Origin of the sequence: Neorhizobium descurainiae (assembly GCF_051400715.1) — a bacterium.
Classification (GTDB): Bacteria; Pseudomonadota; Alphaproteobacteria; order Rhizobiales; family Rhizobiaceae; genus Neorhizobium.
Window position 1 is genome coordinate 453,131 of record NZ_JBLFFK010000001.1, and the last position, 54,990, is coordinate 508,120.

At 63.4% G+C, this 54,990-nt stretch carries 55 protein-coding genes and 1 pseudogene (1 of these 56 running past the window's edge); 31 read left to right on the forward strand and 25 right to left on the reverse strand.

All coding sequences use genetic code 11. From position 1 onward, the window contains the following. The 13 genes from ACMGE0_RS02085 to ACMGE0_RS02145 all read left to right on the forward strand — a co-directional run. A protein-coding gene (locus tag ACMGE0_RS02085; protein ID WP_436814196.1) for a M20 aminoacylase family protein crosses the window boundary here: on the forward strand, positions 1 to 199 show its final stretch. The gene continues 980 nt to the left of window position 1, outside the view; only the last 199 of its 1,179 coding nucleotides appear in the window; the start codon falls outside the window, past its left edge; it ends in the stop codon at positions 197 to 199. Between the two features lie 19 nt (positions 200 to 218). After that, complete coding sequence (locus ACMGE0_RS02090; RefSeq protein ID WP_436814197.1) at positions 219 to 2,066, forward strand: ABC transporter ATP-binding protein; 1,848 nt, start codon at positions 219 to 221, stop codon at positions 2,064 to 2,066. 105 nt (positions 2,067 to 2,171) lie between these two features. Beyond that, positions 2,172 to 2,366, forward strand: coding sequence for a hypothetical protein (locus ACMGE0_RS02095; RefSeq protein ID WP_436814198.1), 195 nt, complete (start codon positions 2,172 to 2,174; stop codon positions 2,364 to 2,366). Positions 2,367 to 2,582: 216 nt separating this feature from the next. Continuing rightward, positions 2,583 to 3,311, forward strand: a complete 729-nt coding sequence (locus ACMGE0_RS02100) for a glyoxalase superfamily protein (protein ID WP_436814199.1) — start codon at positions 2,583 to 2,585, stop codon at positions 3,309 to 3,311. 75 nt (positions 3,312 to 3,386) lie between these two features. Further along, the gene (locus ACMGE0_RS02105) at positions 3,387 to 4,340 is read left to right on the forward strand and encodes a sugar-binding transcriptional regulator (RefSeq protein ID WP_436814200.1); all 954 of its coding nucleotides are present in this window, start codon (positions 3,387 to 3,389) and stop codon (positions 4,338 to 4,340) included. Between the two features lie 147 nt (positions 4,341 to 4,487). Further along, positions 4,488 to 5,813: an ABC transporter substrate-binding protein gene (locus ACMGE0_RS02110; RefSeq protein WP_436814201.1), complete on the forward strand. Its 1,326-nt coding sequence runs from the start codon at positions 4,488 to 4,490 to the stop codon at positions 5,811 to 5,813. Positions 5,814 to 5,957: 144 nt separating this feature from the next. After that, positions 5,958 to 6,830, forward strand: a complete 873-nt coding sequence (locus ACMGE0_RS02115) for a carbohydrate ABC transporter permease (protein ID WP_436814202.1) — start codon at positions 5,958 to 5,960, stop codon at positions 6,828 to 6,830. An 11-nt stretch (positions 6,831 to 6,841) separates the two neighbouring features. After that, positions 6,842 to 7,666: a carbohydrate ABC transporter permease gene (locus tag ACMGE0_RS02120; protein WP_436814203.1), complete on the forward strand. Its 825-nt coding sequence runs from the start codon at positions 6,842 to 6,844 to the stop codon at positions 7,664 to 7,666. Between the two features lie 29 nt (positions 7,667 to 7,695). Then, positions 7,696 to 8,700: an ABC transporter ATP-binding protein gene (locus tag ACMGE0_RS02125; RefSeq protein ID WP_436814204.1), complete on the forward strand. Its 1,005-nt coding sequence runs from the start codon at positions 7,696 to 7,698 to the stop codon at positions 8,698 to 8,700. Between the two features lie 223 nt (positions 8,701 to 8,923). Further along, entirely contained in the window at positions 8,924 to 10,405 is a 1,482-nt protein-coding gene (locus tag ACMGE0_RS02130; RefSeq protein ID WP_436814205.1) for a mannitol dehydrogenase family protein, read from the forward strand. Positions 10,406 to 10,420: 15 nt separating this feature from the next. Beyond that, positions 10,421 to 11,128 carry an HAD family hydrolase gene (locus ACMGE0_RS02135; protein ID WP_436814505.1) on the forward strand — a complete coding sequence of 236 codons (708 nt, stop codon included), beginning with the start codon at positions 10,421 to 10,423 and terminating at the stop codon, positions 11,126 to 11,128. 50 nt (positions 11,129 to 11,178) lie between these two features. Next, positions 11,179 to 12,771 (forward strand): FGGY-family carbohydrate kinase, encoded by a 1,593-nt coding sequence (locus ACMGE0_RS02140; RefSeq protein WP_436814206.1) that lies wholly within the window; start codon positions 11,179 to 11,181, stop codon positions 12,769 to 12,771. Further along, positions 12,771 to 13,157 (forward strand): ester cyclase, encoded by a 387-nt coding sequence (locus ACMGE0_RS02145; protein ID WP_436814207.1) that lies wholly within the window; start codon positions 12,771 to 12,773, stop codon positions 13,155 to 13,157. Before ACMGE0_RS02140 ends, ACMGE0_RS02145 begins: the two co-directional genes overlap by 1 nt. Positions 13,158 to 13,162: 5 nt before the next feature. Here ACMGE0_RS02145 and ACMGE0_RS02150 read toward each other — a convergent pair whose 3' ends face one another. From ACMGE0_RS02150 to ACMGE0_RS02160, 3 genes are all read right to left on the reverse strand, one after another. Continuing rightward, complete coding sequence (locus tag ACMGE0_RS02150) at positions 13,163 to 13,639, reverse strand: DUF3280 domain-containing protein (RefSeq protein WP_436814208.1); 477 nt, start codon at positions 13,637 to 13,639, stop codon at positions 13,163 to 13,165. Positions 13,640 to 13,743: 104 nt separating this feature from the next. Then, positions 13,744 to 14,601, reverse strand: coding sequence for a sigma-70 family RNA polymerase sigma factor (locus tag ACMGE0_RS02155; protein ID WP_436814209.1), 858 nt, complete (start codon positions 14,599 to 14,601; stop codon positions 13,744 to 13,746). Further along, entirely contained in the window at positions 14,601 to 15,077 is a 477-nt protein-coding gene (locus ACMGE0_RS02160) for a carboxymuconolactone decarboxylase family protein (RefSeq protein ID WP_436814210.1), read from the reverse strand. Before ACMGE0_RS02160 ends, ACMGE0_RS02155 begins: the two co-directional genes overlap by 1 nt. A gap of 154 nt (positions 15,078 to 15,231) precedes the next feature. Between ACMGE0_RS02160 and ACMGE0_RS02165 the strand changes: the two genes are divergently transcribed. Continuing rightward, the gene (locus ACMGE0_RS02165) at positions 15,232 to 15,945 is read left to right on the forward strand and encodes a sulfate transporter family protein (RefSeq protein ID WP_436814211.1); all 714 of its coding nucleotides are present in this window, start codon (positions 15,232 to 15,234) and stop codon (positions 15,943 to 15,945) included. On the opposite strand, the gene ACMGE0_RS02170 is transcribed toward ACMGE0_RS02165, so the two are convergent. Then, positions 15,942 to 16,367, reverse strand: a complete 426-nt coding sequence (locus ACMGE0_RS02170; protein WP_436814212.1) for a VOC family protein — start codon at positions 16,365 to 16,367, stop codon at positions 15,942 to 15,944. The genes ACMGE0_RS02165 and ACMGE0_RS02170 overlap by 4 nt on opposite strands. Before the next feature lie 88 nt (positions 16,368 to 16,455). Here ACMGE0_RS02170 and ACMGE0_RS02175 point away from each other — a divergent pair, with 88 nt between their 5' ends. Beyond that, a complete protein-coding gene (locus ACMGE0_RS02175; RefSeq protein ID WP_436814213.1) occupies positions 16,456 to 17,022 on the forward strand; it encodes a TetR/AcrR family transcriptional regulator in 567 nt (188 codons plus the stop codon). Here the strand turns inward: ACMGE0_RS02175 and nth are convergent. Next, complete coding sequence (nth, locus tag ACMGE0_RS02180) at positions 16,981 to 17,766, reverse strand: endonuclease III (RefSeq protein ID WP_436814214.1); 786 nt, start codon at positions 17,764 to 17,766, stop codon at positions 16,981 to 16,983. The genes ACMGE0_RS02175 and nth overlap by 42 nt on opposite strands. Positions 17,767 to 17,787: 21 nt before the next feature. On the opposite strand from nth, the gene ACMGE0_RS02185 reads away from it, so the two are divergent. Both ACMGE0_RS02185 and ACMGE0_RS02190 read left to right on the forward strand, forming a co-directional pair. After that, on the forward strand, positions 17,788 to 18,285 hold the full coding sequence (locus ACMGE0_RS02185) for a DUF2244 domain-containing protein (protein ID WP_436814215.1): 498 nt from the start codon (positions 17,788 to 17,790) through the stop codon (positions 18,283 to 18,285). A gap of 114 nt (positions 18,286 to 18,399) precedes the next feature. Next, entirely contained in the window at positions 18,400 to 19,281 is an 882-nt protein-coding gene (locus ACMGE0_RS02190) for a methylated-DNA--[protein]-cysteine S-methyltransferase (RefSeq protein ID WP_436814216.1), read from the forward strand. Between the two features lie 6 nt (positions 19,282 to 19,287). On the opposite strand, the gene ACMGE0_RS02195 is transcribed toward ACMGE0_RS02190, so the two are convergent. After that, positions 19,288 to 19,506: a hypothetical protein gene (locus ACMGE0_RS02195; RefSeq protein ID WP_436814217.1), complete on the reverse strand. Its 219-nt coding sequence runs from the start codon at positions 19,504 to 19,506 to the stop codon at positions 19,288 to 19,290. Between the two features lie 58 nt (positions 19,507 to 19,564). Continuing rightward, the gene (locus tag ACMGE0_RS02200) at positions 19,565 to 20,566 is read right to left on the reverse strand and encodes a sugar-binding transcriptional regulator (protein WP_436814218.1); all 1,002 of its coding nucleotides are present in this window, start codon (positions 20,564 to 20,566) and stop codon (positions 19,565 to 19,567) included. Between the two features lie 177 nt (positions 20,567 to 20,743). Between ACMGE0_RS02200 and tal the strand changes: the two genes are divergently transcribed. Further along, complete coding sequence (gene tal / locus ACMGE0_RS02205; RefSeq protein ID WP_436814219.1) at positions 20,744 to 21,709, forward strand: transaldolase; 966 nt, start codon at positions 20,744 to 20,746, stop codon at positions 21,707 to 21,709. A gap of 62 nt (positions 21,710 to 21,771) precedes the next feature. On the opposite strand, the gene ACMGE0_RS02210 is transcribed toward tal, so the two are convergent. From ACMGE0_RS02210 to ACMGE0_RS02240, 7 genes are all read right to left on the reverse strand, one after another. Further along, positions 21,772 to 22,011 carry a hypothetical protein gene (locus ACMGE0_RS02210; RefSeq protein WP_436814220.1) on the reverse strand — a complete coding sequence of 80 codons (240 nt, stop codon included), beginning with the start codon at positions 22,009 to 22,011 and terminating at the stop codon, positions 21,772 to 21,774. 197 nt (positions 22,012 to 22,208) lie between these two features. Next, entirely contained in the window at positions 22,209 to 23,504 is a 1,296-nt protein-coding gene (locus ACMGE0_RS02215; protein WP_436814221.1) for an MFS transporter, read from the reverse strand. Between the two features lie 78 nt (positions 23,505 to 23,582). Next, on the reverse strand, positions 23,583 to 23,984 hold the full coding sequence (locus ACMGE0_RS02220; protein WP_436814222.1) for a MarR family winged helix-turn-helix transcriptional regulator: 402 nt from the start codon (positions 23,982 to 23,984) through the stop codon (positions 23,583 to 23,585). Between the two features lie 52 nt (positions 23,985 to 24,036). Then, positions 24,037 to 24,870, reverse strand: a complete 834-nt coding sequence (locus tag ACMGE0_RS02225; RefSeq protein WP_436814223.1) for a metal ABC transporter permease — start codon at positions 24,868 to 24,870, stop codon at positions 24,037 to 24,039. Next, complete coding sequence (locus tag ACMGE0_RS02230) at positions 24,867 to 25,727, reverse strand: metal ABC transporter permease (protein ID WP_436814224.1); 861 nt, start codon at positions 25,725 to 25,727, stop codon at positions 24,867 to 24,869. The genes ACMGE0_RS02225 and ACMGE0_RS02230 overlap by 4 nt, the downstream gene beginning before the upstream one ends. Next, positions 25,708 to 26,613 carry a manganese/iron ABC transporter ATP-binding protein gene (locus tag ACMGE0_RS02235; RefSeq protein WP_436814225.1) on the reverse strand — a complete coding sequence of 302 codons (906 nt, stop codon included), beginning with the start codon at positions 26,611 to 26,613 and terminating at the stop codon, positions 25,708 to 25,710. Before ACMGE0_RS02235 ends, ACMGE0_RS02230 begins: the two co-directional genes overlap by 20 nt. Beyond that, positions 26,613 to 27,509, reverse strand: a complete 897-nt coding sequence (locus ACMGE0_RS02240; protein WP_436814226.1) for a metal ABC transporter substrate-binding protein — start codon at positions 27,507 to 27,509, stop codon at positions 26,613 to 26,615. The genes ACMGE0_RS02235 and ACMGE0_RS02240 overlap by 1 nt, the downstream gene beginning before the upstream one ends. A gap of 275 nt (positions 27,510 to 27,784) precedes the next feature. Between ACMGE0_RS02240 and ACMGE0_RS02245 the strand changes: the two genes are divergently transcribed. Then, the gene (locus ACMGE0_RS02245) at positions 27,785 to 29,113 is read left to right on the forward strand and encodes a hypothetical protein (RefSeq protein WP_436814227.1); all 1,329 of its coding nucleotides are present in this window, start codon (positions 27,785 to 27,787) and stop codon (positions 29,111 to 29,113) included. A gap of 212 nt (positions 29,114 to 29,325) precedes the next feature. On the opposite strand, the gene lysS is transcribed toward ACMGE0_RS02245, so the two are convergent. The 3 genes from lysS to ACMGE0_RS02260 form a co-directional block, all read right to left on the reverse strand. Next, the gene (gene lysS, locus ACMGE0_RS02250) at positions 29,326 to 30,822 is read right to left on the reverse strand and encodes a lysine--tRNA ligase (RefSeq protein WP_436814228.1); all 1,497 of its coding nucleotides are present in this window, start codon (positions 30,820 to 30,822) and stop codon (positions 29,326 to 29,328) included. A 174-nt stretch (positions 30,823 to 30,996) separates the two neighbouring features. Then, positions 30,997 to 32,454, reverse strand: a complete 1,458-nt coding sequence (gene gltX, locus ACMGE0_RS02255; protein ID WP_436814229.1) for a glutamate--tRNA ligase — start codon at positions 32,452 to 32,454, stop codon at positions 30,997 to 30,999. 115 nt (positions 32,455 to 32,569) lie between these two features. After that, positions 32,570 to 34,342, reverse strand: coding sequence for an SLC13 family permease (locus tag ACMGE0_RS02260; RefSeq protein ID WP_436814230.1), 1,773 nt, complete (start codon positions 34,340 to 34,342; stop codon positions 32,570 to 32,572). 196 nt (positions 34,343 to 34,538) lie between these two features. Between ACMGE0_RS02260 and ACMGE0_RS02265 the strand changes: the two genes are divergently transcribed. Next, complete coding sequence (locus tag ACMGE0_RS02265; RefSeq protein WP_436814231.1) at positions 34,539 to 35,084, forward strand: glutathione peroxidase; 546 nt, start codon at positions 34,539 to 34,541, stop codon at positions 35,082 to 35,084. Positions 35,085 to 35,213: 129 nt separating this feature from the next. On the opposite strand, the gene ACMGE0_RS02270 is transcribed toward ACMGE0_RS02265, so the two are convergent. The 3 genes from ACMGE0_RS02270 to ACMGE0_RS02280 all read right to left on the reverse strand — a co-directional run bounded on the left by ACMGE0_RS02270 (position 35,214) and on the right by ACMGE0_RS02280 (position 37,249). Continuing rightward, a complete protein-coding gene (locus ACMGE0_RS02270) occupies positions 35,214 to 35,657 on the reverse strand; it encodes an NUDIX domain-containing protein (RefSeq protein ID WP_436814232.1) in 444 nt (147 codons plus the stop codon). 32 nt (positions 35,658 to 35,689) lie between these two features. Further along, on the reverse strand, positions 35,690 to 36,448 hold the full coding sequence (locus tag ACMGE0_RS02275) for a TerC family protein (protein ID WP_436814233.1): 759 nt from the start codon (positions 36,446 to 36,448) through the stop codon (positions 35,690 to 35,692). A gap of 99 nt (positions 36,449 to 36,547) precedes the next feature. Further along, positions 36,548 to 37,249, reverse strand: a complete 702-nt coding sequence (locus ACMGE0_RS02280) for a TetR/AcrR family transcriptional regulator (RefSeq protein WP_436814234.1) — start codon at positions 37,247 to 37,249, stop codon at positions 36,548 to 36,550. A gap of 134 nt (positions 37,250 to 37,383) precedes the next feature. On the opposite strand from ACMGE0_RS02280, the gene ACMGE0_RS02285 reads away from it, so the two are divergent. The 5 genes from ACMGE0_RS02285 to xylA all read left to right on the forward strand — a co-directional run bounded on the left by ACMGE0_RS02285 (position 37,384) and on the right by xylA (position 44,420). Continuing rightward, complete coding sequence (locus ACMGE0_RS02285) at positions 37,384 to 38,601, forward strand: HlyD family secretion protein (RefSeq protein WP_436814506.1); 1,218 nt, start codon at positions 37,384 to 37,386, stop codon at positions 38,599 to 38,601. Positions 38,602 to 38,620: 19 nt separating this feature from the next. Then, entirely contained in the window at positions 38,621 to 40,213 is a 1,593-nt protein-coding gene (locus ACMGE0_RS02290; RefSeq protein WP_436814235.1) for a DHA2 family efflux MFS transporter permease subunit, read from the forward strand. 202 nt (positions 40,214 to 40,415) lie between these two features. Continuing rightward, positions 40,416 to 41,456, forward strand: coding sequence for a LacI family DNA-binding transcriptional regulator (locus ACMGE0_RS02295; RefSeq protein WP_436814236.1), 1,041 nt, complete (start codon positions 40,416 to 40,418; stop codon positions 41,454 to 41,456). 27 nt (positions 41,457 to 41,483) lie between these two features. Continuing rightward, positions 41,484 to 42,938, forward strand: a complete 1,455-nt coding sequence (gene xylB / locus ACMGE0_RS02300; RefSeq protein WP_436814237.1) for a xylulokinase — start codon at positions 41,484 to 41,486, stop codon at positions 42,936 to 42,938. 171 nt (positions 42,939 to 43,109) lie between these two features. Then, complete coding sequence (gene xylA, locus ACMGE0_RS02305; protein ID WP_436814238.1) at positions 43,110 to 44,420, forward strand: xylose isomerase; 1,311 nt, start codon at positions 43,110 to 43,112, stop codon at positions 44,418 to 44,420. 204 nt (positions 44,421 to 44,624) lie between these two features. On the opposite strand, the gene ACMGE0_RS02310 is transcribed toward xylA, so the two are convergent. Continuing rightward, on the reverse strand, positions 44,625 to 45,503 hold the full coding sequence (locus ACMGE0_RS02310) for an aldo/keto reductase family oxidoreductase (protein ID WP_436814239.1): 879 nt from the start codon (positions 45,501 to 45,503) through the stop codon (positions 44,625 to 44,627). 112 nt (positions 45,504 to 45,615) lie between these two features. On the opposite strand from ACMGE0_RS02310, the gene ACMGE0_RS02315 reads away from it, so the two are divergent. Beyond that, on the forward strand, positions 45,616 to 46,509 hold the full coding sequence (locus ACMGE0_RS02315; RefSeq protein WP_436814240.1) for a LysR family transcriptional regulator: 894 nt from the start codon (positions 45,616 to 45,618) through the stop codon (positions 46,507 to 46,509). Here ACMGE0_RS02315 and ACMGE0_RS02320 read toward each other — a convergent pair. After that, positions 46,499 to 47,908 carry a pyridoxal phosphate-dependent decarboxylase family protein gene (locus ACMGE0_RS02320; protein ID WP_436814241.1) on the reverse strand — a complete coding sequence of 470 codons (1,410 nt, stop codon included), beginning with the start codon at positions 47,906 to 47,908 and terminating at the stop codon, positions 46,499 to 46,501. The genes ACMGE0_RS02315 and ACMGE0_RS02320 overlap by 11 nt on opposite strands. A gap of 265 nt (positions 47,909 to 48,173) precedes the next feature. Between ACMGE0_RS02320 and ACMGE0_RS02325 the strand changes: the two genes are divergently transcribed. From ACMGE0_RS02325 to ACMGE0_RS02335, 3 genes are all read left to right on the forward strand, one after another. Further along, complete coding sequence (locus tag ACMGE0_RS02325) at positions 48,174 to 49,697, forward strand: sugar ABC transporter ATP-binding protein (protein WP_436814242.1); 1,524 nt, start codon at positions 48,174 to 48,176, stop codon at positions 49,695 to 49,697. Next, positions 49,697 to 50,695: an ABC transporter permease gene (locus ACMGE0_RS02330; RefSeq protein WP_436814243.1), complete on the forward strand. Its 999-nt coding sequence runs from the start codon at positions 49,697 to 49,699 to the stop codon at positions 50,693 to 50,695. The genes ACMGE0_RS02325 and ACMGE0_RS02330 overlap by 1 nt, the downstream gene beginning before the upstream one ends. A gap of 89 nt (positions 50,696 to 50,784) precedes the next feature. Continuing rightward, positions 50,785 to 51,750, forward strand: a complete 966-nt coding sequence (locus ACMGE0_RS02335; protein WP_436814244.1) for a substrate-binding domain-containing protein — start codon at positions 50,785 to 50,787, stop codon at positions 51,748 to 51,750. A gap of 14 nt (positions 51,751 to 51,764) precedes the next feature. On the opposite strand, the pseudogene ACMGE0_RS02340 reads toward ACMGE0_RS02335, so the two are convergent. Then, positions 51,765 to 51,845: pseudogene (locus tag ACMGE0_RS02340) on the reverse strand (endonuclease domain-containing protein); the annotation flags it as partial. A 35-nt stretch (positions 51,846 to 51,880) separates the two neighbouring features. On the opposite strand from ACMGE0_RS02340, the gene ACMGE0_RS02345 reads away from it, so the two are divergent. Beyond that, positions 51,881 to 52,933 carry a sugar phosphate isomerase/epimerase family protein gene (locus ACMGE0_RS02345; RefSeq protein WP_436814245.1) on the forward strand — a complete coding sequence of 351 codons (1,053 nt, stop codon included), beginning with the start codon at positions 51,881 to 51,883 and terminating at the stop codon, positions 52,931 to 52,933. Between the two features lie 180 nt (positions 52,934 to 53,113). After that, the gene (locus tag ACMGE0_RS02350) at positions 53,114 to 54,289 is read left to right on the forward strand and encodes a Gfo/Idh/MocA family protein (protein ID WP_436814246.1); all 1,176 of its coding nucleotides are present in this window, start codon (positions 53,114 to 53,116) and stop codon (positions 54,287 to 54,289) included. Here the strand turns inward: ACMGE0_RS02350 and ACMGE0_RS02355 are convergent. Both ACMGE0_RS02355 and ACMGE0_RS02360 read right to left on the reverse strand, forming a co-directional pair. Further along, a complete protein-coding gene (locus ACMGE0_RS02355) occupies positions 54,286 to 54,663 on the reverse strand; it encodes a helix-turn-helix domain-containing protein (RefSeq protein ID WP_436814247.1) in 378 nt (125 codons plus the stop codon). The two genes, ACMGE0_RS02350 and ACMGE0_RS02355, sit on opposite strands and share 4 nt — an antisense overlap. An 8-nt stretch (positions 54,664 to 54,671) precedes the next feature. Continuing rightward, on the reverse strand, positions 54,672 to 54,980 hold the full coding sequence (locus ACMGE0_RS02360; RefSeq protein WP_436814507.1) for a type II toxin-antitoxin system HigB family toxin: 309 nt from the start codon (positions 54,978 to 54,980) through the stop codon (positions 54,672 to 54,674). Positions 54,981 to 54,990: the final 10 nt, after the last annotated feature.

Genomic DNA, 54,990 nt, shown 5'->3' on the forward strand with positions numbered 1-54,990 from the left:
GGCGCCGCATATGGGCGCGGAGGACTTCTCCTACATGCTGGAGAAGCGGCCGGGCGCCTTCATCTTCATCGGCAACGGCGATAGCGCGAGCCTCCACAACGCCGCTTACGATTTCAACGACGAGGCGATCCCATACGGCGTCAGCTACTGGGTGACGCTCGCTGAAACCGCGCTTTCCGCGCAAGAACTGGCCGCCTGACGCCGAGGGAGAGATTTCCATGCTGCTTTCGGGAAATTCGATGGAGCAGGGCGGCGGTTCGGTGACGCCCGTGCTTTCCGTCCGCAATCTCTCCACCTCGTTCCGCGTGAACGACGAATGGCGGACTGTGGTGCGCAACATCTCCTTCGACGTGGCGCCGCGCGAGACGGTGGCGATCGTGGGCGAGTCCGGTTCGGGCAAGAGCGTCACGTCGCTCTCCATCATGCGGCTCCTGCCGAAGAATTCGAGCCGCGTCGAAGGCCAGGTTTTCCTGGGCGGCAGGGAACTCCTGTCGCTGCCGGAGGAGCAGATGCGCCGGGTGCGCGGCAACGACATCTCGATGATCTTCCAGGAGCCGATGACCTCGCTCAATCCGATTTTTCCGATTGGAAAGCAGATCGCCGAGGCGCTCACCGTTCATAAGGACATTTCCAAGGCGGACGCCAAGGCGGAGGTGATCCGGCTCCTGGAGAAAGTGCGCATCCCGAACGCCAAGAACCGTTTCGACGAATATCCCCACCAGTTTTCCGGCGGCATGCGCCAGCGCGTGATGATCGCCATGGCGCTTGCATCCAAGCCGAAGCTCCTGATCGCAGACGAGCCGACGACGGCGCTCGACGTGACGATCCAGGGCCAGATCCTCGATCTGATCAAGGCGCTGCAGGACGAGGAGGGCATGTCCGTTCTCTTTATCACCCACGACATGGGCGTGGTGGCGGAGGTGGCCGACCGGACGATCGTCATGTATCGCGGTGATGCGGTGGAGACGGGCGAGACCGGCGACATTTTCCACCGCGGCCGGCATCCCTATACGCGAGCGCTTCTCTCCGCCGTGCCGCGGCTCGGCTCGATGGGCGAGCGGAAGCTCCCCTTGCGGTTCCCGATCATCGACGTGAAGACGGGCGAACAGCAGCCGCTTGCCGACGTCACCGACACGGTCGCCAAGGGCAAGACGCCGATCCTCGACGTAAAGGACCTGACGACGCGTTTCGACATCCATTCCGGACTGTTCGGCCGCAAGACCGGCGCCGTGCATGCGGTGGAAAAGGTCTCGTTCGATCTCTTCGAGGGGGAGACGCTGTCGCTGGTGGGCGAATCCGGCTGCGGCAAGTCGACCACCGGCCGTTCGGTGACGCGGCTGATCACGCCGACCAGCGGCGAGGTGACGCTCGACGGCTACGAGGTGATGAAGCTCGACGCATCGACGCTCAGGCAGATGCGCCGGTCGATCCAGATGGTGTTCCAGGATCCGTTCGCCTCCTTGAACCCGCGCATGAGCGTCGGGGCGGCGGTGATGGAGCCGTTCGTCGAACACAGTCTCGGCACCAAGCAGCAGGCGCGGGACAAAGCGGCGGGCCTGATGGAGAAGGTGGGCTTGTCCGCCGACATGATGAAGCGGTTTCCGCACGAATTTTCCGGCGGCCAGCGACAGCGCATCGCCATCGCAAGGGCGCTGATGCTCGATCCGAAGGTGATCGTCGCCGACGAGGCGGTCTCGGCGCTCGACGTGTCGATCAAGGCGCAGGTCTGCAACCTTCTGCTCGACCTGCAGCAGAGCCTCAACCTCGCTTACCTCTTCATCTCTCACGACATGGCGGTGGTGGAGCGCGTCAGCCACCGGGTGGCGGTGATGTATCTCGGCGAGATCGTCGAGATCGGCCCGCGGGCGGCGGTGTTCGAAAACCCGCAGCATCCCTATACCAGGAAGCTGATGTCGGCGGTGCCGGTGCCGGACCCGTCGCGCCGCAGAATCACGCGCAACATGTCGACCGACGAGATCAAGAGCCCCATCCGCCCCGTCAACTACGTGCCGCCGAAGCGGGAATACCACGAGGTGAGTGCGGGACATCTGGTACAGGTGGCGTGAGGTTTTCGACGCCGTCGAATTTGCCGAATGTCCCGATTTCTGGTATCTTCCAATGCATATGAAATTCGGACTGATCGATCCGCTTGGCACGAAGAAAGTTCTCACATGAGCGACAAGGACACGATCCGGCAGCGCACGCTTGAAGCCGCTCATCTTCAGATGATCGAGGGGAATCCCCTTGATGCGGAACAGATTGCGATGTTCGAGATGTTCGACCGCGAAGGCTGGTCGCCAGAGCGGCAGAGGGCTTATGTACTTGAGCGGGTTCGTACCGCTGTCGCGTCTCGCACGACGGAATAAGTGATGGTCTCCGAGGCTCAGATCGAGCAGGAGCTGCTTTCGCTTGACCGGTCAAACAAGCCTGTTAGTCTTCGAATCAGGCTTGTGCGGCCTGCCGCTCGCTCCCTCGTGGAATGGTGAACGCATAACCGAATTCATGGTCTGATCCGCCTCGGCGATTCATCAGCAATGCGAGCACTGACCTCTTTCACGAGTCGCCCGGGTGAGGATTGACCGATGAAGAGCTTCCTCGAATCGAAAGCCATGGCGAAGGCGTTGCGCCAGTCTTTGGCGGAGCGGAATATCAATATTTCCCACAGCGAGTGCCTGGAACTGGTCGCGCGGCAATTCGGACTTGCAGACTGGAACGTTCTCTCTGCCCAGATCGAATCGGCCAGGGCGAAACTGGAACCGCTGCCGATGCCGTCAGGTTGGTTTCCGACAGGTTTTACCGACACGAAGCGATATCGGATCGGTCTCGATCCGTCTTCGTCCGGCTGCGCTCTGATCGAATGCGTGGTCGGCCGGGAAATCGATTTGGGCAACGAGCGCTTCGCCTGCATGATGCAGAGCATCGAAGCGGACAATTATCGCGGCACGACACTGCGCTTGACAGCCAGTATCAGGGCTGAGGCCGCGAATGTCGGAACCATCTGGATGCGTATTGATGGTACGGCGGGGCCAAGCCTGCGTTTCGACAACATGCTTCAACGTGAGACTGATGGGGCGATTTACGGCACGTCCGGGTGGATCGAGCGCTCGATCGTTCTGGATGTGCCCGAAGAGGCATCCAGCATCCACTACGGCTTTTTCCTGAAGGGATACGGAAAAGTGTGGGCACGTAACTTTCGTCTTCAGCCAGCTGTCGATGGGACCGCGATCACGGAAATGCGTCCACCCTCGCCTGAAAGGAAGATTTTGCCGAGGCAGCCAGTCAATCTCGATTTCATGGCGCTCTCCACCTGATCTGCTTCCCGCCGCCCACCGTTTGACAGCGACTCGAAAAACATGGCAGCAAACACGCCGAGGAGATTTTCTGCCATGGCAAAACGGTCTGACACGCAAGGGCGGCTCGACGATGCGGCGCGGGCGGGCTGGCTTTACTACGTTGCGGGAAGAACCCAGGACGAGATTGCCGCGGCCATGAGCATTTCGAGGCAGTCGGCGCAGCGGCTCGTGTCGCTCGCCGTCGCCGAACGCCTCATCAAGGTGCGTCTCGACCATCCGATCGCGGCCTGCCTCGAGCTCGCCGAGGCCCTGCGCCAGGAATACGATCTCAGGCATGTGGAAGTGGTGCCGAGCGATCCCGCCGGCGTGTCGACGACGGTCGGCATTGCCGAGGCGGGAGCAGCGGAGATCGAGCGCTGGCTGAAGCGGCCGGATCCGATCGTGATCGCCGTCGGCACCGGCCGCACCCTGAAGGCCGCCGTCGACCAGTTGCCGCCGATGGAATGCCCGCAGCACCGCATCGTGTCGCTCACCGGCAATATCGGGCCGGACGGTTCGGCCGCCTTCTACAACGTCATCTTCTCGATGGCCGATGCCATCAAGGCCCGGCATTTCCCCATGCCGCTGCCGGTCCTCTGTTCGTCGGCGGAAGAGCGCGAGACCCTGCACGACCAAGCGCTGGTGCGCTCCACGATCGCGCTCGGCGCCCAGGCGGACGTCACCTTCGTCGGCATCGGCGAACTCGGCGTCGACGGTCCGCTCTGCGTCGACGGCTTCCTCGGGAGGGACGAAATGCTCAAGCTGGTCGAAAGCGGCGCGGCCGGCGAGATCTGCGGCTGGGTCTATGATCATCGGGGCCGGCTCCTCGACAACTCCATCAACGACCGCGTCGCCAGCGTTCCGATCCCCTCGCGCGAAACTTCGGCGGTCATCGGGATAGCCCAGGGCAGGAAAAAATTCGCAGCGATTTCCGCCGCCCTGAAGGGCAAAATCATCAATGGCATCATCACCGATGAAGCCACTGCGGAGCAATTGCTCATCGACTGAGCAAAAATTATACCTAGCCAAATCAACGGCATGACCTATGTCCGTTGCATCGCAGCGACGAATGCCGATTGACTTTTCACGCCGTTTTGTGGGTAATTGCCCATGAGCAAAGCGAATGCTCGCATTTAATCTTCTCGGGAGGAAGATATGACACTGAAGACGGTTTTGCTGGGCGCCTGCTCAGCGCTGGTGTTTGCCGGGGTTCTTTCCACCGCGGCTTCGGCCGAAACTCTCACGATCGCGACGGTCAACAACGGCGACATGGTCCGCATGCAGGGCCTGACGTCGGAATTCACCAAGGCCAATCCGGATATCGAGATCAACTGGGTCACGCTGGAAGAGAACGTGCTGCGCGAGCGCGTCACCACGGATATCGCCACCAGGGGCGGCCAGTACGACATCCTGACGATCGGCAATTACGAAGTGCCGATTTGGGCGAAGCAGGGCTGGCTGCTGGAGCTCGACAAGCTCGGCGACGCCTATGACGTCAACGACCTTCTGCCGGCGATCCGCGGCGGCCTGACCGTCGAGGGCAAGCTCTATGCCGCGCCGTTTTACGGCGAGTCGGCGATGATCATGTACCGCAAGGACCTGTTCGAGAAGGCCGGCCTCCAGATGCCGGAAAGCCCGACCTGGCAGTTCATCGGCGATGCGGCCCGCAAGATCACCGACCGTTCCGCCGACATCAACGGCATCTGCCTGCGCGGCAAGGCCGGCTGGGGCGAGAACATGGCCTTCGTCACGGCGCTGACCAATTCCTTCGGCGGCCGCTGGTTCGACGAGAACTGGAAGCCGCAGTTCGACCAGCCGGAATGGAAAGAGGCGCTGCAGTTCTATGTCGATCTGATGAAGGATGCCGGCCCGTCCGGCGCTTCCTCGAACGGCTTCAACGAGAACCTGACGCTCTTCCAGCAGGGCAAGTGCGGCATGTGGATGGACGCCACCGTTGCGGCCTCCTTCGTCTCCGACCCGAAGAACTCGACGGTTGCCGACAAGGTCGGCTATGCGATCTTCCCGACCAAGGAAGGCGTGAACAACCACGGCAACTGGCTGTGGTCGTGGAACCTTGCCGTGCCGGCGAGCTCGACCAAGGCCGAGGCCGCTCAGAAGTTCATCTCCTGGGCGACCAGCAAGGAATATACCCAGCTCGTCGCCTCCAAGGAGGGCTGGTCGAACGTTCCTCCGGGCACGCGCACCTCGCTCTACGAGAATGAGGAATACAAGAAGGCGGCGTCATTCGCGGAGCCTACGCTTGCAGCGATGCAGGCGGCCGACATCACCAAGCCGACCGTCAAGCCGGTGCCCTATACGGGCGGCCAGTTCGTGGCGATCCCGGAATTCCAGGCGATCGGCACGAATGTCGGCCAGCTCTTCTCGGCCGTCGTCGCCGGCCAGTCCACCGTCGACGACGCGCTTGCCCAGGCGCAGTCCGCCACCACGCGCGAAATGACCCGCGCCGGGTATATCAAGTAAGCCTCCCGAGCACTCGGCCGCCCGGTCAAGTCTCCGCCGGGCGGCCGGATTTCGAAAGCATCACCGGGATAATAAGAAGAAGCTGCATCCCTGCGCCGTCTCCTTCCCAAAGAAAAGGCGCAGCGATTTAGGGAGGGCGTCGATATGGCAACGCAAAACACGAAGACGTTGGCGCGGCTGATGATGGCGCCCTCCGTTCTGCTTCTCTTGGTCTGGATGATCGTTCCCTTGGCGATGACATTGTGGTTCTCGTTCCAGAACTACAATCTGCTCAATCCCGCCAATGTGAGCTTCGCCGGTTTCTTCAACTATCAATATTTCTACACCGACCCGGCCTTCTTCCAGTCGATCTGGAACACGCTGGTGATCGTCGTCGGCGTGCTCGCCATCACCGTCGTCGGCGGCATCGCGATCGCGCTGCTGCTCGACCAGCCGATCTTCGGGCAGGGGATCGTGCGCATCCTCGTCATCTCGCCGTTCTTCGTCATGCCGCCGGTCGCGGCGCTGGTGTGGAAGAACATGATCATGCATCCGGGCTATGGGGTGCTCGCGGATATCGCCAGGTTCTTCGGCCTTCGCCCGGTCGACTGGTTCGCGCAATACCCGCTCTTCTCGATCGTCGTCATCGTCGCCTGGCAATGGCTGCCGTTCGCCACCCTCATCCTCTTGACCGCGCTGCAGTCGCTCGACGGCGAGCAGAAGGAGGCGGCCGAGATGGACGGCGCCAACTTCCTCAACCGCTTCATCTATCTGACGCTGCCGCATCTCGCCCGCGCCATCACGGTCGTCATCCTCATCCAGACGATCTTCCTGCTCGGCGTCTATGCGGAAATCCTCGTCACCACCAATGGCGGTCCCGGCTACGCCTCCACAAACCTGCCGTTCCTCATCTACCGCACCGCGCTGCTCGGCTACGATGTCGGCGGAGCCTCGGCGGGCGGCATCATCGCCATCATCCTCGCCAATGTCGTCGCCATCTTCCTGATGCGCGCCGTCGGCAGGAACCTGGACCGGTAGGAGATCACGTCATGGCCCGCTCCGTCACCACAAGGCACAAGATCACCGCCACGGCCGCTGCCTGGATCGTCGCGCTCGTCATCTTCTTCCCGATCCTCTACACGCTGATCACCAGCATCAAGACCGAGCCGGAGGCGATCGCCGGCTTCAACCTCATCCCGTCCGGCACGTTCGAGAACTACGTCACGGTCCAGACCCAGCGGGACTACCTGAAGCCGTTCATGAACTCCGTGATCCTGTCGGTCGGCTCGACGATCCTCGCCCTGATCATCGCGATCCCCGCCGCCTGGGCCATGGCGTTCTCGCCGACGAAGCGCACCAAGGACATCCTGATGTGGATGCTCTCCACCAAGATGATGCCGGCGGTCGCCGTCCTCGTGCCGATCTACCTGATGTTCCGCGATTTCGGGCTGCTCGACACGCGCATCGGGCTGACCGTCATGCTGACCCTGATCAACCTGCCGATCGTGGTGTGGATGCTCTACACCTATTTCCGCGAGATCCCCGGCGAGATCCTGGAGGCGGCGCGGATGGACGGGGCGGGGCTGTGGCAGGAGATCGTCTACGTGCTCACCCCGATGGCGGTGCCGGGGATCGCCTCGACGCTGCTTTTGAACATCATCCTCGCCTGGAACGAGGCGTTCTGGACGATCCGGCTGACGACCACCAACGCGGCGCCGCTGACGGCCTTCATCGCCTCCTTCTCGAGCCCCCAGGGGCTGTTCTGGGCGAAGCTTTCGGCCGCCTCCACCATGGCGATCGCGCCGATCCTCATCCTCGGCTGGTTCAGCCAGAAACAACTCGTTCGCGGCCTCACCTTCGGTGCGGTCAAGTAGGCGGCGCGATTAAGCAAGGACCCCCGGCTATGGGCAGCATCACCCTCAAAAACGTGTCGAAGACCTTCGGCGAGGCCAAGGTCATCCCCTCGATCGACCTGGAAATCCACGACGGCGAGTTCGTCGTCTTCGTCGGCCCCTCCGGCTGCGGCAAGTCCACGCTTCTGCGCCTGATCGCCGGCCTCGAGGATGTCAGCGGCGGCCAGATCCTCATCGACGGCAAGGACGTCACCGCCGCCGCCCCTGCCCAGCGCGGGCTTGCGATGGTCTTCCAGTCATATGCACTCTATCCGCATATGAGCGTCAGGAACAACATCGCCTTCCCGCTGAAGATGGCGAAGATGGACAAAGCCGCGATCGACAGGAAGGTGACGGACGCCGCGCGCATCCTCAACCTCACCGACTACCTGGAGCGCCGGCCCTCGCAGCTTTCCGGCGGCCAGCGCCAGCGGGTGGCGATCGGCCGGGCGATCGTGCGCGAACCGTCGGCCTTCCTGTTCGATGAGCCGCTCTCCAATCTCGACGCGGCGCTGCGCGGTACTATGCGGCTGGAGATTTCCGAGCTCCACCACCAGCTGAAGACGACGATGGTCTACGTCACCCACGACCAGATCGAGGCGATGACCATGGCCGACAAGATCGTCGTGCTGAACCGCGGCAATATCGAGCAGGTCGGCTCGCCGCTGGAGCTCTACCGCAGTCCGAAGAACCTCTTCGTCGCCGGCTTCATCGGCTCGCCCCGCATGAACTTCATTGACGGCGCCTATGCGCAGTCGAAGAATGCCAGGACCGCCGGCATCCGGCCGGAGCATATCGGCCTGTCGAGGGACAGCGGCCTGTGGACCGGCAGGGTGACGGTCGCCGAACATCTCGGCGCCGACACCTTCCTGCATCTCGACGTCGAAGGCATCGGCCAAGTCACCGCGCGCTGCGACGGCGAATTCGGCGCCCGTCACGGCGACAAGGTCTATATGACCCCCGACGAGACCAAGCTGCATCGTTTCGATGACAGGGGCATTGCAATCAAGGCCTGAGGTTGTGACGGGAGTGCAAGCGCTTGGTCGTCATGCTCGGGCCTGTCCCGAGCATCTGCAAACGGTTCGATAATCTCGACGTGGATAGATCCTCGGGACAAGCCCGAGGATGACGGCGGGAGGAGTGCCGCATGCCATCAAACCAATACCCTGCGATCAAGGCGGAGGTGTTGGTCTGCCTTATTGGCCTGATATTTCGCAGGCCACACTGGAGTATGAGACAATGACTGTGAAGCTTTCGCTGGCGAGCTTGAAGGACGCCGCGGCCACCGCCGCCGTGCCGGCCTATGATCCCAGGAGCCTGACCCCCGGCATCGTGCATTTCGGGGTCGGCAATTTCCACCGGGCCCATCAGGCAGTCTATCTGGACGACCTGTTCAACATCGGCAGCGGACACGACTGGGCGATCGTCGGCGCGGGCGTTCTGCCGTCGGACGCCGCCATGCGCGACAAGCTGAAGGCCCAGGATTATCTCACCACCGTCGTCGAGCAGGACAACAACAAGACAGCCGCGCGGGTCACCGCGCCGATGATCGACATCATCGCGCCGGACCAGAAAGAGGCGCTGATCGAAAAGCTCGCCGATCCGGCGATCCGCATCGTGTCGATGACGATCACCGAAGGCGGTTATTTCATCGATGCTTCCGGGCAGTTCAATCCGGCCCATCCGGCAATCGCCGAGGACGGCAGGCACCCGGAGGACCCGAAGACCGTCTTCGGCCTCATCCTCGCGGGCCTCAGGCTGCGCAAGGAAAAGGGTATACCGCCCTTCACCATCATGTCCTGCGACAACATTCCCGGAAACGGTGAGGTGACGGAAAACACCGTCATCGGCCTCGCCAGGCTTTCCGATCCCGGTTTCGCCCGCTGGGTCCATGAGAACGTCGCCTTCCCGAACTCGATGGTGGACCGCATCACTCCGGCCACCGGGCAGCGCGAGATCGGCATTCTCAGAGAGGATTTCGACATCGACGACAACTGGCCGGTCTTCTGCGAGGAATTCAAGCAGTGGGTGATGGAGGACAAGTTCCCCGCCGGGCGTCCGCGGCTGGAAGAGGTCGGCGTGCAGTTCGTGCCGGATGTGGCCCCCTACGAGTTGATGAAGATCCGCATCCTGAATGGCGGCCATGCGGCGATCGCCTATCCGGCGGCGCTGCTCGACATCCATTTCGTCCATGAGGCGATGGAGCATCCGCTGATCCGCGCCTTCCTCGCGAAGCTCGAAAAGGACGAGATCATCCCGATCGTGCCGCCGGTGCCGGGCACCGATCTCAACGACTATTTCGCGCTGATCGAGCGCCGCTTCCTGAACCCGAAGATCGGCGACACCATTCCGCGGCTGGCGCAGGACGGTTCCAACCGGCAGCCGAAATTCATCCTGCCTTCGACCCGCGACCGGCTCGCCAAGGGGCTCGACATCGTTGGTCTTTCGCTCGTCTCGGCGCTCTGGTGCCGCTATTTCGCTGGCACGTCCGACAGCGGCAAGGAGATCGTCTTCAACGACACGAGCGCCGACAAGCTGCACGCGGCGGCGCTGAAAGCCAAGGATAACCCCGAGGCCTTCCTTGTCTTCGATGAAATCTTCGGCGAGGTTTCGAAATCCGAGCTGTTCCGCAAGCGCTTCGCCCATGCGCTTGCGACGCTCTGGAAAGAGGGGACGGCGAAGACGCTCGAGCTGTATCTGGCAGGCGATCTCGTCAAATAGCGGGTGGGAGACGTGGTGCAGACGGCGGGACCATTGGTGATCTTCGATTGCGACGGGGTACTCGTCGACAGCGAAACCGTCTCGATCCGCGTGCTGCTCGACGGGCTTGGCCGCAAGGGGCTGGTCCTGGACGAGGCGGAGGCCTGCCGCCATTTCCTCGGCCGCAGCCTCGCCACGGTGACGAAGACCATACGCGAGGAATTCGGCATCGAGGCGGACGACGCCTTCCTGGAAGACATGCGCCGTGATCTCTACGCCCGCTTCCGCGCCGAGCTCAAGCCCATGCCCGGCATCGCCGAGACGCTGGATGCGCTGACCTTGCGCCGCTGCGTCGCCTCCTCCAGCCAGCCGGAGCGCATCCGCCTGTCGCTTTCGCTCACCGGTCTCATCGACAGGCTCGAACCGAACATCTTTTCCGCCGCCATGGTGGCGCGCGGCAAGCCGGCGCCCGACCTCTTCCTGCATGCGGCGAGCCAGATGGGGGCCGACCCCGGAAACTGCATCGTCATCGAGGACAGCCCCGCCGGCATCGAGGCCGCGCATCGCGCCGGCATGGTCGCGTTCGCCTTCGTCGGCGGCTCTCATGCCTCAGCCCCCGGTTACCGCGAACGGATCGATGCGCTTTCTCCGGAAGTCGTGTTTGACGCCATGCCGGATTTGATACACCTTGTCCGAAAACATATGGAGGACCGCAACGGACCCGTTTCCCGGGCCGCACCTTAGGGCGGCTCGCGAAATTCCGAAGCGAACACAGGGACAGGAAACAGATCGGGATGCGTGATCACCTCGTTGCGGTCGATATCGGCACCGGCAGCGCGCGCGCCGGAGTGTTCGACCGCAACGGACGCCTGCTGGCGAAGGCCAAGCACCCGATCCTGATGTTCCGCCCGAAGGAAAACCACGCCGAGCACGATTCCGAGGATATCTGGGCGGCCACCTGCCGGGCGGTGCGGGAGGCGGTTGCCGAGGCGGGTATCGCGGCATCGCAGGTCGCCGCCATCGGTTTCGACGCCACCTGCTCGCTCGTCGCCCGCGACCGCGAGGGACGCCAGCTCACCGTCTCCACGACGGGGGAAAGCAGCCACGACACGATCGTCTGGCTCGATCACCGGGCAATCAAGGAGGCCGATCTTCTCTCCGCCACCGGCCACAGGGTGCTGGAGTTTTCCGGCGGCTCGCTGTCGCCCGAGATGGAAATGCCGAAGCTCATGTGGCTGAAGAAGAACCTGCCGCAAAGCTGGGCGAGGGCGGGGTATTTCTTCGACCTTGCCGATTTCCTCACCTGGAAGGCGACCGACTCGCCCGCCCGTTCCCGCTGCACGCTGACGGCCAAGTGGAACTATCTCGCCCATGAGAACCCCGGCTGGAGCGCCGATTACCTGGTGCTCGCCGGGCTCGACGATCTTCTGGAAAAGGGCGGCCTGCCGGACGAGACGGCCGGGGCGGGCGCAAGCATGGGGCGCCTCAGCCCGAAGGCCGCCGATGAACTCGGCCTCGATACAGACGTCGAGGTGGCGCCGGGCATGATCGATGCCTATGCGGGCGCCTTCGGGGTTCTTGGCGGGGTGTCGGGCGGCTCGCCGGGAGGCTCGAAGCTGGAGAACAGCGTGGCGCTGATCGGCGGCACGTCGAGCTGCATCGTCGCCTTCGCCCGCGAGGCCAAGCCGGGCCGCAGCCTCTGGGGACCCTATTACGAAGCGATCCTGCCGGGCCATTGGCTGGTCGAGGGCGGTCAGTCGGCGACCGGCGCGCTGCTCGACCATATCGTCCACATGCATGCCGCGGGCGGCGAACCGACCACCGAGCTGCACGGCCGTATCATCGCCCGCGTAGAGCAATTGCGCGCCGCGGAAGAGGGCGATATCGCCCCGAACCTGCATGTCCTGCCGGATTTTCACGGCAACCGCTCGCCGCTCGCCGATCCGCATGCGACCGGCGTCATCAGCGGCCTCACCCTCGACACCTCATTCGACGGGCTCTGCCGGCTCTACTGGCGATCTTGCGTCGCCGTCGCGCTCGGCATCCGCCATATCCTCGAAACGCTCGCCGGCTACGGCTACCGGTTCGAGACGCTGCATGTCACCGGCGGACACGTGAACAATCCGCTGCTCGTCGAGCTTTATGCCGACGTCACCGGCCGCAGGGTGGTGATCCCGGAAACGCGCGATGCGGTGCTGCTCGGCACGGCCATGGCGGCCGCGGTCGCCGGCGGCGTGCATGGCTCACTCTTCGAAGCGGGCCGGTCGATGGATGCGGGCGGCACGGAACGGCTTCCCAATCCTGGGCGCGCGGGGCAATACGACCGCGACTACCGCCGGTTCCTTACGATGGTAAGGCACCGGGAGGAGTTGCGGGGGATGGAGTGATGAACAGTTCGGAGCTCTCCGGCATCTATCGCGCATACATCGCCTGTCTGAACAGTCAGGACTGGCAAGGTCTCGGCCGCTTCGTAGGCGATGACGTTGTCCACAATGGCCGGCGGATCGGCATTTCCGGTTATCGGGATATGCTGACAAGGGACTTCGAGCAAATTCCGGATCTGCATTTCGACATCGAGTTGCTCGTCTGCGATCCGCCCCATGTGGCAAGCAGGCTCGCGTTCGACTGCACGCCCAAAGGGACGTTCCTCGGCCTCGACATCAATGGGAAGAGGGTCGCGTTTGCCGAAAACGTCTTCTACCGGTTTCAGGCGGGAAAGATTGCGGAAGTCTGGTCGGTCATCGACAAGGCGGCCATCGAGGCTCAGCTCTAGCCGCCCTACCGCAGAATTCGGTTCGTCATCAGCCATTTCACGGAACGTGGCCAGGCATAGTTCGCGCCCATGCGGAGGTCGGTAAAGCCCACCGAAACAGGTTTTCCGGTTTCAGCGTCAAGGATGCGGATGAACATCGTATGTTCCGTCCGGTTGACGCGCGTTACAACGCCCAGCAAGGCAAGAGACGCGCCGTGCTCCCTGGCTATCCTGCCTTCACAGCCCCCGCAGTTGCGCAATCCGTGCGGCGCCGCCGCCTCATCTCTCGCCGCCCCGTCGATGATCGTGAAACGCCCCGATTGGGAGAGCATCTCCCTGGCAACCTGCGCCGATTCCGACAGATAGCGTCTATCGTGTTCATCCGGCGGAATTATTCCTGCTCCGGCGCTTTTGTCCTCCAGTTCGAAGGGAAACACTTCGATCGACATCGGCTTTGTCTGCTGAGCCTGTGCAAACACGCAGGTGCCCGCAAGCAGCGTCATCAGGACAGTCAATCTGCGAACGCGCATGATCGGTCCTCCCGTCCATATCATCGTCATTATACACGGCCTGCCGGCCCAAATCACGATCAAAGGGGGGAGGGCCGCTAATGCAGATGCCTCAGCTTGTCGGGGTTCCTCACCACATAGATGGCAGCGATCTTGCCGTCCTCGATGTCGAGCGCGGTCGTCTGGAACTCGCCATCCGCTTCCAGCGTGACAAAGCCCGGCAGGCCGTTGACGAAGCCGGCACGAACCAGTTGCGAGCCGTGTTTCTTGAACAGGGCCGCCAGATTTTCGTGCACCTTCATCACGGCATCGAAGCCGAAGATCGGTTCCAGGATCGCAGGGCGTTTGCCGCCGCCGTCTGCATGAACGCTCACGTCCGCCGCCAGCATCGCGCCAAGCGCCTTCATGTCGCCGCTACGCGATGCCGCATAGAAGGCCTCGGCAAGCTCGACGCCCCGTTGCTTGTCCACCTGGAAGCGGGTTCTCGCCTCGCGGACATGGATGCGCGCACGGGCGGCAAGCTGGCGGCAGGCGGCCGGGTCGCGTTCGACGGCCGCCCCGACTTCCTCGAAGCCCAGTCCGAACACGTCGTGCAGCAGGAAGGCCGCCCGTTCGAGCGGCGAAAGACGTTCCAGGGCAAGCATCAACGGCAGTGTCACGTCTTCCTGTGCTTCCTCTTCCACCACGGGATCGGGAAGCCATGGGCCGACGTAGGTCTCGCGCTGGCGCCGCGCCGACTTGAGCTGGTCCAGGCAGAGGCGCGTGACCGTCCGGCGCAGGAATGCTTCCGGCTCTCGCACGGCGTTGCGGTCGGCCTTCATCCAGCGGATGAAGGCCTCCTGCACCATATCCTCGGCGTCGGCCACGGATCCGAGCATGCGATAGGCGACGCGCATGAGCTTCGGACGCAGCGGATCGAAGCTCGCCGCTGCGTCCTCATGGTCGAGCCCCGCCATCAGGCGGCCGCCACCACGGCCTGGGCAGCCTTTGCTGCCGCGGGGTCGGTCCACAGACCGAAGCCGACCGCGAGGCGATTCCAGCCGTTGATGACATTGATCATCAAAGTGAGCTTCACCTGTTCCTCCGCCGTGAAATGGGCCCACAGGACTTCATAGGCGCTTTCCTGCGCATGGCCTTCCGAAAGCCGGGTGAGCGCCTCGGTCCAGCCTAGTGCAGCGCGTTCGCGATCGGAATAGCATGGAGCTTCACGCCAGGCCGACAAGAGGTAGATGCGCTGCTCGGTTTCGCCCTTCGCGCGGGCTTCCGCCGTGTGCATGTTGATGCAGTTGGCGCAGCCGTTGATCTGCGAGGCGCGGATCTTGACGAGTTCGATGAGGCTCGGCTCAAGGCTCGACGCAACTTCGACGGAGACGCCCATCCACTTCTTCATCAGCGCGGGAGCGGCGGAGAAAATATCAAACTTGGCACTCATGGTCCGTTTCCTTCTGTTGGTTACGACACCATGACGAGCCAGGATCCGCGGGTGTGACATGCCCGCAAAATTTTCTTGTCCGGCACCCATCCGGTTGGCGCTTGCTCCCGCGCTTCCTCAAACCTACATCTCTGCGGCATAACTGGAGACGCCGATGATCCTCGACGCCGCACGCCTTTCGCTCCTCAACCTCTTCGCGCCGGAGACCCGTTCCGTCTTCTGGAAGACGCTCGGCCTAACCATTCTCGTGCTGGTCGGTCTCTGGTTCGCGCTTCGCGAATTATTCGCCTTTTATGCCTGGCCTTGGTTCGCCGCCTTCTTTCCCGACCTGCCGGACTGGACCGGCTGGCTCACCCTGGTCGCGGCGATCGTCGCCAGCATCGGGCTGGCGCTCGCGCTCGCCCTGCTGATCGCGCCGATCACCGCTCTGATCGCCGGCCTTTTCCTCGACGACGTGGCGGAAGTGGTCGAGAAACGCGACTATCCGGACGATCCGCCCGGCAAGGCCATGCCGATCGGGGAGGCGATCGCCAGCTCGATCAAATTCCTCGGCGTGGTGATCGCCGGCAACATCGTCGCGCTTTTTCTCTTGTTCATCCCGGGCATCAACCTGATCGCCTTCTTCCTGGTGAACGGCTATCTGCTCGGCCGGGAATTCTTCGAATTCGCCGCGATGCGGTTCCGGACGCCTGCGGACGCGCGTGCCTTCCGCTCCAAACATTCCTCGACCGTCTTCATGGCGGGCCTTCTGATCGCCTGCTTCCTGGCGATCCCGATCGTCAACCTCTTGACGCCGCTCTTCGCGGCGGGCCTCATGGTGCATCTCCACAAGGCGATCTCCCGCCGCGACCCGGTCTTCAAAACCTAGCCCGGCAGGACCGAAGCATCGTACATCGCCGCGAATTCGGCACTCGGCGGGATCGGCGTGATCACGTCGATCAGCACGCCGTTCGGGTCCGAGGTGATGAAATGCCGCTGGCCGAAATCCTCGTCGCGGAGATCGAGCCGGATCGGCAGCCCGGCGGCCTTGAGGCGATCGTAGACGGCATCGACATCCTCCACCTCGAAGTTCAGGAGAAGCCCTGAGATCTTGCCGCGACCGCCTTCTGGGATGGTCTCGTGGCTGCCTTCGAGGATCGCCAGCGTCACGTGCTCGCTGTCCTTCGATTGCAGGTGGACGTACCAATCCGCGGAGAATAGCGCCTCAAAGCCGAAATGCCCGGCATAGAAGGCCGCCGTGCCGGGGACGTCGTCGGTCATGATGACGGGATAGTAGCTCAACGCCTTCATGGCTTTTCCTTCCTCTCTCTTTAAGATACATTCAGTCTGTATGTTTCTTTATAGATACATTCTGTCTGTATGTAAATGGAAAAAGAAGATGCCGCGCAGCAATCGCGAACGCACCGATGCCACCCGAACCGCTCTTCTGGATGCCGCCCGGGCGCTTTTCGTGGAGAAGGGCTATGCGGAGACCGCGACGCCGGAGATCGTCGCGGCTGCGAATGTCACGCGCGGGGCGCTCTATCATCATTTCGAGGACAAGAAGGCGCTGTTTTCCGCCGTCGTGGAGCGCGAGGCGGCGGAGGTCGGCACGACGATAGAGGCGAAATCCGCCGATGCGACGTCGGCGCGGGAGGCGCTGCTGCGGGGCGCCTCGGCCTATTTCGACGCCATGGCGGTGCCCGGCCGCACCAGGCTTCTCCTGCGCGAGGCGCCAGCGCTGCTTGCCGACGATCCGGCGGAGGCGAGCCTGAAGGCCGGGCTTGCCGAATTCATCGCGGGTTCGGGGCTGGAGCCGCTTCTCGACCCGCTGACGGTGCTGATCTCCGCCGCCTTCGATCGCGCGGCCATCGCCGTCGAGGCCGGCGGCAGCCGCGAGGACTACGAGACGGCGATCGCGGCGCTACTCGACGGCCTCGGCCACGCCGATCTGTTGCGGCGGTAGCTCGACCAGCGGCGCCGGGACGTCGCAGGTCTTTTCCGGCGAGCGACAGAGGTCGGCGATGACGCAGCGCTCGCATTCGGGCCGTCGCGCCTTGCAGGTATAGCGGCCGTGCAGGATCAGCCAGTGATGCGCGTGGTAGAGATAATGGTCGGGGATCACCTTCAGCATGTGCTGCTCCACCTCGTCCGGCGTCTTGCCGGGGGCGAGCAGCAGCCGGTTGGCGATCCGGAAGATATGCGTGTCGACCGCAAGCGTCGGAATGCCGAAGGCCATCGACATGACCACGTTCGCCGTCTTGCGGCCGACGCCCGGAAGCCGCATCAGCTCCTCGCGCGTCTTCGGCACTTCCGAGCCGAACTCGTCGATCAGCATGCGACAGAGGGCGATGACGTTCTTCGCCTTGTTGCGGTAGAGCCCGATCGTCTTGATATATCCGATGACGCCTTCCTCTCCGAGCGCCAGCATCTTTTCCGGCGTGTCGGCCACCTTGAAAAGCGCCCGCGTCGCCTTGTTGACGCCGGCATCGGTCGCCTGTGCCGAGAGCGCCACGGCCACCACCAGCGTGAACGGGTTCACGTGCTCCAGCTCGCCCTTCGGCTCGGGCCGCTGCACGGAGAAGCGGCGGAAAATCTCCTCCAGCTCCGCTTTCGAATAGGCGGATTTGAAGCGCTTGGGCTTGCGCCCCGACGCGTGATTTGACTTTTGCGAAGTGCTGGTGCTGGATTTGGTTTTCGGAGTCGCCATATGCCTGTATAGGCATTCCCTGTGAAGGAAAGCAACGTGGACGCTTCCCGCGATCAGCCTGTTTTCGCAGCCGAACTCACGCCGCACCGCTCGCTCGGCCGGCGCGGCTTCCAGATCGTGCTCATGCTGTCCGGCGCGGTCTGCCTCGTCTATGGCGGCTTCTTCCTGGTGACCGGCGCCTATCCCATCGGCTTCTTCTTCGGGCTCGATTTCCTTGCCCTCTATTTCGCTCTGAAGATGAGCTACCGCTCCGGCAGGGCGCGCGAGGAGGTCACCGTGTCGCGCAGCAATCTCTCGATCCGGAAATTCTCGCCGGCCGGGCGGATGGTGGAGCACCGCTTCAACCCGTTCTGGGCGCGCTTCCGCGTCCACCGCCATGAGGAGTTCGGCATCACCTCCATGTATGTGACGGGCGAGGGGCGCGGAACGGATGTCGGCTCCTTCCTCAATCCGGACGACCGTGAAAGCTTTGCCAAGGCGTTCAAGGGTGCGCTGGCTGCCGTGAAACAAAAGATGTAGGTCCGCAAGAAACGGGTGGTTTCGGCGAAGCCGAAGGGGCATTTATACGGCATGTCAATTGCACAACGCCCTTGCGCGCCGTTCCGGCGTGCGGCGCTGTGGAGGAGTAAGATCATGAATGCTCTCGCAAAGATCACCGAACCCGCCGTCAACGTGACGCCGGACGGCTCCGACTACGAGACCGTCCGCCGCGTCATCGAGATGATCACGCTCGATTACCGCGACCAGCCATCGCTCGAAACCATCGCGGCCGAGCTCGGCCAGTCGCCGACCCAGCTCCAGAAGGTGTTCACCCGCTGGGCGGGGCTTTCGCCGAAGGCCTTCCTGCAGGCCGTCACGCTCGATCATGCCAAGCGCCTGCTCGGCAAGGAGGAACTGCCGCTGCTCGAAGCGTCCTACGAGCTGGGCTTGTCCGGCCCCGGCCGGCTGCATGACCTTTTCGTCACCCACGAGGCCATGTCGCCCGGCGAGTGGAAGGCGCGCGGCGGCGGCCTGACGATCCGTTACGGCTTCCATCCGTCGCCCTTCGGCGTGGCGCTGGTCATGGCGACGGACCGCGGCCTTTCGGGCCTCGCCTTCGCCGATGCCGGCGGAGAAAAGGCCGCTTTCGAGGACATGGCGCGCCGTTGGCCGAATGCCGAATATGTCGAGGACCGGGAAGCCACCGCGCCCTATATCAAGCGTATCTTCGACCGTTCGCAATGGTCGTCCGACCAACCGCTGAAGGTCGTGCTGATCGGCTCGGACTTCCAGGTGCGCGTGTGGCAGAGCCTGTTGAAGATCCCGTTCGGCAAGGCGATTACCTATTCCGACGTCGCCTGCGATATCGGCCAGCCGACGGCGAGCCGTGCCGTGGGTGCTGCGATCGGCGCAAATCCGATCTCCTTCGTCGTGCCCTGTCACCGGGCGCTGGGGAAAAGCGGCGCACTCACCGGCTATCACTGGGGCCTCACCCGCAAGCGGGCCATCCTCGGCTGGGAAGCGGGAAACGCCTGAAGGGTCCTAGTTGTCGTTGGCCGCGGAAGCCTTGCTGTTGAAGGCCAGGTCCATGACATAATCTTCGGCGAGGTCCGCAATCTGCAGGGCGACTTCCTTCTCGCGCCAGCCGGCCGCCACGGCACGCGAAATCACCAGTTCCAGCACCCGCCTGAACTCTGCTTCACATTCTTTTGCGCGTTCTTCGTCAAAGACGCTATGTCTCGGAGAGTGAATGTTTGGCATGGCCCGACGTTATCCAAAGGGGCATCACAGTTCAACCATAATTAGATAACGCTTTCTCCTACACGGAAGTATCAGGCGTGTGATCGTCCGATAGTTTCAGCAGCTCCTTCGCCGCCGTCTCGTCGGTGATCAGCGTGTTGCAGCCGATCCTGCGGATCGTGGCGCGGATCGCCACGGCCCGGTGGGCGCCGCCCGAGGAAAGCACGATGTGCTTGGCTTGCCTCAGCGTATCGAGATCGACCGACATCACCCGCTCGTTCAGCTTGTGGTCGACGGAGCGGCCCTCCTCGTTGAGAAAGTTGAACATGGTGTCGCAGACGCATCCCGCCGCGATCAGCCGGTCGAGCTCCGCCTTCGAGATGAAGCCTTCCGAGAGCGAGGTCGAGTGCGGGCCGATATCGCCGCAGCTCACCACCGCGAGATCGAGGTTCTCGGCAAGGTCGTAGATCGTCTTCAACCCGCATTGCTCGATCAGCGCCCGCTTGGTGGTGACCGAGTCCACCAGCAGCGGCGCCAGGAACATGTAGCATTCGGCGCCGAGCTGGCCCGCAAACCGCCAGGTGTAGTCGATCGGGTTGGTCTGGTGCACGGCGACGATGCCGCCGAGCAGCGAGACGACCTTGCAGTTCTCCCGCCGCGGCGGACGGAAACTCGACAGCGAGGCCGTCATGGTGCGGCCCCAGCCGACGCCGATCGTCATATCGTTCTGCACCACTTCGGAAAGGAACTGCCCGAGCGCGAGACCGACGGCGCCCGCCATTGCCGAGGCGCTGCCGTCGCGCGGGGCCGGCACCACCACGGCCTCGTCCAGACCATAGGCCTTCTCCAGCCGGGTCGCGAGCTCGACGCAGGTGTCGACGCCCTCGCTGATCCAGATCTGCACCTCGGAGCGCTTCATCGCCTCGTCAAGCAGGCGGATCACGGTCGAGCGGCTGATGCCGAGCCGTTCGGCGACATCTTTCTGCGTCAATCCCTGATTATAATAGAGCCAGGCCGCGCGCAGCCGGAGCGATGCCGCTTCGGAATAGGCGGTGTGGGTCTCGCGTCTGAGCTTCGCCAACGGGCCTCCGGAGGAATGGTGAAACCGAGCCGGATATTCGTCCGCCATGAAACATATGTCAATTCTGAAGGACAAATGTCTTGACTTCTTCACCATGCCCGGACGATAGTCTGGCGAGGGCGCGGGGGAGCAAAATCGCGCGACAGGCGTTTAATCTCCATATCGAGGACTATTCGGATGACGTCGAAACTAGAGCAACTTCGTTCCATGACCACGGTCGTCGCCGATACCGGTGACATCGAAGCGGTGGCCCGCCTCAAGCCCGTGGATTGCACCACCAACCCGACCATCGTGCTGAAGGCGCTCGGCACGCCGGCCTTCGCCGACAAGGTGAAGGAAGCGATCGCCTGGGGCCGCAAGCAGGGCGGCCAGGATGATGCGGTTGCCGCGGCGGTCGCAGACCGGCTGGCGATCGATGTCGGCGCGGCGCTGGCGGGGATCGTGCCCGGCCGCGTCTCGACCGAAGTCGATGCCGACCTCTCCTTCGATACGGAGGCCTCGATCGCCAAGGCCCGGTCGATCATCGCCGCCTACAAGGAGCGCGGCATCGAGCGCGACCGCATCCTGATCAAGCTTGCCTCCACCTGGGAAGGCATTCGCGCCGCCGAAGTGCTGCAGACGGAAGGTATCGACTGCAACCTGACGCTTCTCTTCTCCCAGGCCCAGGCGATCGCCTGCGCCGAAGCCAAGGTCTTCCTGATCTCGCCCTTCGTCGGCCGCATCCTCGACTGGTACAAGAAGTCGACCGGGCAGGATTACACGGCCGAGACCGATCCGGGCGTCGTCTCCGTCCGGCAGATCTACAATTACTACAAGGCGAACGGCATCAAGACGATCGTTATGGGCGCTTCCTTCCGCAATGTCGGAGAGATCGAGGCGCTGGCGGGTTGCGACCGCCTGACGATCAGCCCGGCGCTGCTCGAAGAGCTCGACAAGGCCGAAGGCACGCTCACGCGCAAGCTCTCGCCCGAGACCTTCAAGGCCGAGCCGCTGCAGTCGCTCGACGAGAAGACGTTCCGCTGGATGCTCAACGAAGACCAGATGGCGACCGAAAAGCTGTCGGACGGCATCCGCCTCTTCGCCAAGGACCTCGTCGCGCTGCGCACCATGATCCAGAAGGAACTGGCGCTCGCCGCTGCGTGAATTCCAGCTCTATCGGGAATGCAAAAGGCCCGTCCTCGGCGGGCCTTTTGCGATCTTGCAGATTATCGAATGATAAGCTTTCGCTTGTTCTTCAGTCTGCTGCGGCTGGCTCTGAACATTGACCCGTCGAAAAGGCCGTAAGATTCCCAGCCGCCTTCCGTCAATTTGCCGTACCAGACACGCAGTTCGAGCGTGTCTTTTCCCAGCTCGCGGGCTATGGATACCGTGAAAACGCCACCAATTCCGGAATCGACATCGTAAACCTCTATGCCGTCGCCAGGCATAGGTGTGATGGTTCGCATGTTATGCTCCAATTGCTCGACAAAGATCGGGCTTGGCGCACAAGCGAACGTTGAACTCCGCTTATGCGCTAGAGTTCGAACTGCCTCATGATCGTTCCTCCTGAACGGGAGTAGTTACCCGGAAATGGGCCGGGCATTCATGCCCGGTTTTCTGTTTCATGACAAGATAAGCTCCTGCAGTTGGCCGCACGCGGTTTTCAAGCCGCCTGCGGTACCGCCGTGGCCGAACCGGGCTTCCTGAGCAGCAGGACCGAGATCGCGGCGATCATGCACATCACGCCGGCGATCTGCAGCGCGGGCATATAGGTGTTGAAGTCGCTCTTGAGGAAGCCGGCGCCGAAGGCGGCGGTCGCCGCGCCGAGCTGGTGGCCCGCGAAGACCCAGCCGAAGACGAGGCCCGCCTTTTCACGGCCGAAGTTTTCCGCCGCGAGCTTCACCGTCGGCGGTACGGTCGCCACCCAGTCGAGGCCGTAGAAGATCGCGAAGACCGACAGTTCCACGAAGCTGAAGCCCGAGAAGGACAGGTAGATCAGCGACAGGCCGCGCAGTCCGTAGAACCAGAAGAGCAGGAAGCGGTTGTCGAAGCGGTCGGAAAGCCAGCCGGCGAAGATGGTGCCGAAGAAATCGAAGATGCCGATGACGGCAAGCGTGCTGGCGGCGGTCACCGCAGCCATGCCGAAATCGCCGCAGATCGAGATCCAGTGGGTCTGGATAAGCCCGTTGGTGGAAAGGCCGCAGACGAAGAACGTGCCGAACAGAACCCAGAAGACCGGGTTGCCGGAGACGCTGTAGAGGGTGACGAGCGGGGAGGCGAGCGTCGCCAAGAGCTTGTGGTCCTGCTTCGGCGGCTTCGAAACCGTCGTTTCGCCATACGCCGGCAGGCCGACATCGGCAGGATGATCGCGCATCAGCAAGAGGACCAGCACCATCGCGGTGGCGATGACCGCGACGGTCAGCGTCAGCGCGGTGCGCCAGCCATAGGCTTCGGTGAGCGCTGCAAGCAGCGGCAGGAAGACGAGCTGGCCGGTGGCGTTGCTCGCCGTCATCAGACCGACGACCAGGCCGCGGCGCTTGGAGAACCAGCGGGTCGCCACGGTCGCGCCGAGCACCAGCGCCGTCATGCCGGTGCCGACGCCGATCACCACGCCCCAGAGGAGCACGAGCTGCCAGACTTCGGTCATGAACAGCGAGACGACGATGCCGCCCATGATGAGCGCCAGCGCCGTTGCCACCACCTGGCGGATGCCGAAATGGTTCATGAAGGCGGCGGCGAAGGGGCCGAGCAGGCCGAAGAGCACGAGACGGACCGCCATGGCAAAGGAGATGTCGGCGATATCCCAGCCGAATTCCTGGTGCAGCGGCTGGATCATCACGCCGGCCGAGCCCATGGCGCCGGCGGTCGCCAGCATGGTCAGGAAGGTGGTCGCGGCGACGACCCATCCGTAATGGAGGTTTCTGCCGGCCATCCATCGGGCGGCGCTGGTGGAAATCATATGGCTATCCCTTTCCTGATCGTCGCCGCATCCGCAGCGTGTTATTTCGGGTATATACCCGTTTCTGGGCACAAAAAATCAGAGTGCTGCGAGCAGTTCCTGCAGTTGTTTGGTCTTCTCCAGCCCAAGGCGCTGCTCGATGTCCTCCTGCACGCCGTCCCAGAGCGGCGCGCCTTCTTCAAGAAGATTGCGCCCCTTGTCCGTCAGCATCAGCATGGCCTCGCGCTGGTCCTCCCCATGGCCGATCGTCACCAGCCCCATGCGTTCCAGCACCTTGGCGTTGCGGCCGACCGTCGAGCGGTCGAGATCCACCTGGGGGGCTAGGTCCGTCAGAGAGATCGGCGCCAGCCGGTTGATGTTCCGGAGCAGGCTGAACTGGCCGATGTTGACGCCAAGCGGCGCCAGCGCCTCGTCATAATAGGACGAGACCTTCCGGGAGGCTTTTCTCAGCAGGATGCAGTGGCACGTATCGTCCGGCATGGCGCGGGTATATACCCGCAGTCCGGCTTGCGCAAGAGGCGCAGCAAAGATTTCAGGCGGCCGCGCGGGCCTTGATCGTCGTGCGCACGAAGGCGAGGACGAACAGGGCGGTCATCAGCAGCACGATGGTCGGGGCCGGGGCGCTGTCCAAAAAGAAGCTCACATAGATGCCGAGAAGCGAGCAGCCCGCCGCGATCGCCATCGCCGTCAGCAGCATCGGCGTGAAACGGCGGGTGACGAGGAACGCGATCGCGCCGGGTGCGACGAGCATGGCGACCGACAGGATGATGCCGACTGCCTTCAGCGCGCCGACCACCGTCAGCGAGAGCACGGCGAGCAGCCCGTAATGGAGCAGGCGCACCGGCAGGCCGATCGCCTTGGCATGCTGCTCGTCGAAGGAATGCACCAGCAGGTCCTTGCGCAGGATGACGAGGAAGAGGGTGGCGGCGAGCGCGATCAGGCCGGTTTCGATCAGGTCGGAGGGAAGGATGCCGAGCATGTCGCCGAACAGGATATGGTCGAGATGCACGTCGCTCTGCACCTTGACGAAAAGCACCAGACCAAGCCCGAACATGCCGGAAAAGACGATGCCGAGCACCGTATCCTCCTTGATGCGGCTGTTCTCCTTCAAGAAGCCGGTTGCGAGCGCGCAGATCATGCCGGCCGCGAAGGCCCCGACCGAGAGCGGGATCGACAGCATGTAGGCGATCACCACGCCGGGCAGCACGGCATGCGAGACCGCGTCGCCCATCAGCGACCAGCCTTTCAGCACAAGGAAGCAGGAGAGGATCGCCATCGGCAGCGCGATCATCAGCGTCACGATGAAGGCACGCTGCATGAAGTCGATCTGGAACGGGAAGGTGGCGAGGTCGAGGAAGTCGCTCACGGCTTTTCCTCCAGCGTCTTGTGCAGCCGGCGGCGGGCTGCGAGCATGCCGTGTTTCGGCGCGAAGACGAAGGCGGCGAGGAACAATGCGGTCTGCAGCACGACGATGATGCCGCCTGTCGCGCCGTTCAGGAAATAGCTCAGATAAGCGCCGACGAAGCTCGTCGCGGCGCCGATGACGAGGCCCATCAGGATCAGCCTCTCGAACCGGTCGGTGAGCAGGTAAGCGGTCGCTCCCGGCGTCACGACCATGGCGACGACCAGGAAGGCGCCGACCGTCTGCAGCGCCGCGACGGTCGAGGCGGCGAGCAGCGCGAAGAACAGCACTTTCAGGAGGTCCGGTTTCAGGCCGATCGTGCGCGCATGGTTCTCGTCGAAGAAGGTCACCATCAGGTCCTTCCACTTGAGCGCCAGGATCGCCAGGCTCACGCCGCCGATGATGACGAGCTGCAGCGTGTCCTCCGGCGTGATGGCGAGGATGTTGCCGAGCACGATGGTCTGGATGTTCACCGATGTCGGCGAAAGCGACACCATGAAGAGGCCGAGGCCGAAGAAGGAGGTGAAGATGAGCCCGATGATGGCGTCTTCCTTGAGCCTTGTCCGCTGGTTGAGGAAGAGCATGGCGCCGGCGGCAAGCCCGCCGGACAGGAAGGCGCCGATGGAGAAGGGGAGGCCGAGCATATAGGCGCCGGCGACGCCCGGAACGATGGAATGGGAAAGCGCGTCGCCAATCAGCGACCAGCCCTTCAGCATCAGATAGGCGGAGAGGAAGCCGCAGACGCCGCCGACCAGCGCGCTCACCCAGATGGCGTTCGTCATATAGCCGTAGGTGAAGGGCTCAAGGAGCGTCTGGAGCATCCGCCTTCTCCTTCGGCTTCTGTTCGCCCGTCTTCTGCTTGCCGTTGCCGTAGGTGACGAAAGGCCGCTCGTCGTCGCTGATCACACGCACATGCCGCGGGTCGGCGTCGTCGTGCAGTTCGGCGCCGCCGAGGATGAAATGGCGCAGCACGCCGCCGAAGGCCTTTTCGAGATTGGCCTCGTTGAAGGTGTCCTCCGTCCTGCCATAGGCGAGCACCGTCCCCTTGACGAAGACGGTGCGGTCGCAGAATTCCGGCACGCTGCCGAGATTGTGGGTGGAGACCAGCATGACGCGGCCTTCGTCGCGCAGTGCCTTCAGAAGCGTGATGATCTGCTCCTCGGTCGTCACGTCGACGCCGGTGAAGGGTTCGTCGAGCAGGATCACTCGACCCTCCTGCGCCAGGGCACGCGCCAGAAAGACGCGCTTGCGCTGCCCGCCGGAAAGCTCGCCGATCTGGCGCCTGCGGTATTCCTCCATGTTCACCCGCCTCAGCGCCTGGGTGACCATCTCATGGTCGCGGCGCGACGGGATGCGCAGGAAATTCATGTGGCCGTAGCGGCCCATCATCACCACGTCCTCGACGAGGACCGGGAAATCCCAGTCCACCTCCTCGGCCTGCGGCACATAGGCGACGAGGTTTTTCCTCAGCGCTTCGCGGGCAGGCATGCCGAAGATCTCGACGGAGCCCTGAGCGAGCGGCACGAAACCCATGATCGCCTTGAAGAGCGTGGACTTGCCGGCGCCGTTGACGCCCACCAGCGCGGTGATCGTCCCCTTCGGCACCGTGAAGGTCGCGTGCCTCAGCGCCGTCAGTCCGTTGCGGTAGGCAACCGTGACATCCTTGACGTCGAGGCCGGCGGCCGCGGGTTTCGTCTTGCCCATCATCACTGCGAAAGGCCTTTCGCTATGGTTTCACTCGTCACGCGGAGGAGATCGAGATAGGTCGGGACCGGGCCGCCTTCCTCGCTCAGGGAGTCGACATAGAGGACGCCGCCGTATTTCGCGCCGGTCTCGCGGGCGACCTGCTGGGCCGGTTCGGCGGAAACCGTGCTCTCGCTGAAAATCACTCCGATCTTGTGCTCGCGCATGGCGTCGATGACGGCGCGCACCTGTTGCGGGGTGCCCTGGCTGTCGGCATTGACCGGCCAGAGGTAGAGCTCCTTGAGGCCGAAATCGCGGGCGAGATAGGAAAAGGCGCCTTCGCTCGTCACCAGCCAGCGGTGGTCCTCGGGAAGGGCGGCGAGCTCGTCGCGGATCGGCTGGACGGCGGCGCGGATCTTGTCCGTATAGGCCTTGGCGTTGGCGGCATAGACATCCGCATGGGCCGGATCGATCTCGGTCAGCCCCTTGCGGATATTCTCGACATAGATCACCGCATTGTCCGGCGACATCCAGGCATGTGGGTTCGGCCGGCCCTGATAGGCGCCGCCGGCGATCGCCATGGGTTCCACGCCGTCGGAAACGGTGACGCTCGGCACGTCGCCGAGATTCGCCAGGAATTTTTCGAACCAGAGTTCGAGGTTCAGCCCGTTGCGCAGCACCAGATCGGCGTCGCGGGCGCGCAGCAGATCGCGCGGCGTCGGCTGGTAGTTATGGATCTCGGCCCCCGGCTTGGTGATGCTTTCCACGTCCGCCGCATCGCCCGCGACATTTCTCGCCATGTCGGCGATCACGGTGAAGGTGGTTACCACCTTCGGCTTTTCCTGTGCGTTCGCCGCCCAGGGGAGGGAGAGCAGGGCGGCGGCCAGAGCCAGTCGGAACGTGCGGCGGAAATGTCTCATGAGCAGATCAAACCTTTTTTGCGATTAAGTCGCAATACCAAGTAGCAAAAATTTTCCGACTGTCAATTGCTATTGCAACTCATTCGCAAGAAGGATGTTGGTTGCGGCAGACCGCCTGCCTTTGGCGCGGAACCGACGAGATCGCAGACTGTTCCAAATTGCGCCGGCAGCGGCGGCCGCGGGTTAAAGCTTCTTCAAGAAGAATGGGCGAATATCCGGCCAATATTCCATGGGTGTTTTGCGTAGATGGAGTTGATCATGCCGGAGCTCGGCAAGTGAAGGGTCCCAGGTTCCGGTTTTCCAGGACGCTCGTCCTGATCATGGGCGGCATCGTCGTGTTCGGCGGCGGCAGCGGTGCTGCTGCGGTCATCATCGGCACGGACAAGATCCTCGGCCCCTCCTATCGCGAACTCAACGGGCTCGAATGCACCACGCTGGAAACGATCAGGATCAGGCGCGACCAGCGCTACTGGGTCCGCAAATACGTGACGAGCGACAAGGCCGGCGACGGTCCGGCACGCTTGAAGACGGCGCTGCGGGTCGCCCAGGCCGTACAGAAAAAGGAAAAGGCCGATCTCGTCCAGGTGGCTATGGTCGACAAGGCAGGCCCCACGGATCGCGCCCGGATGCGCGGCCGGATGGTCGGCGCCCAGGTCGTCTATATTCCCGATCCGGAGAAAGTGCCGGAAGGGATCGCCGCCCAGACCTATTCCGCCTATTATCTCGACGGCTCGGCTAATGCGAACGGCGAATATTACGGCATGCGGATCGACCTGCCGCTCGAGGATGTCGAGACGCTTTCCGCCAGGCTGACCGACAATGCCGATTGCTTCGACCCGAAGGCTGCGGTTTCCAATGGCGAGCATGCCGCGCCTGCCGCAGGGCATGGCGAGGCGCCCGGCCATGGTGAAAGCGCCGGGCAGGAGAAAACACCCGGCCATGCGGAGGAGCCCACCGCCGGCGGCCATGGCGTACCCGCGGAAGATCATGGCGACGAAGTTGCCGCGAAGGAAAGCAGCGGCTTGCTCAGTTCCGTCACGAGCATGATCTTTGGCTCCAGGCAAGAGACGCCGGCGGAACCTCATGCGCCGAAAGGTAAAGGGCATGCAGCGGCTTCTGCGGAAGGTCATTCCGTGCCCGCGGACGGACATGGCGAAGCGACCGCGACGGAAGACCATGGCGACCAGGCCGTCACCGCCGAACAGGCCATCGAGCCGGAAAAGGAGGAGGGCGGTTTCCTCGCTTCGGTGAAGAGCATGATCTTCGGCAATGGGGAAGACGCCAAGCCTGCGCCGTCTCATGACGAAGCGTCGGCCGATAGGCATGCGCCGGAAGCGCCGTCACCCGCGCCCGAGCCCCGGACTGCCGCGGAAGGCGGCAAGCGGTGGTCCAATGCAAGCGAGGCGGACGAGATACGCTCGGATCATGCCTCTCCCGAGGCATCGTACGCGGAAGCGGCACCGCCGCCGGCCGACGGGAGCACCGAAGCGGATGCCGCGGGTGCGGCCTGGCTCGCCAAGTTCAGGGGGCAGCCGGCTGCGGTTCCGGCGAATGCCGACGGCGATGCCTCAGCGACCGGACAGAAGACGGATGGCGAGCATTAGCCGGCAGTCGAAGCCCCCTCACCAACAAAATCTAAGACTTAGATAAAGCTAAGATCTTGATTTTGTAACCTCTCCCACCAGGGGAGAGGTAGGGCCGCGGGGGCGCGGCATCCTTATCTCTCCCCTTGTGGGAGAGAAAGCGATTTCAACATCTTAGCGTAGCTAAGTGTTAGAAATCGCAAGTGAGGGGATTTGGAATCCCCGTCGACATATCAATCCGCCTTGGCGCGCCGTGCCGGGAACAGGATGACGTCGCGGATCGAGGGAGAGTCGGTCAGCAGCATCACCAGACGGTCGACGCCGATGCCCAAGCCCCCGGCGGGGGGCATGCCCTGATCCATGGCGTCAAGGAATTCCTCGTCGAGCTGCTTTTCCTTCTCGCCGCGGGCATGCGCCTGTTCGAGCTGCTCCACCATGCGGCGGCGCTGTTCTTCCGGGTCGTTGAGTTCCGAAAACGCGTTGCCGAGTTCCCAGGTGTTGCAATAGGTCTCGAAGCGCTCCACGAGGCGCGGCTCGCCTGGGACTTCCTTGGCGAAGGGCGAGATGTCCTTCGGGAAATGGATGACGTGGCACGGCTGGATCAGCGTCGGCTCCACCTTCTCCTCGAAGATGAAGGCGAGGCATTCGCCCCAGGTCCAGTCCTTCTCGACCTCGAAGCCGGCGGCCTTGGCGGCGGCGCGGGCTTCCTCGTCCGTCTTGATCGACAGGAAATCGATGCCGGTCGCTTCCTTGACCGCATCGGGCATCGGCACGCGCTTGAACGGCCCCTTGAAGGAGAGCTCCTTGTCCTGGAACTTGAACTCGGTCGAGCCGTGGACGGTCATGGCGAGCTGGGCGAACATCCGCTCCACGAGGTCCATGATGTCCTCGTAGTCGGCATAGGCCCAGTAGCACTCCATCATCGTGAATTCGGGATTGTGCCGGGTCGAGACGCCCTCGTTCCTGAAGTTGCGGTTGATCTCGAAGACCTTGTCGGTGAGGCCCGAGACCAGCGTGCGCTTCAAAAACAGCTCCGGCGCGATGCGCAGGTACATGTCGAGCTTCAGCGTGTTGTGATGCGTCTTGAAGGGCTCGGCGGTGGCACCGCCATAGACCGAATGCAGCATCGGCGTCTCGACCTCCATGAAGCCGTCGTTCTCCATGAACCGGCGGATGCCTGAGACGATCTTCGAGCGCTGCTGGAAGCGCAGCTTCGATTCCTCGTTGGTCATGATGTCGAGATGGCGCTTGCGGTAGCGCAGCTCGATGTCGGAGAGGCCGTGCCACTTTTCCGGCATGGGCAGAAGCGACTTGGTGAGCATGATGATCGACTGGGCGTTGATCGTCAGCTCCCCACGCTTGGTGCGGCGCACGATGCCGGTCACGCCGATGATGTCGCCGATATCGATCAGCGGCAGCAGGTCGCGCGCTTCCTCGCCGGTCACATCCTTGTGGGAGAAGATCTGGATCTTGCCCGAGGCGTCATGGATGTCCATGAACATGCCGGAATTGCGCGAGGAATAGACGCGGCCGGCAACCGTCACGACGTCCTGCGTTTCGACATCCGCTTCCAGGTTCTTGTATTTCTCGGCCAGTTCCGCGTTGGTCATGGTGCGGTGGAAATGCGCCGGATAGACGTCGCCGATCTTGTCGCGCAGCAGGGCGAGCTTCTGGGCGCGCACCTGCGTGGCGTCGGAGGAGAGGGCGGTTTCGTTGGTCGTGTCGGTCATCGTGTTTCGCCTTTAGGCAAGTGTGTCTTGTTTCGCCGGTGCGGCTGGCTCGACTTAACCCTCCCCCTTGTGGGGAGGGTCGGAGCGAAGCGACGGGGAGGGGTTTCATTGCCGGGAAGCAAAGGCCCCTCCCTAACCCTCCCCACAGGGGGAGGGGACGCGTCGCGCAAGTTGTTACGTTCCGCTTCCCACCATCGAGGCCACCACCGTTGCGGCAACCTTCAGCCGCTGGCGCACGACCGAACGGCCGAGCAGCGCCATCGAGTCGAACAGAGGCAGCGAGCGGGAAGAACCGGACATGGCGATGAAGAGCGGCGGAGTGACGACGCGCAGCTTCTTGCCGAGCTTGTCGGCGACGGCACGCAATTCCTGGTCGATCGATTCCACGTTCCAGTCGGGCATCTTCTCGAAATCGGCCTGGACCGTGTTGATGATCTCCAGCGTCTCGGCGGGGGTCGTCTTGAGGCCCGCGAACGAGGCCGGCGTCAGGCCGACATCGGCTGCCAGCAGGAAGCCCGCGAGGTTCGGCAGTTCGCCGAGCCTGGAAACGCGGCTCTGCGACAGCTTGAGGCCCTCCGTCAGGCGCTCGTTCTCCATCGCCCATTCCAGGGTTCGGGAGATGAACTCTTCCGGCGAAAGCTTCTCGCGCAGCCAGCGGCCATTCAGCCAGTCGAGCTTCTGCAGATCGAAGATCGCACCGGCCTTGGACAGCGCTTCCGGATCGAACTTTTCGATCAGCTCGTCCATGGTCAGCAGTTCCTCGCCCTCGGCGATCTGGACGAAGAACAGGCCCAGGAAGTTCATCAGCGCTTCCGGCAGGTAGCCGAGCGCGGAATAATAGGAGATCGAGGTCGGGTTCTTGCGTTTCGACAGCTTCGACTTGTCGGCATTCCTCATGAGGGAGAGGTGCATGAAGACCGGCTCGTCCCAGCCGAAATAGCGGTAGAGCAGGATGTGCTTCGGCACCGACGCCAGCCATTCCTCGCCGCGCGCCACATGGGTGATCTTCATCAGATGGTCGTCGATGACGTTCGCCATGTGATAGGTCGGCATGCCGTCGGCCTTGATCAGCACCTGCATGTCGACGGAATCCCACGGGATCGACACGTCGCCATAGACGCCGTCATGGAATTCGCAATTGCCCTCGGCCGGGATTTTCATGCGGATGACGGAGGCCTCGCCGGCGGCCAGGCGCGCGGTGACTTCCTCGGCCTTGAGGTTCAGGCAGAGCCCGTCGTATTTCGGCGGCTTGCCGGCGGCGCGCTGGGCTTCCCGCATCTGTTCCAGCCGCTCGGGCGTGCAGAAGCAGCGGAAGGCATGGCCCTTGTCCAAGAGTTCCTGCGCGAAGGGCTGGTACATGTCCTTGCGGTCGGACTGGCGGTAGGGGCCGTAGGGGCCGCCGACATCCGGGCCTTCCGCCCAGGTCAGCCCCGTCCATTTCAGCGCGTCCAGCACCTTCTCCTCGAATTCCCGCGTCGAGCGGGTGGCGTCGGTATCCTCGATGCGCAGGATGAATTCGCCGCCATGCTTCTTGGCGAAGAGATAGTTGAAGAGCGCGATATAGGCGGTGCCGACATGCGGTTCGCCGGTGGGCGAGGGGGCAATGCGGACGCGGGGCTTCGTGGCGGTCATGAACGATGCTCTGTCTCAAGGCGCTTCGATGGGCGCCAAGCTTGGCTTGGAAATGCGGATTGGCGCAGGCTTAGGCCATATTCAGCCGGAAGCGTCAAGGTTTTTGCCCGCAGCCCTATCTTACCGGCCAGACATAGAGCAGGGCGGGCACGCTGACGAGCACGATAAGGAAGGAAAGCGGCAGGCCGAGGCGCGGATAGTCGGAGAACCTGTAGCCGCCGGGGCCGAAGACCAGCGTGTTGCACTGGTGGCCGACGGGGGTGAGGAAATCGCAGCCGGCGCCGATCGCCACCGCCATCAGGAAGGCCTCCGGCTTGAAGCCGAGATTCGTCGCAAAGCTCGCGGCGATCGGCCCCATGACGAGCACGGTCGCGGCATTGTTGAGAAAGGGCGTCACCGCCATCGCGGTTACCAGGATCAGGCCGAGCGCCCCCCAGGCGGGAAGGCTCGCCGCGGCATCGCCCAGCCAGCCGGCGATCAGTTCGCTGCCGCCGGTGGTGCGCAGCGAATCCGACACGGGAATGAGTGCCGCCAGCATGACGAGGATCGGTCCGTCGACCGATTTATAGATGTCGGCGAGCGGAATCGCCCGGAAGACGACCATGCCGAGTGCGGCCGCGAAGAAGGCCACCGGCACCGGCGCTATGCCGACCGCCGTCGCGGCCATGGCAAGGGCCAGGATGACCAGCGGAATGAAGGCGCGCCGGCGCGTTCCGAGCAGCACCTCGCGCTGGGCAAGCGGCAGGAGCGCGAAATCCTGCAACACCGCCGGCAGGTTCTTGCGGCTTCCTTGCAGCACCAGCACGTCGCCTGCGGCGAGCGTCAGGCTGCCAAGCCGCTCCTTCACCCGTTCGCCATGCCGGCTGATCGCCAGAAGATTGACGCCACGCGTATAGGAGAGGGCCAGTTCCTTGGCGGAAAGTCCGCGCAACGGGGATTCCTGGCTCACGATCGCCTCGACGGAGATCACGTCCGCCTGAACCTGGCCGTTCTCCCTGATCGGTTTGCCGGAGAGCTTCAGCTTTCCGCCGGAAGCGACCCGGTCGAGAGCCTTGGAAGGGCCTTCCAGCAAGAGCACATCGCCGTCGCGCAGCATGAGATCCGGGAAGGGCGACATGCGCGCCGTGTCGCGCAGCACGGCAGTGGCGATCACTTCGCCGTCGCCGAGCTTCAGGAGTTCGCTGATCGGCTTGCCGCGCATCGTGGACTGGTCGGTCACCGAGACTTCCGATGTGTAATTGGTGATCTCGACCGCCTCCTCGATCGAGTTGTTCTGTTTCGTGCGGCTCGGCACCAGCCAGTGGAAGAAGAGCAGGAAAGTGATGCCGACGACGGTCAGGACGGCGCCCATCGGCGTGAAATCGAACATGGTGAAGGACGCGCCGGTCAGCTCTTCCCTCAGCCGCGAGACGACGATGTTGGGCGAGGTGCCGATCTGCGTCATCAGTCCGCCGAGCAGGGCGGAAAAGGCCATCGGCATCAGGTATTTCGACGGCGAGGCGCCGGATTTCCTGGCAAACTGGAAGGCGACCGGCATCATGATCGCCAGCGCACCGATGTTCTTGATGAAGGCCGAAAGCACCGCCACGACGATCATCAGCAGCGCGAGCTGGGTGTGCAGCGTGTTGAGGTTCGGAAAGAACTTCTTGATCGCCGTGTCGACGACGCCGGACCGCGCCACGCCGGCACTCACGACGAGCGCGCTGCCGACGATGATGACGATGTCGTCCGAAAAGCCGGAAAAGGCCTTGTCGACCGGCACGACGCCGAGCGCCACGGCCAGCACCAGCGCGCAGCAGGCGACCACGTCGTAGCGGAACCGATCCCAGATGAAGACCGCCATCATGACGGCGATGACGGAGAAGGCGAGGATCTGCTGCGTGGTCATGGGACTCCGACGGGTACGAGGCGGATCGGTGGACGGAGGACATCCGCCCGGGCGCAATTAGTTGCCGCTCTCGCGTGGCGTATCAATCCCGGGGGCTCGGCAAAGTTCCGCGGAGGGGACACTTGTCCACTGGACAATCCGGTCCGCGGGAATAGTTTGTTGCGGCCTAACGATTTCACATTCTTGGAGATTGCCGATGAGCGGTGTTCTGAACATTCCAGTCAAGCTGGCCGACGGGCGCGAGACTTCCCTCAACGAATACAAGGGCAAGGTGATGCTGGTCGTCAACGTCGCCTCCAAATGCGGCCTGACGAAACAGTACGAGGGTCTCGAAAAGCTCTACGAGGACAAGCGCGACCAGGGCTTCGTCGTCACCGCCTTCCCCGCGAACAATTTCAAGGGACAGGAGCCGGGCACCGATGCCGAGATCGTCGAGTTCTGCACGCTCACCTATGACGTGAAATTCCCGATCTTCTCGAAGATCTCCGTCAAGGGCGAGGACAAGCACCCGCTCTACCGGGAGCTTACCGGATCCGGCGTGCCGGTGACCGGCGACGGCCCGATGAAGGAACGCCTGCGCGGCTTCGGCATGGAAGTCGCCGACGACAGCGAGATCCTCTGGAACTTCGAGAAATTCGTGATCGGCCGCGACGGCGAGATCAAGGCCCGCTTCGCGCCGGATGTGACGGCGGAGGACAGCCGGCTCGTCTCGGCGATCGACCAGGAGCTGGCGAAAGGTTGAAGCGGCATCGTGGCTCGCGGCTTCGACCGCGGGTCATCTCTGCCGGAGAGGGGAAGTCAGGAAGGGAATTGTGGACCTGGAGCATCGCCAGAGACACCAGAGACAATAGCGTGCCGCTGAACCAGCCAGTTATTTCGTTCTGCCAAACAACACGTCCTTCGGATAGGGAAGTGCCAGCGGCGGCATCTCGTCTTCTGCGAAATACCGGATGCTCTTCGTCTCACTGTCGAGCGGCGCGGAGGAGCGGCCGGTAGTTTCGCACAGAAACAGCGTCACGACATATTCGACGCGGTCGCCGCTCGGATAGGTATAGCGGAAATCCTTGCCGCCGAAGACCCCGAGGATCGCCGATACCCGCGCTTCGAAGCCGGTCTCTTCCAGCACCTCCCGCAACACAGCATCTTGCGGGGTCTCGCCCGGTTCGATCCCTCCGGCAGGCAGGCTCCAGCCTTCGCCTGAGCGCTTTTCCTGCAGAAGCAACCTGCCGTCCGCATCACGGATCACGGCTGCAACGCTTGGATATAGGAGAAGCTCGGCGCCGATCAGCAGCCGCAGGCGATGGATATAGGACATGATCCACCTATCCGCCGCCTTCGCGGTATGTGTCAATGTACCGCCGTCTGGCCGGCCTTTTTCTTCCGTTCACGGGCGTTGCGCGCCCACATGTTCAAGACCTCGACCAGCGCCGAGAAGGCCATGGCGGCGTAGACGTAGCCCTTCGGCACGTGGAAGCCCATGCCTTCGGCGATCAGCGTCGTGCCGATCATTAGCAGGAAGGCGAGCGCCAGCATGACGATGGTCGGGTTGCGCTCGATGAAGTTCGCAAGCGGCGTCGCGGCAAGCAGCATCACGGTGACGGCGGCGATCACGGCGATGAACATGATCGGCACATGGGGTGTCATGCCGACCGCGGTGATGATGCTGTCGATCGAGAAAACGAGGTCGAGGATCAGGATCTGGATGATCGCGGAGCCGAAGGTGATGGCCGCCGTGCCGCCGACCATGTCCTCCTTGTGGTCGACCGGATCGACGCTGTGATGGATTTCCTTGGTCGCCTTCCAGACGAGGAAGAGACCGCCGGCGATCAGGATCATGTCCTTCCAGGAGAAGGGATGATCGAAGAGTGTGAAGACCGGCTGGGTAAGCTGGACGATCCAGGCGATGGTGCCGAGAAGCCCAAGCCGCATGATGAGCGCAAGCCCGATGCCGATCTTGCGGGCCCTGTCACGATGTTCGGGCGGAAGCTTGTTGGTGAGGATGGAGATGAAGATCAGGTTGTCGATGCCGAGCACGACCTCCATGACCACGAGTGTAACGAGCGCTACCCAGGCCGCCGGGTCTGCTACGAGCGCTGCAATGTCCATCCATCTCTCCTGTTCTCAATCGCAAGGCGTAATTGCCCCGTCCGATTTAAGAGCTGGAGACGCAAAGACAAGAGGAGGTTGCGTTGCAACTTCCTGAAATCAGGCGGTTTCCGCCGTTTTCCTCATCGCGGGTGCGTCATGCGTGCCATACGCGGCCATAAACACGCGGATGGCGCCCCTGACCGCACGCTCGAGTTCGTACTTCGGCGGCACGCCGTCGAGATCGCCGAACAGCCGGAGCTTGAAGAACGTGCCGCTCGTCATGTCGATGAACTGGCGGGCCGCCAGATCGGTATCCTCAACCTTGAGGTTGCCGAGTTCGATGTGGCGCCTGATGAAGTCCTCCAGCACCGTGCGGACGTTCATCGAGGGCGAATTGAAGAAATGCCGACAGAGGCTCGGCATGCGGTCGACGACGCCGATCACGGTGCGCATCGCATCGATCACCGAGGGCGAGGTGATATGGGTGGCAAAACCGATGCCGAAACGGTAGAGCCCGTCCTCGACCTCTTCGCTGCCTGCGAGAATATCGCGCATCCGGGCCGTGATGCGCTCCTTCTCACGGGCCACGATCGCGCCGAAGAGATCTTCCTTGTTCTGGAAATAGACGTAGATCGTGCCCTTCGAGACGCCCGCCTCGCGGGTGATGTCGTTCATGCTGGCCGCATCGAAGCCGAGTTTCATGAAGACGGCCTTGGCGCCGTCGATGATCTGTTCGCGCTTCGCAGGATCCTCGCCCGCTGCGAAACGTCCGGCTGGACCCGGATCGGATTTTTCCAGCTTCCCTGTCTGCCTGACCATCTCAATGCCTTTTTTTAACCTTTTCGAACCGAGTGGTTCGATTGCTCTTGATATGTGTCATCGAAAGGTCTATGTCAAGCGCACAGAACCGATCGGTTCGATAGAATAGCCAACTCCCAAGACGGTACATGAAGATGACGGCCTCTCAGAATGCGGGCGCACTGCGCGCCGTGACGACGGATAATGCTCGCCTGGTGGAAGCCGAAGCGCGCGAGAACACGCCTGCCGCAGAACAGCCCGCCGCAGCGGAAGCGATCGCGGCGCCGGCAGCCGAGAAGGCGCCCGAAAAGAAGAAAAGACGCAGCCTGCTGCTGCCGATCATCGCACTTGCCCTCCTCGGTGGCGCGGCCTGGTACGGTTACAACTGGTGGACCGACGGACGGTTCCTGGTTTCGACCGACGACGCCTATCTGGAAGGCGATATCGCCGTCATCTCGCCCAAGGTATCAGGTTACGTCGCCAAGGTGAACGTCATCGAGAACCAGTCCGTCAAGGCCGGCGATCCGCTCGTCACGCTCGACGACGGCGATTACAGGCTGGCGCTCGAAAAGGCAGACGCCGCGGTCGAATCCGCCAATCTTGCCGTGGCGCGCATAGACGCGCAGATCGTCGGCGGCAAGGCGGCGCTCGACCAGTCCAAGGCCCAGCAGGGGGCGCTCGAAGCCGCCGTCCGCGGCGCCGAGATCACCTACAAGCGGGCGAGCGAACTGGCGGCGAAGTCCGCCGGCACGACGGCCGATCTCGACAACGCCCAGATCGCGCTCGAACAGGCGCGTGCCAATCTCGTCGCCGGCCAGGCTGCCGTCGCTTCCGCGGAGGCGAATATCGGTCTCCTGCAGGCGCAGCGCAAGGAAGAGGTCAATACCGTCCGCACCCAGGAACTTGCCCGCGACCAGGCCCAGCGCGACCTCAACTTCACGGTCCTGAAGGCGCCGTATGACGGCGTCATCGGCAATCTCGCCGTCCAGACGGGCGACCTCGTCTCCGTCGGCAAGCGGCTTGCCTCGCTGGTGCCGCTTACCGAGCTTTATATCGAGGCGAATTTCAAGGAGACCCAGATCGGCCATCTGCAGCCGGGCTCGAAGGTGCGCGTGCATGTGGACGCCTATGACGACCACACGGTCGAGGGCACCATCGTGTCGATCGCGCCGGCGTCGGGCGCCGTCTTCTCGATGCTGCCGCCGGAAAACGCCACGGGCAATTTCACCAAGGTCGTGCAGCGCGTGCCGGTCCGCATCTCGATCCCGGAGGACGTGCTGGAACGCGAGCACCTGCGGGCGGGGCTCAGCGTCGTCGTCGACGTCGACACCCGCACGGCTCCGGAACCCACCGCGACCGCTGCCGTCAAGTAAAGCTTCAAGGAGAACGGCCATGGCAGACGCAACGGCCGTGGCGGGCACCCCATCTATGGCAATGCCCGCCGACCAACCCATGGACCGGCGCAAGCTCATCGCCTTCTTCGCGATGGTCTTCGGCATGTTCATGTCGATCCTGGATATCCAGATCGTCTCCGCATCGCTCGCGGAGATCCAGGCCGGCCTCTCCGCCGGCTCGGACGAGATCGCCTGGGTGCAGACCTCCTATCTGATCGCCGAAGTGATCATGATCCCGCTGTCGGGCACGCTGGCGCGCATCATTTCCACGCGTTACCTCTTTTCCATATGCGCGGCGGGCTTCACCATAGCCAGCGCGCTCTGCGCCACAGCGACCAACATCGAACAGATGATCGTCTACCGGGCGCTGCAGGGCTTCATCGGCGGCGGCATGATCCCGTCCGTCTTCGCGGCCGCCTTCACCATCTTCCCGCCGTCGAAGCGCAGCATCGTCTCGCCGATCATCGGCCTCGTCGCGACGCTCGCGCCGACCATCGGCCCGACCGTCGGCGGCTATCTCAGCAATTCCTTCTCCTGGCACTGGCTGTTCCTGGTCAACATCATTCCGGGCATCCTCGTCACCGCCGTCACCTTCACGATGATCGATTTCGACAAACCGCAGCTGCAGCTCATGAAGAGGTTCGACTGGTGGGGGCTCATCTCGATGGCCGTCTTCCTGGGCTCGCTGGAATACGTGCTGGAAGAGGGCAACAACAAGGACTGGTTCAGCGACGAGAGGATCGTCGTCGGCGCCGTCTTCATCGCCATCGGCGCCGTGGTCTTCTTCTGGCGGGCCTTCAAGGTCGAGTTCCCGATCGTGGATCTGAGAGCCTTTACCAATGCGAACTTCGCCTTCGGCTCTCTGTTCTCCTTCATCATGGGCGTCGGCCTCTACGGGCTCACCTATCTCTATCCGCTCTATCTCGGCCGCATCCGCGGTTACGATTCGCTGATGATCGGCGAGACGATGTTCGTCTCCGGCATTGCCATGTTCGTCTCCGCGCCGATCGTCGGGCGGCTCTCGAACATCGTGGACCTGCGCATCATGATGGCGATCGGCTTCGGCTCCTTTGCGGCCGGAACCTGGCTGATGACCGGCATCACCGCCGACTGGGATTTCTGGGAACTGTTCCTGCCGCAGATCCTGCGCGGCTTCGGCATGATGATGTGCATGGTGCCGATCAGCAACATCGCGCTCGGCACGCTGGCGCCGCAGCGCATCCAGGGCGCGTCGGGCCTTTTCAACCTGACCCGCAACCTCGGCGGCGCCGTCGGCCTTGCGATCATCAACACCATGCTGACCCAGCGCTCGGACGAGCACTACGCGCGGCTCGCCGAACACGTGAACTACGGCAATCCCGCTGCGCTCGAGTGGCTGAACAGCGTTGCCGGCAATTTCAACTCCTATGGCATGGACGGGGATTCGGCGGCATTGAAGAGGATTTCGGAGATGATCACCCAGCAGGCCTGGCTCTTGTCCTTCATGGATGTCTTCTTCATCCTGACGGCGCTGTTCGGCAGCCTGATCTTCTTCGTCTTCCTGATCGCCAAACCCGCACGGCCGGCAGGCGCCGGCGGCGGCGGTCATTGATCCCGCTCTGCCGCCCGGAAGCGGGAGCCGGTTTCGGGGCAACGGCATGCGAAATTAAAGAGTTCACAGGTTCCACCGCCGGAAAGGGGTCGCTGCGCAAGCAGCGGCCCTTTTTCCTTGAACGGCGGGATTCCCGCGAGCCTCCGCAAATTCTGATTTACGTACCTCAAAAATTGGGCTACGACCTCTTGCGGAGGAGTCCATGAAGCCCACTGTCCACGACATCGCGAAGATCGCAGGCGTCAGCCTGGCGACCGTCGACCGGGTTCTCAACGACCGGCCGGGCGTGCGGGCGGTCACCCGCTCGAAGGTCGAGGAGGTGATCGCGTCCCTCGGCTACGTGCGCGATCTCGCCGCCGCCAACCTCGCCAAGGGCCGCACCTATTCCTTCGTCTTCGTCCTGCCGGCCAACGACAATTCCTTCATGATCGGCCTGCATGAGGAGGTACGCGGCGCCATCGCCCGATCGAGCGCCGAGCGCACAGACATCCGCATCCTCGACGTGCCTCCCTTCGATCCCGGGGCGCTGGTCGCAGCACTCGACAAGATGCTTGCGGAAAAGCCGGCCGGCGTCGCCTTCGTCGCCATCGACGCGCCGGACGTCCGCGCCGCGGCGGGTCGGCTCAGGGAAGCGGGCATCCCGATGGTGACGCTCGTTTCCGACCTGCCGGACTCTCCGCGCGACCATTATGCGGGCATCGACAATATCGCCGCCGGCCGCACGGCGGGCAGCCTGATGGGCCGTTTTCTGACCGGCCACTTCCCGGGTGAACGAGGGGCAACCGTCGCCGTGCTCGCCGGCTCCATGCTGGTGCGCGACCACCGGGAGCGGCTGGAAGGCTTTTCCGCCGTCATCAAGGACAACTATCCGGGTGTCCTTATCCTGCCGGTGCTCGAAGGCCGCGACGACCCGGCGCTTGCCGAAAGGATGATATCGGATGCGCTCCGCCGTCATCCGGACATGGCCGGCATCTACAGTCTCGGCGCGGGAAACCGCGGCCTCATCCGCGCGGTGCAGGAGGCCGGGATGCCGAAGCGGCCCGTCGTCATCGCCCATGAGCTCACGGCCTCGACGCGCGCGGCGCTGATGGACGGCGCCGTCGACGCGGTGCTGAACCAGGATGCGGGCCATGAGGTTCGCAGCGCCATCCGCGTCTTGAAGGCCAAGGCGGACGGACTGCCGGTGATCGCCGCGCAGGAACGCATCCGCATCGACATATTCCTGAAGGACAATCTGCCCTGAGAGGCAGAGGCATAAAGGAGAAACACCATGTATCTGGGTCTCGATCTCGGCACTTCCGGCGTCAAGGCGATGCTGATCGACGGCGATCAGAAGATCGTCGGCTCGGCGAGCGGCGCGCTCGATGTCTCGCGCCCGCATTCCGGCTGGTCGGAGCAGGACCCGGCCCACTGGATCCGTGCAACGCAAGAAGCCGTCGCCGGCCTCAAGGCGAAATTCCCGAAGGAGCTTGCCGCCGTGAAGGGCATCGGCCTTTCCGGCCAGATGCACGGCGCGACGCTCGTCGATGCCGAGGACAGGGTGCTGCGCCCCTGCATCCTCTGGAACGACACCCGTTCCCACGAGGAGGCCGCCGCGCTCGATGCCGATCCGCGTTTCCGCAGGATCACCGGCAATATCGTCTTTCCGGGCTTCACCGCGCCGAAGCTCGTCTGGGTGAAGAAGCACGAACCTGAGATCTTCGCAAAAGTCGCCAAAGTCCTGTTGCCGAAGGATTTCTTGCGCTTTTGGCTCACCGGCGAGCACATTTCCGAAATGTCGGATTCGGCGGGCACCTCATGGCTCGACACGGGTGCCAGAAAATGGTCGCCCGAGCTTCTCGCCGCCACCGACCTTTCCGAGGAGCAGATGCCGTCGCTGGTGGAAGGCACCGGGCAGGCCGGCAAGCTGCGCGCTGAGCTCGCCTCTGCCTGGGGCATTTCCGGGGATGTCGTCGTTGCCGGCGGGGCGGGCGACAATGCGGCATCCGCCTGCGGCATGGGCACGGTGGGCGAGGGCCATGCCTTCGTCTCGCTCGGCACGTCCGGCGTGCTTTTTGCCGCCAACGCTTCCTATCTGCCGAAGCCGGAAAGCGCCGTGCACGCCTTCTGCCACGCCCTGCCGAAGACCTGGCACCAGATGGGCGTCATTCTTTCGGCCACCGATGCGCTCAACTGGTATTCTCACATCGCCGGCAAATCCGCGGCCGAGCTTAGCCAGGAGCTTGGCGAGGAGCTCAAGGCGCCGACCGGCGTCACTTTCCTGCCCTATCTTTCCGGCGAGCGCACGCCGCACAACGATGCCGCCATCCGCGGTGCCTTCATCGGCCTCGGACACGAGTCGAGCCGCGCGGTGCTGACCCAGGCGGTGCTCGAAGGCGTGACGTTTGCGATCCGCGACAATCTGGAGGCGCTGAAATCCGCCGGCACCTCGATTTCCCGCGTCACCGCGATCGGCGGCGGCTCGCGCTCGCGCTATTGGCTGCAATCCATCGCGACGTCGCTCGGCGTGCCGGTGGATATCCCGGCGGACGGCGATTTCGGGGCGGCCTTCGGCGCGGCACGGCTCGGCCTCATCGCTGCGACCGGCGCCGATCCGCTTGCGGTCTGCACGGCACCGAAGACGGAGGAGACGGTCGAACCGGTTGCGGCTCTCTCCGAGGCTTACGAGACTGCTTACGGGCGATACCGGGCTGCTTATCCGGCGATCCGGTCGCTGGTGCATTGAGAATTTGAAAGGTCCCCTCATCCGGCCCTTCGGGCCACCTTCTCCCCGAGGGGAGAAGGGGACGGAGGCGCCGCTGCAAATCCCTTCTCCCCAGCGGGGAGAAGGTGCCGGCAGGCGGATGAGGGGGGCCTGCTCACCAACCGACAACCCAATCCCAAGGAGGAACCAACCATGACCACAGGCTTTTTCGGAGACATCCAGAAGATCAGATATGAAGGGCCGGAGAGCACCAATCCGCTCGCCTTCCGCCATTACAACCCGGAGGAGATCGTCGCCGGCAAGCGCATGGAGGATCACCTGCGCTTCGCGGTGGCCTACTGGCACACCTTCACCTGGCCGGGCGGCGATCCGTTCGGAGGCCAGACTTTTCTACGTCCGTGGTTTTCCGACACGATGGAAGCGGCGAAGATGAAGGCCGACGTCGCCTTCGAATTCTTCCAGTTGCTCGGCGCGCCTTTCTACTGCTTTCACGACGCCGACGTTCGCCCGGAGGGCAACAACTTCGCGGAAAACACGAAGAACCTCAACGAGATCGTCGATTACTTCGAGAAGAAGCAGGCGGAAACCGGCGTGAAGCTGCTCTGGGGCACGGCGAACCTCTTCTCCAATCGCCGCTACATGGCGGGTGCCGCCACCAATCCGGACCCCGACGTCTTCGCTTTCGCCGCGGCGACCGTGAAGACCTGCCTCGACGCCACCAAGCGCCTCGGCGGCGTCAACTACGTGCTCTGGGGCGGCCGCGAGGGCTACGAGACCATTCTCAATACCGACTTCACCCGCGAGCTCGACCAGCTCGGCCGTTTCCTCAACCTCGTCGTCGAATACAAGTACAAGATCGGCTTCGAAGGCACGATCCTGATCGAGCCGAAGCCGCAGGAGCCGACCAAGCACCAGTACGACTACGACGTCTCGACCGTCTATGCCTTCCTGCAGAAGAACGGGCTGGAGAAGGAAGTGAAGGTCAATATCGAGCAGGGCCATGCGATCCTTGCCGGACATTCCTTCGAGCACGAGATCGCCATGGCGAACACGTTCGGCATCTTCGGCTCGATCGACATGAACCGCAACGACATGCAGTCCGGCTGGGATACCGACCAGTTCCCGAACAATGTGCCGGAAATGGCGCTCGCTTATTACCATGTGCTGGCGGGCGGCGGCTTCCAGAACGGCGGCACGAATTTCGACGCCAAGCTGCGCCGCCAATCGCTCGATCCGCAGGACCTGCTGATCGGCCATATCGGCGGCATGGATTGCTGCGCCCGCGGCCTCAAGGCAGCGGTCAGGATGCTGGACGACGGCGCGCTGAAGATCCCGCTCGATGCGCGTTACGAGAAGTGGGACAGCCCCGAATACCAGAAGATGCTGCGCGGCGAGTATAAGCTCGACGACATTGCCTCCTGGGTCGAGAAGAACGACATCAACCCGGAGCCCGTCTCCGGCCGCCAGGAATATCTCGAAAACGTCGTCAACAGATACGTGTGAGGTCTGACGCAAGTCATTCCCCTCCCCAACCCGACCGGGGTCGGGCCTCTTGTCTCGACCCGTCCTTGCGGACCCCCACAAGGGGGAGGGGCTTAACTTGCTGCGCCGCTTTCAGTGCCGATGGAAGCGAAGGCGGGGCGGCTTGTTTTCTCCCCCCTTGTGGGGGAGATGCCGGCAGGCCAGAGGGGGTGGTGGCCGCCCGCTTCAAGCAGCCTGCTTGCCGCCAATCCCATCCAGCTCGCGCATGGCGTCGTCCGGCAGGTGGAGTGCGGCGGCCGCGAGGTTTTCCTTCAGATGCGCGACGGAAGACGTGCCGGGGATCAGCAGGATGTTCGGCGACCGGCGCAGGAGCCAGGCGAGCGCTACCTGCATGGGCTTCGCACCGAGCCCCTCGGCGACGGCGTTCAATGTCGAGGACTGGAGCGGCGAGAAGCCGCCGAGCGGGAAGAAGGGCACGTAGGCAATGCCTTGCTCCGCAAGCTGGTCGATCAGGGCGTCGTCCTGCCGCTGAGCGACGTTGTACATGTTCTGGACGCAGACGATCTCGGTGATCTTGCGGCTGTCGGCTACCTGCTTCACGGTGACGTTGGAAAGGCCGATATGGCGGATCAGGCCCTGACGTTGCAGGTCTGCAAGCACCGTCACCTGCTCCTCGATCGAGCCTTCCGCCGGGCCGTGCACATCGAGCATGGAGCGGAAATTGACCACGTCGATGACGTCTGCGCCAAGATTGCGAAGATTGTCGTGGACTGCGGCGGTCAGCTCCTCTTTGGACATGGCGGGGAGCCATTCGGCATTCGGGCCGCGCCTGGCCGACACCTTGGTGACGATGGTGAGATTATCCGGATAGGGGTGAAGGGCCTCGCGGATGATCTGGTTGGTGACGTGCGGCCCGTAGAAGTCGCTCGTATCGATGTGGTCGACGCCGGCTTCGATCGCGGCGCGGAGAACCGCAACGGCGGCAGCGCGATCCTTGGGCGGCCCGAAAACGCCGGGGCCTGCGAGCTGCATGGCGCCGTAGCCCATGCGTTTCACAGTGTGGGAGCCGAGCGCGAATGTGCCTGAATGTTCGATGTCGGACATGGTCTTCTCCTTGTCATCAGATCCGGGTGGAAAATATGGATTCCCGCTGTTTTTATAAGACAGGTAATGCGGACATGCTGTACGCTGTGGCGGACAATGAGGATAAGAGCAGATGGCCGTCGAACTGGGTGATCTCAAAGCGTTCCTGGCTGTTGCCCGGGCCGGTGGCTTCCGCGAGGGGGCGAGGTCCAGCGGCGGCAGCGCCTCGGGGCTGAGCGAGGCGGTGCGGCGGCTGGAAGCGGAAATCGGCGTGCGTCTGCTGAACCGAACCACGCGCAGCGTCGCGCTGACGGAAGCGGGCCGCGGGCTGCTCAACCGGCTTGCTCCCGCGTTTGCCGAAATGGAGGCGGCGCTCGACGTGGTCAACGGCTTTCGCGACCGGCCGGCCGGCGTGCTGCGCCTCAATGTGCCGATCAGCGCCGCGCGCCTCGTCTTGCCGGACATCGTGCCGGGCTTTCTCGCCGCCTATCCGGACATTCGTCTGGAAATCATGACGGACGACACTTTCGTCGATGTACTCGCCTCCGGTTGCGACGCCGGCATCCGCTACGAAGAACGTTTGGAACAGGACATGATCGCCGTCCCGATCGGCCCGCGCGTGCAGCGGTTCGCCGCGGCTGCGTCGAAAGCCTACCTGGACCGGCACGGCCGTCCGGTCCATCCGCGGGAGCTGATCGATCACCGGTGCATCCGGAACCGGTTTGCAAGCGGAGCGATGGCCGATTGGGAATTCGAGCGCAACGGCGAGACGGTACGGATCGATCCGCCGCCCGTCCTGGTCGTGCAGACCGCAAGCGGGGTCGATCTCGGCGTGAAATGCGCCATCGCCGGCGGCGGTATCGTCTGTCTGTTCGAAGACTGGCTCCAGCCGCATTTCGACAGCGGCGCGCTCGAACCCGTGCTTCCCGACTGGTGGCTGAGCTTTTCCGGCCCGTTTCTCTATTATCCCGGCCGGCGGTTGGTTCCGGCGCCGCTCAGGGCCTTCATCGACTTCGTCAAGGCCTAGCAGATCTTTCGGCGCGATAGGCCTCGATGATCGTTCGGGCGGCATTCGCCGCCTCGGCAGCGGTCGTCTGGTAGTTGCAGACCGACAGGCGCATCACCTGCCGGCCCCGCCAGGCGGCGGCGCCCGCGAAGATCGATCCTTCCTGCTGCAGCCTGGAAACCGTTTGCCGCGTCAGCCAATCGGCCTGTTCATCCGGAAGATCGCTCCCGAAGCGCACGACGACCTGGTTGAGCACCACCTCGTTGGCAATCGCAATCCCGGGCTCGGCCGAGAGTTTTTCCGCCAGCACGGCGGCCGCGTCGCAGGCGTTGTCGATCAGCGCGGCTATTCCGTCGCGCCCGAGATGCTTCATCATCGCCCATGTCGCAAATCCGCGGGCCCGCCGGGAAAGTTCCGGCACGTAATGGGAGGGGTCGCGTTCATCTTCTCCGGCAAGCGGCAGATAACTGGCGGCGATCGTCATGGCGCGCCGGTGGGCCGCTTCCTTTCTGACGATCGCATAACCGCTGTCGTAAGGGGTCTGCAGCCATTTGTGGCCGTCGGTGGCCCAGCTGTCGGCATCGCCGGCATCGCGGGCCAGTTGGCGCGTCCGAGGCGAAGCGCCGGCCCAGAGGCCGAAGGCTCCATCGACATGCACCCACGCCTTCTTTTTCCTCGCCAGCGGGATAAGCGTGGCAAAGTCGTCGAAGGCGCCGGTATTGATCTGCCCCGCCTGCAGGATGACGATCACCGGGCCGTCCACCGGGGCGATGGACCGTGCAAAGGATGCGTTGTCGATCCTGCCCTGATCGTCCGTCGCAACCCTGACGACGCGGTCATGGCCGAGGCCCAGGAACTGAAGGGCGGAGAAGACCGTCGTGTGCGCGTCGTCTCCGATCAGCACGGTGATCGGCGGTGCGCCGAACAGGCCGTCCGCATCGCAATCCCAGCCGGCATTCCGCAGCACTTCGCCCCGCGCGGCCGCCAGACAGGTGAAATTGGCAACGGTGGCGCCGGTCACGAAGCCCACGGAGCAGTCGCGCGGCAGGGAAAGAACGTCGAGGAGCCAGCGGGAAGCAATCAGCTCGACCGCCGCCGCGGCGGGGGAAGCCGTGTGGTTTCCGGCATTCTGCCCCCAGGCGCTCGTCAGGAAATCGGCTGCGACGCCCATCGGATGGGAGCCGCCGATAACCCAGCCGAAGAAACGGGGACCGGTCATCAGGTGAAGCCCGGGATCCGCCTTTTCCGCAAGCAGCTCGAGGACATCCCCCATGCCGGTTCCATGACCGGGCAGGTCCTCGGAAAAGGCCCGGACCGCATTGGCGTAATCCTGCTGCGGGCGGTGAGGGCGCTCGGAAATCGATTCGCGAAACCGGGATGCAAGGCGTGCCGCGTTCGAAAACAGTGTCTCGGTGGTCATGATGTTCTCCCCCCAAGTCCGGCGGCGCCTTTGTCCCGAATGGCTGGTCACCCGCCACGAAACCAATATACTCCTATTTGTGAAGACAGTCGCGATGCCAACCGCCGCCTGTGGGGTGAATCCTGCTTTACGTACCTCAGAATCTAGGCTAGCGTTTTCGAGTGGGAGGAGTTCGGGTGCAGTCCATCATTTTCATACACGCTGTCGGTCTCACGGCGGTCCGGTGTCGGATCGCGCGCGGCTGTCGTTTTGCGGGTGGCCGGCGATGAATGCCGCTCCATCCGGTTCATCCGCTCTGCTCCTGGAAGCGACGGGCCTTTCCAAGACATTCGGCATCGTCGAGGTGCTGAAGGACATCAATCTCACCGTCCGCGCCGGCGAGGTGCATGCCATCATCGGCGAGAACGGCGCCGGCAAGTCGACGCTGATGAAGATTCTCGCCGGCAATCAGCCGCCGACGAGAGGCGAGATCCGGATGGACGGCGAGGCCGTCACCTTTTCCGGCCCGGTCGATGCGGAACATCGCGGCATCGTGCTGGTGCACCAGGAAATCCTGTTGGCACCTGACCTCACCGCCGCGCAGAACATCTATCTCGGCCGCGAGCTCAGGCGAGGCCTCACGGTCGACGACCGCGCCATGAACGAGGGCGCGGCCAAGGCGATCCACGATCTCGGCGGCGACATCGATCCGAACGCCATCGTCTCGCGCCTGTCGATCGCCCAGCGCCAGCTCGTGCAGATCGCCCGCGTGCTGCTCGTGCCGCACCGCATCGTCATCTTCGACGAGCCGACCGCGTCGCTGACGCCGCACGAGACCGAAGCGCTGCTCAAGGTCATCAAGGACATCCGCGCCAAGGGCGTCGGCGTGCTTTACATTTCCCATCGCCTGCCGGAGGTGAAGGAGATCGCCGACCGGGTGACCGTGCTGCGCGACGGCCGGCTCGTCGCCTCCCACGATGCGAGCGAATTGGAGCCCGCCGACATGGCCCGGCTGATGGTCGGCCGCGACGTCGCAAAGCTCTATCCGGACCGCCAGGCGGCGGAAGCGCGCGAGACCGTGCTGGAGGTGCAGCACCTCAACGTGCCGGGTTACGCGCAGGATGCGTCCTTCGCGCTCCGCAAGGGAGAAATCCTCGGCTTCGCCGGCCTCGTCGGGGCCGGCCGCACGGAGCTCATGGAAGGCCTTGTCGGCCTGAGGCCCAGCCGGGGCAGCGTTCGCCTCAACGGCCGGCCCGTCAGTTTCCACGACGTGCATGCGAGCCTGAAGGCCGGCATCGCCTATCTTTCCGAAGACCGGAAGGGCAAGGGCCTGCTGCTCACCAAGGATCTGCGCGTCAACCTGACGCTCGCCTCGCTCGGCAGGTTCGTCGGCGCGCTGCAGATCGACCGGAAAAAGGAGAGCGATGCGCTCGACCAGGCGATCCGCGATTTCGACATCCGCACCGGCCGCAAGGACATCCTTGCCGGCCAGCTTTCCGGCGGCAACCAGCAGAAGCTGTTGCTCGCCAAGATGATGCTGCTCGATCCCCAGGTCGTCATCATCGATGAGCCGACGCGTGGTATCGACATCGGCAACAAGGAACAGATCTACAAATTCATCGCCAGGCTGGCGGAGGAGGGGCGCTCGATCATCGTCGTCTCCTCCGAAATGCCCGAGCTGATCGGCATCTGCGACCGCATCCTCGTGATGCGGTCCGGCCGGATCGTCGGCGAGGTGACGGGAGAGCATATGAACGAGAACGAGATCGTCCAGCTTGCGACAGGCGTCAAATCCGGGGAGGCTGCGTGATGAGCACCGTCGTCACCGAGGCCAAGACGCCGAAGACTTCGAAGGACTGGGACATGGCGGCGATCGCGCCGTTCATCGCGCTCGCGCTGCTCCTGGTGCTCGGCTATTTCGCCAATCCGAACTTCATTTCGGTCGCCAACCTGATGAACGTCATCACCCGCAGCGCCTTCATCGCGATCATCGCGCTCGGCGCGACCTATGTGATCTCGTCCGGCGGGCTCGACCTTTCCGTCGGCTCGATGGTCGCCTTCGTGGCGAGCCTGATGATCCTGTTCATGAATTCCGGCGCGATCGCCGACCCGATGTTCATGCTGATCACCGCGATGCTGCTGGCGATCGCGCTCGGCGCAGCCTGCGGGCTTTTCAACGGCCTGATCACCACGCTCGGCGGGATCGAGCCCTTCATCGCCACGCTCGGCACGATGGGCATCTATCGAGGGCTGACGACCTGGCTCAGCCAGGGCGGGGCGATCACGCTGCGCGACCGCGAGCTGCAGGCGCTCTACCGGCCGGTCTATTTCGGCGACATTTTCGGCATTCCGGTGCCGATCGCCATCATCTTCGTCACCGCCGCGATCGCCGCCTTCGTGCTCTATCGCACCCGTTACGGCCGGCATGTGATCGCGGTCGGCTCCAACGAGGAGGTGGCGCGCTATTCCGGCATCTCGGTCAACAGGGTTCGCACCATCGCCTATGTCGTCCAGGGCCTCTGCGTCGCGGTCGCCGTGCTGCTCTACGTGCCGCGCCTCGGCTCCACCTCCGCCACGACAGGCATTCTCTGGGAGCTGCAGGCGATCACCGCCGTCGTCGTCGGCGGCACGGCGCTCCGGGGCGGCGTCGGGCGCATCTGGGGCACGGTCTGCGGCGCCTTCATCCTGGAAATCGTCGGCAACATCATGCTGCTTTCGAACTTCGTCAGCGAATATCTCATCGGCGCGATCCAGGGGGCGATCATCATCATCGCCATGCTCGTGCAGCGGTCGCTGATGCGGAAATAGCGCGGCCGCGCTTAGAGAAATTGGCCGGGCTGAAGGGTCGCGCCCGGTCCCATAACCAAAGACCCCGTAGAACTTGTGGGAGAGAGAACATGCGTAGAAGAACTTTCGGGCTGGCCGCTGCGGCGCTTGCCGCTACCGTTGCCGCCGGGCCCGGCCTCGGCTGGGCGCAGGAAGAGAAAAAGGTGACGATCGGCGTCTCCATTCCTGCCGCCGACCACGGCTGGACCGCCGGTGTCGTGTTCCACGCCGAACGCGTCGCCAAGCTCCTGATGCAGGAGCATCCGGGCCTCAACGTCATCGTCAAGACCTCGCCGGACGCGGCAAGCCAGGCGAACGCGGTGCAGGACCTGGCGGTCCAGGGCCTCGATGCGCTCGTCATCCTGCCGTCCGATCCGGATCCGCTCGTCAACGCCATCCAGCAGGTCAAGGACTCGGGCGCTTTCGTGGCGCTGGTCGACCGCGCGCCTTCCGTCAACGACAACTCGATCCGCGATCTCTACGTCGCCGGCAACAACCCGGCGCTCGGCGAAGTCGCCGGCAAATACATCGCCGAGACCACGCCGAATGCCGAGGTCGTCGTCATCCGCGGCCTGCCGATTCCGATCGACCAGCAGCGCCAGGACGGTTTCGACAAGGGCATTGCCGGTTCGGGCGTCAAGATCCTGGAACGCCAGTACGGCAACTGGAACCGCGACGACGCCTTCCGCGTCATGCAGGACTATCTCACCAAGTACCCGAAGATCGACGTGGTCTGGTGTCAGGACGACGACATGGCCGTCGGCGTTCTCGAAGCCATCGAGCAGGCCAAGCGTACCGATATCCAGTATATCGTCGCCGGCGCCGGCTCGAAGGACATGATCAAGCGCGTCATGGACGGCGACAAGATGGTGCCGGTCGACGTGCTCTATCCGCCGGCGATGGTGGCGACCGCCATGCAGCTCACCGCCGCCAACTTCTACGACCAGGTTCCGGTGAGCGGCGAATACATCCTCGACGCAACCCTGATCACCAAGGACAACGCCGAGAACTTCTACTTCCCGGACTCTCCGTTCTGATTTCCGGCAGACATACCTGCGGCTCCCTCATCCGCCTGCCGGCACCTTCTCCCCGAGGGGAGAAGGTGGCCCGAAGGGTCGGATGAGGGGGCGCCATTTTTCGGCGCTCGCTATTTGAAGAGGAAATACCATGAAGACGATCAAGGGCCCTGCCATTTTTCTCGGCCAGTTCGCGGGAGACGCCGCGCCGTTCAACTCCTGGGACGGGATCACCAAATGGGCGGCGGAGAAGGGATATATCGGCGTTCAGGTGCCGACCTGGGCCGCCCAGCTCATCGACCTCAAAAAGGCGGCCACCTCCAAGGATTATTGCGACGAATTCGCCGGCATCGCGCGCCAGAACGGCGTCGAGGTGACCGAGCTTTCCACCCATCTGCAGGGCCAGCTCGTCGCCGTCCATCCGGCCTATGACGAGGCCTTCGACGGCTTCACCGTGCCGGAAATGCGCGGCAATCCCAAGGCGCGGCAGGAATGGGCCGTCGAGCAGGTGAAGATGGCGCTTTCGGCTTCCAAGAACCTCGGCATCAAGGCGCATGCGACCTTTTCCGGCGCGCTCGCCTGGCCTTATCTCTATCCCTGGCCGCAGCGTCCCGCCGGTCTCGTGGAGACCGCCTTCGACGAACTCGCCAGGCGCTGGACGCCGATCCTCGACCATGCGGAAGAGTGCGGCGTCGACGTCTGCTACGAGATCCATCCGGGCGAGGACCTGCATGACGGCGTCACCTTCGAGATGTTCCTGGAGCGTGTGAAGAACCACAGCAGAGCCAACATGCTCTACGACCCGTCGCATTACGTGCTGCAGTGCCTCGACTACATCGACCATCTCGACATCTACAAGGACCGGATCAGGATGTTCCACGTCAAGGACGCGGAATTCAACCCGACCGGACGGCAGGGCGTCTATGGCGGCTACCAGGGCTGGGTGCAGCGGGCGGGGCGTTTCCGCTCGCCGGGCGACGGGCAGGTCGATTTCGGGGCGATCTTCTCCAAGATGGCGGCCAACGATTTCGACGGTTGGGCCGTGGTCGAGTGGGAATGCGCGCTTAAAAATTCCGAGGACGGGGCGCGGGAAGGGGCCGAGTTCGTGAAGGCGCATATCATCCGCGTCACGGAAAAGGCCTTCGACGATTTCGCCTCCGGCGGCACCGATGAGGCTGCCAACCGGCGGATGCTTGGGCTTTAAAGAGAAAACCCCTCCCCAACCCCTCCCCACAAGGGGGAGGGGCTTAACCTGCCGCGCTGCTTTTCCGTACCGATGGAGACGGAGGCGGGGCCGCTTGTTTTCTCCCCCCTTGTGGGGGAGATGGCCGGCAGGCCAGAGGGGATTTCTTTGTAAAACAGAGGTTTCTAGGAGAACATCACTATGGCAATCGAAGGCAAGGACGAACAGGCGCGCGAGCCCCGCATCCGGCTCGGCATGGTGGGCGGTGGCGCGGGCGCGTTCATCGGCGCGGTGCACCGCATGGCGGCGCGGCTGGACGACCAGTTCGAGCTGGTGGCGGGGGCTCTTTCCTCGACGCCGGAAAAGGCGATGGCATCGGGCCGCGATCTCGGGCTCGATCCGTCCCGCACCTATGGCAGCTACAAGGAGATGGCGATCCGGGAAGCCCGCCTGAAGGACGGTATCGAGGCCGTCTCGATCGTCACGCCGAACCACGTGCACTACGAGGCCGCCAAGGAATTCCTCCGCCGCGGCATCCATGTCATCTGCGACAAGCCGCTGACCTCGAACCTTACCGATGCCAGAAAGCTGAAGAAGGTGGCCGACGAGAGCGACGCGCTGTTCATCCTCACCCATAACTACACGGGCTATCCGATGGTCCGGCAGGCGCGCGAGATGATCGCGAACGGCGATCTGGGCAAAATCCGCGTCGTGCAGGTGGAATATCCGCAGGACTGGCTGACCGAGGCTGTCGAGCAGACCGGCGCCAAGCAGGCAGTCTGGCGCACCGATCCGGCCCAGTCGGGCGCGGGCGGTTCGACCGGCGATATCGGCACCCATGCCTACAACCTCGCCTCATTCATCACCGGGCTGACGCTCGAAAGCCTCGCTGCCGATCTCGACAGCTTCGTGGAAGGCCGCAGGCTCGACGACAATGCGCATGTGCTGCTGCGCTTCGAAGGCGGCGCCAAGGGCATGCTCTGGTGCAGCCAGGTGGCGCCCGGGCATGAGAACGGCCTGAAAATCCGCGTCTACGGCACCAAGGGCGGCATCGAATGGGTGCAGGCCGATCCGAACTACCTGTGGTTCACGCCCTTCGGCGAGCCGAAGCGGCTGATTACCCGCAACGGCGCCGGCGCCGGCCCCGCCGCCGCCCGCGTTTCCCGCATCCCGTCCGGACATCCGGAAGGTTATCTGGAAGCCTTCGCGACGATCTATACGGAGGCGGCGCACGCCATCAACGCAAAGAAGAAGGGCGCCAAGCCCGAGAAGGCCGTTATCTACCCGACCGTCGATGACGGCGTAAAGGGCGTGGCCTTCATAGAAGCTTGCGTCGCGTCGTCGAAGAAGAACGGCGCCTGGGTGAAGCTCGGTTAAACAACCAGATCACCGATCAGTGCGCCGGGCGGGATATTCCAGGCCCGGCTGATTTTCTTGATCTGGTCGAGATTGATCTCGCGCCGTCCGTTCAGCAGGTCGGAAGCCCGTGATTTCGAGCCGAGGATCTCGATGAGATCGGCGCGCGTATAGTTGTTCGCTTCCATGACCGATTTCAGCACCTCGACCGGCGAGGCTTCAGGGATAGGATAGTGCTTTGCCTCGTAGTCTTCGATCAGCAGCACGAGCGCATCGAAATGAGCAGCCTCTTCCGTTCCGGCGTCGGGCTCGTTTTCGAAATAGGGCCGTACAGCCCTTAGAGCTTCCTCGTATTCCGCTTCGTTCAGCAGAGTGCGTACAGAACTGATATCCATCTTCAGCCTCAGAGCTTTGCCACATCGATGCGATCATAGTCGGCATGCGTACCCACGAATAATATGAATACTCTTTGGGTCCGAAAACCGATAAGCGCGACGAGGCGATACTTGTTGCCGCCTATGTCAAAGACGATCTTGCCGCCGGACACATAGTCAGCGGAATTGAATGTCGCCCTGACGTCCGCAAAGTTCTTCCATCCGGCATTCGAGGTGGTCGTGTACCATTCCGTAATGGCGGCCTCGGCAACGGCTCGCTGTCCCTTCGGTAGCCCCTGGCAGAACTTGACGAGCGTCGATTTCGCTATGACACGCATTGCCACCTAT

Excerpts from the sequence above, each read along its gene's own strand:
- ACMGE0_RS02090 (WP_436814197.1), top strand. The coding sequence starts at position 219 with ATGCTGCTTTCGGGAAATTCGATGGAGCAGGGCGGCGGTTCGGTGACG.
- ACMGE0_RS02095 (WP_436814198.1), top strand. The coding sequence starts at position 2,172 with ATGAGCGACAAGGACACGATCCGGCAGCGCACGCTTGAAGCCGCTCAT.
- ACMGE0_RS02100 (WP_436814199.1), top strand. The coding sequence starts at position 2,583 with ATGAAGAGCTTCCTCGAATCGAAAGCCATGGCGAAGGCGTTGCGCCAG.
- ACMGE0_RS02105 (WP_436814200.1), top strand. The coding sequence starts at position 3,387 with ATGGCAAAACGGTCTGACACGCAAGGGCGGCTCGACGATGCGGCGCGG.
- ACMGE0_RS02110 (WP_436814201.1), top strand. The coding sequence starts at position 4,488 with ATGACACTGAAGACGGTTTTGCTGGGCGCCTGCTCAGCGCTGGTGTTT.
- ACMGE0_RS02115 (WP_436814202.1), top strand. The coding sequence starts at position 5,958 with ATGGCAACGCAAAACACGAAGACGTTGGCGCGGCTGATGATGGCGCCC.
- ACMGE0_RS02120 (WP_436814203.1), top strand. The coding sequence starts at position 6,842 with ATGGCCCGCTCCGTCACCACAAGGCACAAGATCACCGCCACGGCCGCT.
- ACMGE0_RS02125 (WP_436814204.1), top strand. The coding sequence starts at position 7,696 with ATGGGCAGCATCACCCTCAAAAACGTGTCGAAGACCTTCGGCGAGGCC.
- ACMGE0_RS02130 (WP_436814205.1), top strand. The coding sequence starts at position 8,924 with ATGACTGTGAAGCTTTCGCTGGCGAGCTTGAAGGACGCCGCGGCCACC.
- ACMGE0_RS02140 (WP_436814206.1), top strand. The coding sequence starts at position 11,179 with ATGCGTGATCACCTCGTTGCGGTCGATATCGGCACCGGCAGCGCGCGC.
- ACMGE0_RS02145 (WP_436814207.1), top strand. The coding sequence starts at position 12,771 with ATGAACAGTTCGGAGCTCTCCGGCATCTATCGCGCATACATCGCCTGT.
- ACMGE0_RS02150 (WP_436814208.1), bottom strand. The coding sequence starts at position 13,639 with ATGACGCTGCTTGCGGGCACCTGCGTGTTTGCACAGGCTCAGCAGACA.
- ACMGE0_RS02155 (WP_436814209.1), bottom strand. The coding sequence starts at position 14,601 with ATGGCGGGGCTCGACCATGAGGACGCAGCGGCGAGCTTCGATCCGCTG.
- ACMGE0_RS02160 (WP_436814210.1), bottom strand. The coding sequence starts at position 15,077 with ATGAGTGCCAAGTTTGATATTTTCTCCGCCGCTCCCGCGCTGATGAAG.
- ACMGE0_RS02165 (WP_436814211.1), top strand. The coding sequence starts at position 15,232 with ATGATCCTCGACGCCGCACGCCTTTCGCTCCTCAACCTCTTCGCGCCG.
- ACMGE0_RS02170 (WP_436814212.1), bottom strand. The coding sequence starts at position 16,367 with ATGAAGGCGTTGAGCTACTATCCCGTCATCATGACCGACGACGTCCCC.
- ACMGE0_RS02175 (WP_436814213.1), top strand. The coding sequence starts at position 16,456 with ATGCCGCGCAGCAATCGCGAACGCACCGATGCCACCCGAACCGCTCTT.
- nth (WP_436814214.1), bottom strand. The coding sequence starts at position 17,766 with ATGGCGACTCCGAAAACCAAATCCAGCACCAGCACTTCGCAAAAGTCA.
- ACMGE0_RS02190 (WP_436814216.1), top strand. The coding sequence starts at position 18,400 with ATGAATGCTCTCGCAAAGATCACCGAACCCGCCGTCAACGTGACGCCG.
- ACMGE0_RS02195 (WP_436814217.1), bottom strand. The coding sequence starts at position 19,506 with ATGCCAAACATTCACTCTCCGAGACATAGCGTCTTTGACGAAGAACGC.
- tal (WP_436814219.1), top strand. The coding sequence starts at position 20,744 with ATGACGTCGAAACTAGAGCAACTTCGTTCCATGACCACGGTCGTCGCC.
- ACMGE0_RS02210 (WP_436814220.1), bottom strand. The coding sequence starts at position 22,011 with ATGCGAACCATCACACCTATGCCTGGCGACGGCATAGAGGTTTACGAT.
- ACMGE0_RS02215 (WP_436814221.1), bottom strand. The coding sequence starts at position 23,504 with ATGATTTCCACCAGCGCCGCCCGATGGATGGCCGGCAGAAACCTCCAT.
- ACMGE0_RS02220 (WP_436814222.1), bottom strand. The coding sequence starts at position 23,984 with ATGCCGGACGATACGTGCCACTGCATCCTGCTGAGAAAAGCCTCCCGG.
- ACMGE0_RS02230 (WP_436814224.1), bottom strand. The coding sequence starts at position 25,727 with ATGCTCCAGACGCTCCTTGAGCCCTTCACCTACGGCTATATGACGAAC.
- ACMGE0_RS02235 (WP_436814225.1), bottom strand. The coding sequence starts at position 26,613 with ATGATGGGCAAGACGAAACCCGCGGCCGCCGGCCTCGACGTCAAGGAT.
- ACMGE0_RS02240 (WP_436814226.1), bottom strand. The coding sequence starts at position 27,509 with ATGAGACATTTCCGCCGCACGTTCCGACTGGCTCTGGCCGCCGCCCTG.
- lysS (WP_436814228.1), bottom strand. The coding sequence starts at position 30,822 with ATGACCGACACGACCAACGAAACCGCCCTCTCCTCCGACGCCACGCAG.
- gltX (WP_436814229.1), bottom strand. The coding sequence starts at position 32,454 with ATGACCGCCACGAAGCCCCGCGTCCGCATTGCCCCCTCGCCCACCGGC.
- ACMGE0_RS02260 (WP_436814230.1), bottom strand. The coding sequence starts at position 34,342 with ATGACCACGCAGCAGATCCTCGCCTTCTCCGTCATCGCCGTCATGATG.
- ACMGE0_RS02265 (WP_436814231.1), top strand. The coding sequence starts at position 34,539 with ATGAGCGGTGTTCTGAACATTCCAGTCAAGCTGGCCGACGGGCGCGAG.
- ACMGE0_RS02270 (WP_436814232.1), bottom strand. The coding sequence starts at position 35,657 with ATGTCCTATATCCATCGCCTGCGGCTGCTGATCGGCGCCGAGCTTCTC.
- ACMGE0_RS02275 (WP_436814233.1), bottom strand. The coding sequence starts at position 36,448 with ATGGACATTGCAGCGCTCGTAGCAGACCCGGCGGCCTGGGTAGCGCTC.
- ACMGE0_RS02280 (WP_436814234.1), bottom strand. The coding sequence starts at position 37,249 with ATGGTCAGGCAGACAGGGAAGCTGGAAAAATCCGATCCGGGTCCAGCC.
- ACMGE0_RS02285 (WP_436814506.1), top strand. The coding sequence starts at position 37,384 with ATGACGGCCTCTCAGAATGCGGGCGCACTGCGCGCCGTGACGACGGAT.
- ACMGE0_RS02290 (WP_436814235.1), top strand. The coding sequence starts at position 38,621 with ATGGCAGACGCAACGGCCGTGGCGGGCACCCCATCTATGGCAATGCCC.
- ACMGE0_RS02295 (WP_436814236.1), top strand. The coding sequence starts at position 40,416 with ATGAAGCCCACTGTCCACGACATCGCGAAGATCGCAGGCGTCAGCCTG.
- xylB (WP_436814237.1), top strand. The coding sequence starts at position 41,484 with ATGTATCTGGGTCTCGATCTCGGCACTTCCGGCGTCAAGGCGATGCTG.
- xylA (WP_436814238.1), top strand. The coding sequence starts at position 43,110 with ATGACCACAGGCTTTTTCGGAGACATCCAGAAGATCAGATATGAAGGG.
- ACMGE0_RS02310 (WP_436814239.1), bottom strand. The coding sequence starts at position 45,503 with ATGTCCGACATCGAACATTCAGGCACATTCGCGCTCGGCTCCCACACT.
- ACMGE0_RS02315 (WP_436814240.1), top strand. The coding sequence starts at position 45,616 with ATGGCCGTCGAACTGGGTGATCTCAAAGCGTTCCTGGCTGTTGCCCGG.
- ACMGE0_RS02320 (WP_436814241.1), bottom strand. The coding sequence starts at position 47,908 with ATGACCACCGAGACACTGTTTTCGAACGCGGCACGCCTTGCATCCCGG.
- ACMGE0_RS02325 (WP_436814242.1), top strand. The coding sequence starts at position 48,174 with ATGAATGCCGCTCCATCCGGTTCATCCGCTCTGCTCCTGGAAGCGACG.
- ACMGE0_RS02330 (WP_436814243.1), top strand. The coding sequence starts at position 49,697 with ATGAGCACCGTCGTCACCGAGGCCAAGACGCCGAAGACTTCGAAGGAC.
- ACMGE0_RS02335 (WP_436814244.1), top strand. The coding sequence starts at position 50,785 with ATGCGTAGAAGAACTTTCGGGCTGGCCGCTGCGGCGCTTGCCGCTACC.
- ACMGE0_RS02345 (WP_436814245.1), top strand. The coding sequence starts at position 51,881 with ATGAAGACGATCAAGGGCCCTGCCATTTTTCTCGGCCAGTTCGCGGGA.
- ACMGE0_RS02350 (WP_436814246.1), top strand. The coding sequence starts at position 53,114 with ATGGCAATCGAAGGCAAGGACGAACAGGCGCGCGAGCCCCGCATCCGG.
- ACMGE0_RS02355 (WP_436814247.1), bottom strand. The coding sequence starts at position 54,663 with ATGGATATCAGTTCTGTACGCACTCTGCTGAACGAAGCGGAATACGAG.
- ACMGE0_RS02360 (WP_436814507.1), bottom strand. The coding sequence starts at position 54,980 with ATGCGTGTCATAGCGAAATCGACGCTCGTCAAGTTCTGCCAGGGGCTA.